General features: G+C 41.9%; 42 protein-coding genes and 3 pseudogenes (1 of these 45 running past the window's edge). 27 read left to right on the top strand and 18 right to left on the bottom strand.

The features are described from left to right. The 6 genes from DP117_RS15430 to DP117_RS15405 all read right to left on the bottom strand — a co-directional run. On the bottom strand, window positions 1–257 hold the beginning of the coding sequence (locus DP117_RS15430) for a superoxide dismutase (RefSeq protein ID WP_169219177.1). Its footprint begins 523 nt before the window's first position; only the first 257 of its 780 coding nucleotides appear in the window; the start codon lies at window positions 255–257; its stop codon lies beyond the left edge, outside the window. 116 nt (window positions 258–373) lie between these two features. Next, window positions 374–724 carry a phage holin family protein gene (locus DP117_RS15425; RefSeq protein WP_169219176.1) on the bottom strand — a complete coding sequence of 117 codons (351 nt, stop codon included), beginning with the start codon at window positions 722–724 and terminating at the stop codon, window positions 374–376. A 142-nt stretch (window positions 725–866) separates the two neighbouring features. Beyond that, window positions 867–2,105, bottom strand: a complete 1,239-nt coding sequence (locus DP117_RS15420; RefSeq protein WP_339381257.1) for a sorbosone dehydrogenase family protein — start codon at window positions 2,103–2,105, stop codon at window positions 867–869. A gap of 387 nt (window positions 2,106–2,492) precedes the next feature. Further along, window positions 2,493–2,657: a hypothetical protein gene (locus DP117_RS15415; RefSeq protein WP_211176128.1), complete on the bottom strand. Its 165-nt coding sequence runs from the start codon at window positions 2,655–2,657 to the stop codon at window positions 2,493–2,495. A 59-nt stretch (window positions 2,658–2,716) separates the two neighbouring features. After that, window positions 2,717–3,931, bottom strand: coding sequence for a DUF790 family protein (locus tag DP117_RS15410; RefSeq protein ID WP_169219175.1), 1,215 nt, complete (start codon window positions 3,929–3,931; stop codon window positions 2,717–2,719). Between the two features lie 225 nt (window positions 3,932–4,156). Beyond that, window positions 4,157–5,692 (bottom strand): DEAD/DEAH box helicase family protein, encoded by a 1,536-nt coding sequence (locus DP117_RS15405; RefSeq protein WP_169219174.1) that lies wholly within the window; start codon window positions 5,690–5,692, stop codon window positions 4,157–4,159. 488 nt (window positions 5,693–6,180) lie between these two features. On the opposite strand from DP117_RS15405, the gene DP117_RS15400 reads away from it, so the two are divergent. The 4 genes from DP117_RS15400 (at window position 6,181) to DP117_RS15385 (ending at window position 15,501) form a co-directional block, all read left to right on the top strand. Next, on the top strand, window positions 6,181–7,212 hold the full coding sequence (locus DP117_RS15400) for a hypothetical protein (RefSeq protein WP_169219173.1): 1,032 nt from the start codon (window positions 6,181–6,183) through the stop codon (window positions 7,210–7,212). Window positions 7,213–7,920: 708 nt separating this feature from the next. Beyond that, window positions 7,921–9,306: an ATP-binding protein gene (locus DP117_RS15395; RefSeq protein ID WP_169219172.1), complete on the top strand. Its 1,386-nt coding sequence runs from the start codon at window positions 7,921–7,923 to the stop codon at window positions 9,304–9,306. 21 nt (window positions 9,307–9,327) lie between these two features. Next, complete coding sequence (locus DP117_RS15390; protein ID WP_169219171.1) at window positions 9,328–12,396, top strand: ABC transporter substrate-binding protein; 3,069 nt, start codon at window positions 9,328–9,330, stop codon at window positions 12,394–12,396. 72 nt (window positions 12,397–12,468) lie between these two features. Continuing rightward, window positions 12,469–15,501, top strand: a complete 3,033-nt coding sequence (locus tag DP117_RS15385; RefSeq protein ID WP_169219170.1) for an ABC transporter substrate-binding protein — start codon at window positions 12,469–12,471, stop codon at window positions 15,499–15,501. A gap of 37 nt (window positions 15,502–15,538) precedes the next feature. On the opposite strand, the gene DP117_RS37235 is transcribed toward DP117_RS15385, so the two are convergent. Next, window positions 15,539–15,901, bottom strand: a complete 363-nt coding sequence (locus tag DP117_RS37235; RefSeq protein ID WP_169219169.1) for a hypothetical protein — start codon at window positions 15,899–15,901, stop codon at window positions 15,539–15,541. 394 nt (window positions 15,902–16,295) lie between these two features. On the opposite strand from DP117_RS37235, the gene DP117_RS15375 reads away from it, so the two are divergent. The 5 genes from DP117_RS15375 to folE all read left to right on the top strand — a co-directional run bounded on the left by DP117_RS15375 (window position 16,296) and on the right by folE (window position 21,266). Then, window positions 16,296–16,991 carry an aldehyde oxygenase (deformylating) gene (locus DP117_RS15375; RefSeq protein ID WP_169219168.1) on the top strand — a complete coding sequence of 232 codons (696 nt, stop codon included), beginning with the start codon at window positions 16,296–16,298 and terminating at the stop codon, window positions 16,989–16,991. Between the two features lie 205 nt (window positions 16,992–17,196). Then, window positions 17,197–18,216, top strand: a complete 1,020-nt coding sequence (locus tag DP117_RS15370) for a long-chain acyl-[acyl-carrier-protein] reductase (RefSeq protein WP_169219167.1) — start codon at window positions 17,197–17,199, stop codon at window positions 18,214–18,216. Between the two features lie 100 nt (window positions 18,217–18,316). Next, window positions 18,317–19,300: an acetyl-CoA carboxylase carboxyltransferase subunit alpha gene (locus DP117_RS15365; protein WP_169219166.1), complete on the top strand. Its 984-nt coding sequence runs from the start codon at window positions 18,317–18,319 to the stop codon at window positions 19,298–19,300. A gap of 421 nt (window positions 19,301–19,721) precedes the next feature. Beyond that, a complete protein-coding gene (locus tag DP117_RS15360) occupies window positions 19,722–20,447 on the top strand; it encodes an SDR family oxidoreductase (protein ID WP_169219165.1) in 726 nt (241 codons plus the stop codon). Between the two features lie 108 nt (window positions 20,448–20,555). Beyond that, on the top strand, window positions 20,556–21,266 hold the full coding sequence (gene folE, locus DP117_RS15355) for a GTP cyclohydrolase I FolE (RefSeq protein WP_169219164.1): 711 nt from the start codon (window positions 20,556–20,558) through the stop codon (window positions 21,264–21,266). A 62-nt stretch (window positions 21,267–21,328) separates the two neighbouring features. Here folE and DP117_RS15350 read toward each other — a convergent pair whose 3' ends face one another. Beyond that, window positions 21,329–21,961 carry a phosphoribosylanthranilate isomerase gene (locus DP117_RS15350; protein WP_169219163.1) on the bottom strand — a complete coding sequence of 211 codons (633 nt, stop codon included), beginning with the start codon at window positions 21,959–21,961 and terminating at the stop codon, window positions 21,329–21,331. Window positions 21,962–22,140: 179 nt separating this feature from the next. On the opposite strand from DP117_RS15350, the gene psaK (DP117_RS15345) reads away from it, so the two are divergent. From psaK (DP117_RS15345) to DP117_RS15335, 3 genes are all read left to right on the top strand, one after another. Further along, entirely contained in the window at window positions 22,141–22,398 is a 258-nt protein-coding gene (psaK, locus tag DP117_RS15345) for a photosystem I reaction center subunit PsaK (RefSeq protein ID WP_169219162.1), read from the top strand. A gap of 209 nt (window positions 22,399–22,607) precedes the next feature. Then, on the top strand, window positions 22,608–22,886 hold the full coding sequence (psaK, locus tag DP117_RS15340) for a photosystem I reaction center subunit PsaK (protein WP_339381256.1): 279 nt from the start codon (window positions 22,608–22,610) through the stop codon (window positions 22,884–22,886). Between the two features lie 309 nt (window positions 22,887–23,195). Continuing rightward, window positions 23,196–24,392 carry a site-2 protease family protein gene (locus DP117_RS15335; RefSeq protein ID WP_169219161.1) on the top strand — a complete coding sequence of 399 codons (1,197 nt, stop codon included), beginning with the start codon at window positions 23,196–23,198 and terminating at the stop codon, window positions 24,390–24,392. A 77-nt stretch (window positions 24,393–24,469) separates the two neighbouring features. Here DP117_RS15335 and DP117_RS15330 read toward each other — a convergent pair whose 3' ends face one another. Further along, window positions 24,470–25,204, bottom strand: a complete 735-nt coding sequence (locus tag DP117_RS15330; protein WP_169219160.1) for a glutathione peroxidase — start codon at window positions 25,202–25,204, stop codon at window positions 24,470–24,472. A 529-nt stretch (window positions 25,205–25,733) separates the two neighbouring features. On the opposite strand from DP117_RS15330, the gene DP117_RS15325 reads away from it, so the two are divergent. Beyond that, on the top strand, window positions 25,734–26,369 hold the full coding sequence (locus DP117_RS15325; RefSeq protein WP_169219159.1) for an SH3 domain-containing protein: 636 nt from the start codon (window positions 25,734–25,736) through the stop codon (window positions 26,367–26,369). A 152-nt stretch (window positions 26,370–26,521) separates the two neighbouring features. Here DP117_RS15325 and DP117_RS15320 read toward each other — a convergent pair. Both DP117_RS15320 and DP117_RS15315 read right to left on the bottom strand, forming a co-directional pair. Continuing rightward, window positions 26,522–27,172 (bottom strand): annotated as a pseudogene (locus tag DP117_RS15320) (Uma2 family endonuclease). Window positions 27,173–27,204: 32 nt separating this feature from the next. After that, entirely contained in the window at window positions 27,205–28,707 is a 1,503-nt protein-coding gene (locus tag DP117_RS15315) for a glycosyl hydrolase family 57 (protein ID WP_169219158.1), read from the bottom strand. Between the two features lie 485 nt (window positions 28,708–29,192). Between DP117_RS15315 and DP117_RS15310 the strand changes: the two genes are divergently transcribed. Continuing rightward, complete coding sequence (locus DP117_RS15310; RefSeq protein WP_169219157.1) at window positions 29,193–29,708, top strand: hypothetical protein; 516 nt, start codon at window positions 29,193–29,195, stop codon at window positions 29,706–29,708. Between the two features lie 80 nt (window positions 29,709–29,788). On the opposite strand, the pseudogene DP117_RS15305 reads toward DP117_RS15310, so the two are convergent. Beyond that, window positions 29,789–30,342: pseudogene (locus DP117_RS15305) on the bottom strand (Uma2 family endonuclease). Between the two features lie 155 nt (window positions 30,343–30,497). Between DP117_RS15305 and DP117_RS15300 the strand changes: the two are divergent. Beyond that, a complete protein-coding gene (locus DP117_RS15300; protein ID WP_169219194.1) occupies window positions 30,498–30,959 on the top strand; it encodes a hypothetical protein in 462 nt (153 codons plus the stop codon). Between the two features lie 20 nt (window positions 30,960–30,979). Here the strand turns inward: DP117_RS15300 and DP117_RS15295 are convergent, their stop codons facing one another. Further along, window positions 30,980–32,377 carry an amidohydrolase gene (locus DP117_RS15295; protein ID WP_169219156.1) on the bottom strand — a complete coding sequence of 466 codons (1,398 nt, stop codon included), beginning with the start codon at window positions 32,375–32,377 and terminating at the stop codon, window positions 30,980–30,982. A 77-nt stretch (window positions 32,378–32,454) separates the two neighbouring features. Between DP117_RS15295 and DP117_RS15290 the strand changes: the two genes are divergently transcribed. The 3 genes and pseudogenes from DP117_RS15290 to DP117_RS15285 all read left to right on the top strand — a co-directional run bounded on the left by DP117_RS15290 (window position 32,455) and on the right by DP117_RS15285 (window position 34,312). Beyond that, entirely contained in the window at window positions 32,455–33,237 is a 783-nt protein-coding gene (locus DP117_RS15290; protein WP_169219155.1) for a cysteine hydrolase, read from the top strand. A 136-nt stretch (window positions 33,238–33,373) separates the two neighbouring features. Further along, window positions 33,374–33,475 (top strand): annotated as a pseudogene (locus DP117_RS36235) (isochorismatase); the annotation flags it as partial. Between the two features lie 381 nt (window positions 33,476–33,856). Beyond that, entirely contained in the window at window positions 33,857–34,312 is a 456-nt protein-coding gene (locus DP117_RS15285; protein ID WP_169219154.1) for a cupin domain-containing protein, read from the top strand. Window positions 34,313–34,602: 290 nt separating this feature from the next. On the opposite strand, the gene DP117_RS15280 is transcribed toward DP117_RS15285, so the two are convergent. Together DP117_RS15280 and DP117_RS15270 are read right to left on the bottom strand one after the other, a co-directional pair. Further along, entirely contained in the window at window positions 34,603–35,133 is a 531-nt protein-coding gene (locus DP117_RS15280) for a hypothetical protein (protein ID WP_211176125.1), read from the bottom strand. A 531-nt stretch (window positions 35,134–35,664) separates the two neighbouring features. Then, window positions 35,665–36,078 carry a group II intron maturase-specific domain-containing protein gene (locus DP117_RS15270; RefSeq protein WP_169219152.1) on the bottom strand — a complete coding sequence of 138 codons (414 nt, stop codon included), beginning with the start codon at window positions 36,076–36,078 and terminating at the stop codon, window positions 35,665–35,667. An 802-nt stretch (window positions 36,079–36,880) separates the two neighbouring features. On the opposite strand from DP117_RS15270, the gene DP117_RS15265 reads away from it, so the two are divergent. The 3 genes from DP117_RS15265 (at window position 36,881) to DP117_RS15255 (ending at window position 44,416) form a co-directional block, all read left to right on the top strand. Beyond that, window positions 36,881–41,248, top strand: a complete 4,368-nt coding sequence (locus DP117_RS15265) for a DUF4347 domain-containing protein (RefSeq protein ID WP_169219151.1) — start codon at window positions 36,881–36,883, stop codon at window positions 41,246–41,248. A gap of 642 nt (window positions 41,249–41,890) precedes the next feature. Then, on the top strand, window positions 41,891–43,492 hold the full coding sequence (locus DP117_RS15260) for a CocE/NonD family hydrolase (RefSeq protein ID WP_169219150.1): 1,602 nt from the start codon (window positions 41,891–41,893) through the stop codon (window positions 43,490–43,492). Between the two features lie 75 nt (window positions 43,493–43,567). Beyond that, window positions 43,568–44,416 carry a Uma2 family endonuclease gene (locus DP117_RS15255; RefSeq protein WP_169219149.1) on the top strand — a complete coding sequence of 283 codons (849 nt, stop codon included), beginning with the start codon at window positions 43,568–43,570 and terminating at the stop codon, window positions 44,414–44,416. 94 nt (window positions 44,417–44,510) lie between these two features. Here DP117_RS15255 and DP117_RS15250 read toward each other — a convergent pair whose 3' ends face one another. Further along, on the bottom strand, window positions 44,511–45,656 hold the full coding sequence (locus DP117_RS15250) for an A/G-specific adenine glycosylase (RefSeq protein ID WP_169219148.1): 1,146 nt from the start codon (window positions 45,654–45,656) through the stop codon (window positions 44,511–44,513). 427 nt (window positions 45,657–46,083) lie between these two features. On the opposite strand from DP117_RS15250, the gene cysH reads away from it, so the two are divergent. Beyond that, window positions 46,084–46,809 (top strand): phosphoadenosine phosphosulfate reductase, encoded by a 726-nt coding sequence (cysH, locus tag DP117_RS15245; RefSeq protein WP_169219147.1) that lies wholly within the window; start codon window positions 46,084–46,086, stop codon window positions 46,807–46,809. A gap of 146 nt (window positions 46,810–46,955) precedes the next feature. Here the strand turns inward: cysH and DP117_RS15240 are convergent, their stop codons facing one another. Beyond that, on the bottom strand, window positions 46,956–48,458 hold the full coding sequence (locus tag DP117_RS15240) for a peptidase S10 (protein ID WP_169219146.1): 1,503 nt from the start codon (window positions 48,456–48,458) through the stop codon (window positions 46,956–46,958). Between the two features lie 120 nt (window positions 48,459–48,578). Here DP117_RS15240 and DP117_RS15235 point away from each other — a divergent pair, with 120 nt between their 5' ends. The 4 genes from DP117_RS15235 to DP117_RS15220 all read left to right on the top strand — a co-directional run bounded on the left by DP117_RS15235 (window position 48,579) and on the right by DP117_RS15220 (window position 53,589). After that, window positions 48,579–49,889: an exonuclease SbcCD subunit D gene (locus DP117_RS15235; protein WP_169219145.1), complete on the top strand. Its 1,311-nt coding sequence runs from the start codon at window positions 48,579–48,581 to the stop codon at window positions 49,887–49,889. 116 nt (window positions 49,890–50,005) lie between these two features. Next, window positions 50,006–51,841: an APC family permease gene (locus DP117_RS15230; protein WP_169219144.1), complete on the top strand. Its 1,836-nt coding sequence runs from the start codon at window positions 50,006–50,008 to the stop codon at window positions 51,839–51,841. 182 nt (window positions 51,842–52,023) lie between these two features. After that, complete coding sequence (locus DP117_RS15225) at window positions 52,024–52,557, top strand: hypothetical protein (protein WP_211176123.1); 534 nt, start codon at window positions 52,024–52,026, stop codon at window positions 52,555–52,557. Window positions 52,558–52,773: 216 nt separating this feature from the next. Then, complete coding sequence (locus DP117_RS15220; RefSeq protein ID WP_169219143.1) at window positions 52,774–53,589, top strand: SDR family oxidoreductase; 816 nt, start codon at window positions 52,774–52,776, stop codon at window positions 53,587–53,589. 310 nt (window positions 53,590–53,899) lie between these two features. Here the strand turns inward: DP117_RS15220 and DP117_RS15215 are convergent, their stop codons facing one another. Next, a complete protein-coding gene (locus DP117_RS15215; protein ID WP_169219142.1) occupies window positions 53,900–56,362 on the bottom strand; it encodes a hypothetical protein in 2,463 nt (820 codons plus the stop codon). Between the two features lie 413 nt (window positions 56,363–56,775). Between DP117_RS15215 and DP117_RS15210 the strand changes: the two genes are divergently transcribed. Then, the coding region (locus DP117_RS15210) for a DHH family phosphoesterase (protein ID WP_339381254.1) at window positions 56,776–57,671 on the top strand (896 nt) is incomplete at its 3' end.

Below are 57,671 nucleotides of genomic sequence, written 5' to 3'. Positions count from 1 at the left end.
GTTGCATGATGTCTATCATGATGCAGTTTCATTGTTTCTGCATCAATAGCTTTTTCTAATGCGCCATAGTCGTAAGGTAATGGCGGAAGCTGTGCAGGATTAGCGCTTAATTCCTTGTCAACATAAGCTACAGGGGAAGAAGTCGCAGGGGTTTGTGTCACTACAGGTATCGCTGTGGGAGTCTCTGTGGGAGATGGTGACTCTGCTACTGGTGTTAGTTGACAAGAAGCTAACAGGATAAATAGAGCGATTCCCATTAGAAAATAGCTAATTTTGTGTCGCAAAAAATCATCACCTCTTACATTCAAATTGATATGTTGTAGAAATTATGTGTTTAGCTATCAGAAAATCATATCTGGAAAAACTTGATTTACTAACTGATTTGTGCTACTAATCTCAAGAGAATAGAATTAATGATTGCCAAAGCAAGTGAACCCAGCAAAGCACTCCAGAAGCCCCAAATTAAACGAAATCCGGGGACTAGATAAGCAGCTAAGCCAAAGATAATGGCATTCAAAATAAAGAAGAATAAACCCAATGTAACGATGATGAATGGGAAGGTAAAAAAGGTTAAAATGGGGAGTAAAATAGCATTTAAAATTCCAAACACAGCAGCAGATATTAATGCTTTACCAAAGCTATCAATTTCTACTCCTATTGGTAATTTAGCAATAATCAAAAAACTGACAGCGGTGACTAACCACGTAAGAATTAGACCAGTCATAAGAAACACTTCTCCTAGATTTTGATTAAAGTTGAGGGGTTCATATTCTTAGTATTAACGAAAAATGTGAAGAGAAAGTGACGGTAACGAGAATGCACCAGACGCGCAGACATTCTCCGCGTCTGTTTCTCCCAATCTTGTGCTACTGACCTCCACCTTTACCTACGTACGATACCCGATAAATCACGCCGTTGGTATCATCTGTAAACAACAGTGAACCATCAGGTGCAATGGCAAGTCCCACGGGTCTACCGAACTGTGCTGTTCCTTCTGCATTCAAAAACCCTGTGATGAAGTCCTCAAATGCCACTGGTTTACCGTTTTGATAACGTACCCGCACAAGCTTGTAACCTGCGGGCGGTTTACGATTCCAGGAACCGCGCATAGTGACAAAAGCATCGTTACGGTATTCTTGAGGAAACTGAGATGCCGTGTAAAAGAGCAAATCCAGGGGCGCACTGTGTGCTGTGTAAGTGAGCACAGGCGGTTCTGTCTTAGAGCAAAACTCCTGTTTTGTCATGCCATCTGGGTTTGCTGGTAGGTACAGATCCGGACGGCGATCGCCCCAACAAAAAGGCCAACCATAATGACGTTCCTGCTGAATGAGATTCAGTTCTTCCGGGGGTTGCTGATCACCACGCCAGTCAGAACCATGATCCATCCCCCACAATTCCTTCGTTTCTGGATGCCAAGCAAAACCGATAGTATTGCGTAAGCCCCTTGCATAAATTTTGCGATTTTTCCCATCGGGTTGTGCTTGCAGCAAAGTAGCGTGTTCTTCGTTTGGCTCATCGCAGGCGTTACATGTGCTACCCACTGACAAGTAGAGCATTCCATCAGGACCAAAGCCAATAGTGCGATTGGGGTGTTGTCCTGCATCAGGTATGTTATTTATTAACACCTCCGGTCTACCTACTTTCCCGTCCCTTTCCAAATCTGTAGCGTAAAGTTTTGTGTCTGTAACATAGTAAAGACGATTTTTATAAATCGTAATGCCATTGACATAGGGAACATCTTTGGCAACAGTTACTGTCTGATCTGCACGCCCATCACCATTGCGATCGCGTAACGCCAACACATCACCTTGTTCACGGCGGGTCACATAAACTGTACCATCGGAACCAACTGCCAAATTCCGGGGATTGCCTAAGTCTTTGGCAAACACGGTGATACGAAACCCCTCAGGTATTTTCAGCTGTTGCAAGAGCGATTCATCAAATTCCAGGCGTTGAGGCTGTACTATGTAACCCTCTACTCGCTCTATATTCAGTTGTTGATTAAGTTGTTGTAGCTGTTCCCCATCCGGCGGTTGTTGTGCTTTGCTTGGAAAGGTCATACTCAGCAGCAAAGCACAACCAATGAATAAGCTTTTTGCTTTCACGGCATTTTTCCTTTAATTTTTGATTTGAAAAGGCTTGATAGAAGTTCGGTTTTGTAGAGCTTGAGAAGTTAAAGAATAGACTTTCTGTGCTTATTTCAACAGCAGCTTTAAATGAGTTCTCGCGATATAGATTAATACATAGTAAAGGTCATTGCATCTTTCTAATGGAATAGGAAATATTTATGAAAAGTTATCATTCAGGAAAAGTTAAACATCGTTAATAACATTTACATTACCCAAGATGGAACTCAAGTTCTTATCCTAGCTGTCACTATTCCTGCACTTGCAACCGTAAAAACCGTTGTGACTAACTAAATTGTTGTGGGAGCTTGGTGACTCAGCTTATGACAAAAGCTCAGTTGGCAATCAAAGCCTTCGCTTTTCACTTTATGGGCACACCCACAATTCCCAGGGACTATAATTATCTACAGGGAAGTTTAAAGGCGAACGCTTTTCCTTTTTCTGTGATTTCTCTACCAAAGGGTTTTCATCAAAAACTACCAAAATTCTATGTTCACCACCTGGGATATCTGGTGGTAACTGTACTGTCATTTTGCCATCTGCTGTGACAGTGGCAATTGTATCAATAGTCTTTATATGATTCCTCCCTTTTATTCCATGACTGCTAATACTGCTTTCGGCAACAATTTATCTTTAAACCAAACAATTCGAGCAGGCACATCATTTAATTTCACTCCTGCTTTATCCAAATTCAATCGCTCAGAAATCGCCAAAATTAAGTTCTGACATTCAGCACGCCGCACTTGTGAAAACTTCTTTTGTAAATATTCTGGTCGCCAATAACCAACTATTTCTAATAAAAATGTTCGTCCATCAGGATGAACTAATCTAAAATCGGGAATCATTACACTTCCAGGAATGGGAATTAAGTCAACTTCTCGCTCTAACACCCAATCCGTTTTCATCGACTCCCACTTATCAGCAAAAGACTCTTCCAACATACTATCGTATGGCTTACCCGTTGAATAATGAGACACCAAACCGCATTCAGAATTGAGAGTAAACCTTCCAGTTTTCCATGTATTTGTGTACGTATCACGAATTTGCAACGTTGTAGAAAGACTCCATTTGGTGACATGAAGTAAAGCTGGAATCAGCTTAGCTATAGCCAAACCATACCGCGTACTAGGAGTAAACAAACTCGTCGGACCATCAATCGTAATTGTAAACCCGTGGTCAGCATCTCCCTCAATATAAGACATTAATTGAAACAACTTGAGATAGCGAAACAAAAGCTTATATTGTCCAGGAACATTGCGATGAGCATTGATCACCAACTGACTCGCCTTATAAAACACCCCCTGCACCTGAGATAAATTGTATCGATGCAATAATTCATGAGCCGCTGGTGCATCAAAAGCAGTTAAAATTTTATTTTCAGACAAATCCGCATATAACCCCTCACGAACTTGTTTCGGTAAAACTTCGCGCTCAAGTTCATGACTCAATTCATCAGCAACCTTTGTTAAAGTCATTTCTGTCAACTCCCGACTCGGAGGAGACTTAGCCGCCAAAGCAAAAACCCTTTCTCGTAACATTTGAGGTTCCAAAGGACTCACCACCTCAAACGTACAGAAACTGCTTTTAAGGATATAAGCCAAACCCCGCTTCTCCCTATAATCCGGAGTATCTCCCTCCAACTCCGACAACTGACGTTCAAGCGAACCCTGAGTCTCACCTACCGCTTTCTGAAAAGTCGTTGTTAACTCAGTCGCCGTCGCCAAATTCTTATCATCAATCTTCAATCTCTTCGGGATAATCTCTTCCCCATTTTGCCTATGACTTAGTAACTCTGTTGGTAACATTGAAATTTTGAACCGCAGAACAACGCAGATAAATATAGATAATCATGAAAACATTCCAAGTGTACAAGTTTACTGTTATCTTGTATTGAGACGGGAGCAGGAGAATAAAATAATAAACCGCAAAGGACGCAAAGAGCGCAAAGGTAAGAGAGTTTAAAAGAGTTTTTGAGTAAGTCCTGGAATTTTTACATGCATTGGGATGTTCCTATAATTATTGCAATATTATCAGCTTTCATCCGTATTTATCGGTGGTTTCTTTTGAACTTTATAATTTATCTCCAACTGTTCAGCAGCCTTAAGACTCCTTTCCTTCCCACTCCCATAAATAACCTGTAAATTCCCTTTCTTCTCCCTCTTTCCTTCGTGTCCTTCGCGTCTTTGCGGTTCGTTTCTCTCCACACCTCTTCTCCTCGCCGAAGTCCCCTCCTCACTCGTATCCTCCGCCACCACCTCGTACAAAATCGCCTGCTTCTTATTATCCTTACCCTTTCTTAAAACCCTGCCCAATCTTTGAATATACTCCCGTGTCGAACCAGTACCAGATAAAATAATCGCGACAGAAGCCGCAGGAACATCAACACCTTCATTCAACACATGAGAAGCAACCAAAGTTTTAAACTCTCCCTCCCGAAACTTTGTTAATATCTCATGTCGTTCCTTTACAGGAGTTTGATGGGTAATAGCTGGAACAAGAAACTCTTGAGAAATACGGTAAACTGTTGCATTATCAGCAGTAAAAATCAAAACTCTTTCTGGATAATGTTCTGTTAATATATCAGCAAGAACTCTTATCTTCCCATCAGTACCCAAAGCAATTTCTTTCGCTGACCGGTGCGCTAACATAGCTCTACGCCCGGCTTGCGATCGCGCACTCATTTGCACAAATCTCTGCCACCCTTGAAGACTCCCCAAAGAAATCTTTGATTCCTTCAAAAAGTCGTTGCGAACTTGAATCAATTGAGTGTATTTCTCCCGTTCATGTTGTGATAATTTCACCTTAATTTGCACAACTTCATGTTCTGCTAGCGCCTTCCCCGCTAAATCTTCAGCCCTTTTACGGTAAACTTCTTTCCCTATTAAAATATTCAAGTCAGCGTGTTTACCATCAGTTCGTTCTGGTGTAGCGGAAAGTCCTAGACGATAGGGTGCGATCGCATATTCTGCAATCACGCGACTAAAATCTGTTGGCAAATGATGACATTCATCAAAAATTAACAAAGCATACAGATTTCCCAAACTTTCTGCATGGATAGCCGCACTATCGTAAGTGGCAACAAGTACAGGTGTTCTATCTCGCGAACCACCACCCAGCAAACCAACCTCAGCATCAGGAAAAGCCGCCTTCAAATGAGCATACCACTGATGCATTAAATCCAGTGTTGGAACAACAATCAGTGTTGTGCGTGGCGTCGCTTGCATCGCCATTTGTGCTAGATACGTCTTTCCGGCTGCGGTGGGAAGCACCACGACTCCTTGTCTTCCCGCGAGTTTCCAAGCTGCTAACGCCTCACTTTGATGAGGGTAAGGTTCCATTTCTAGGCTAGGAACCAACTCTATCGGATAAAACCCCTTAGCTTCATCAACAAAGTTCGTATCTTCCGCTTGCATTGCTTCCACCAAAGCACGGTAATGAATAGCCGGAATGCGGAATTTTTCTACTCTATCATCCCATGTAGCAAAATCCATCCAAGCCCTACCGCGTGGTGGTGGATGCAAAATTAATGTGCCACGATCAAAGGTTAGTGTGGGCGTGCGAGCCATTTTTGCTTTTCCTGGCTTTTTTAAAATGTCAGATGTGTCTCACTTTTAAATATTAATAACGTAAAAGCTGTATGTTAAATCTTTGCCGATACGGGCACTTTGAAGCGCTGCTAAGCTCTGGTACGATTGTTCACAGGAGGTGGCGAAAACTCCCTAAACAGCCAGAGCATCTCAAGATGCCATTGCACCTTGAAAACTGAGTGTAAGCGGTTCCAACCGGAAAGGCTTGGTTGGGTAAAATGCTCAAGCACCAAGTACAGAGAACCCACTGATTTGGCTCTCTACGGTACGCAGGGGCACTGCGAAACCTGGGTTACTATGCCCTCAACGCTTAAGGAGAAATGCACCTCTGTTGTAAGTTGGGCAACTGATTTATGGTAAGTGCGTTCGGTGAACCAAGAATCTCACTGCCACCAGAAGTGGGAGTGTCAAGCGGAATATGTGATAATAAACCGCGCATACAGTAATAAACTAATAAACTATAAATTGTGCAATATAACGAATCTATTGATGAGTTGGCTGCACTTCTACAACAGCCGGCTGATTTTGAATTTCAACTGCCTGATCCGGAAGATGAGGAAATTCCTGAACCAGAATTTCAAAAGCAGCTAGATGTCGCTTGGCAGGTGTGCGATCGCTTTGATTTGCAAACCGACATTTGGCGAGGACGAATTTTACGCGCTGTGCGTGACAGAGAGAAAATAGGTGGTGAGGGACGAGGTGCTGGCTTTCTCAAATGGCTCAAAGAACGAGAAATTGGCAAAAGTCAGGCTTATGCTCTGATTCAACTGGCGAACAGTGCTGATACTCTTTTAGAAGAGGGAAGATTAGAACCCTCAGCCATCAATAACTTCAGCAAACGGGCATTTGTCGAAACCGCCAAAGCAGCCCCAGAAGTTCAACAGATGATCGGTGAAGCAGCGCAAAAAGGCGATCGCATCACCAGACGAGAAGTGCGTCAAATCAACGACGAATGGACAGCAATGTCTTCTGAGTTGCTACCCGAACCAGTCAAGGTAAAAGCAGCAGAAAATTCTCTTCCTCCGCGTTACATCGCGCCACTGGTAAAGGAGATGGAAAAATTACCAGAGTCTCACCAAAACGCAATTCAAAAGGAAATATCTCAAAATCCTGACTTAGATACCATCAAACAAGTCACCACAGAAGCGCGTAATCTGGCAAAATATCTCAAAGCCGCAGTTCAAGTCCAAGCGCTGAACGCTCAAGAAGTTGACATCGAAACAGCTCTCATAGAAGCTCAAAGAGTTGGCTGTCTTAGCATCGCTGCGGACTTAGTGAATCAAGCATCCCAATTAGAGCAAATGATTGCCAAGTTATACATGAGTTGGAAGAAAATTGGTAATCTATCAGATCGTTTGTATGTGGATACGGGTGCAAGTACGCCGCGTTTAAGAGAACTCCTGGAATGTTTGGAACCGCTTGGTGGTGAAGTGATGGAATTACAACTGAGTGGTGCAACTGGGCACACGGTTCGCTTGCACATTCAGGAAACTAGTTAAAGAGTCAGATGTGGAGAAGGAGAGAGTATTTTTGATAACTTCTCCATATCTAAGTGTCTAGTGTGTTTCTGCTCACTTGCTTCGCGCAAATTTTTATTAAACAAGTAAGGTTTTTGGATAGCGGGAAATAAGTAGGTCAACATTGAAAAACATAAAATAGAGTCTTTGCGATTACTTCGCTTCACTGCGTTCCGCTGCCCTCCGGGCACGCTGCGCGCTAACGTAATGACATTTCACGTTTAATTAAGTTGAGCTACTTAGTAGGAAGGATAAAATTACGGTGACCTCCTTTCATAGAAAAGCAAAATAATAATTTAATTTTATTCCTTAATTTATATAAAATACGTACCTTTACAAGCAGGTAGTCATTGTTTGAAATGGCTTGGCTATGCCTTGCGTGCTTTAGCTATTTGCTGAGCCTTTGGTTTACCATATAAACGGTTTGTTAAGATTCTTTTCTATTTCTATCCCAGAAGTGCATAAGTTGATTTTGCTCACACCTACCAAGAATATAAGTAGATCAACATTGAAAAGCGTAAATATAGAGTCTTTGCGATTACTTCGCTCCACTGCGTTTCACTCGTAATGACATTTTACGTTTAATTAAGTTGAACTACTTAGAAGAAAAACTCTTGTTGTAGCTTAACTTCCGTATAAGCTTTAACATTAACAATAATCGCAATTTATATAAAAGCTTGGATATCTGTAATGGGAAAAAATCCTTTTATCGTAGGACAGCCAGTTCCTCCAGAAAGTTTTGTAGGACGGAAATCTGAAATTGATGCTGCATTTGATCAAATTTTCAATCGCAGTCACTTAGCAATTTGGGGTGGGGCTGGAATGGGTAAGTCCTCTTTTTTGGAGAAACTAGCTTCACCCCAAGTTTGGGAAGAACGTGGAGAAGATTTATCGAAGATAGTGATTGTTCTTTTTAGTTGTCAGAGCATTAATCCTTTCACTCCCTCTGGTTTTTGGAGAGAAGTTTTGAGTGGTATGAGGGATCAGTTGGATATTGAACCCGACTTGCAGACTGAGATTGAGACATTGTTGGCACAAGGACTAACAACGAAAGATTGTTTGCGCCAAATACTGCGGAAGCTAGGAAGGAAAGGAAAATCCTTAGTGCTGCTAGTAGATGACTATGATGCAGCTCTCCAGGAAAATAAGCAATACACGGAAGCCGATATGGTGACATTCTTAAGCGAGTGCCGTAACTTGGCTTACCACTCTAAGGAGAGAAATCTCTCAATGATTGTTACCTCGCTCATGCGCCTCAATGAACTTGGTCCTCCCCTGAGTCCAGCCAGTTCTCCGTGGTATAACCATTATCTCTTCCAGTCATTGAAACTACTTACTGAGCAAGAAGCTGAGCAACTACTTGGCATAGCACCACAGACACCTGAATCACAACCACTACGGGACATCATTCGAGAAATTGCAGGTGGACATCCAGCTCTGCTACAAAATGCTGGTTCTCTCTTGTACAGAAAGCTACGAACTGCACAAGGGACAGCAATGGATGCTCAAGCCTTTGCCACAGCTTTTGCCAGAGAATTTAAAAGCGATACGAGACAGATTTTTCAAAACATTTGGGACAGGTGCAGTGAAGAAGAGCAAAGTTTATTGATGCTGATAGCTTTATATGGTTTGAAAGGTCGTTTGAATGAGGAAAGCTATGACTTAAGCGATCTTGACATCATCTTCAGCCAAAAAGAGCGAGAATTGACGAATTTAGAAGAACAGGGCGTAATCACGCGTACAGAATTAGTAGAACAAGGAAAGGTGACAAATATACACGAAAAACGCGTGGGTATCCGTACAGAACAAGGAAATAAAAAGATACTCTCTTTCACATCATCACTTATGGAGGAGTGGGTGATTCAAGAACTGAGGAATACAAATAATGAATCACTCGAAAAACGGCGAAAGGTGTTTCTCAACTTGATGAGTCACGAACAAACTAAGAACGTCACACAAGCAATTCGCTGGTTGTGGAACCATACACAAGAGATATCCTCTGCCCTTGAATTGTTTGGTAAGTTATCAGCTGCTTTTCCGAAAGGAGCCATTCAAGGCTTGTTTAACTGGATGTAAGGACAAAGGAAGAAAAGTGTGATGAGTGGGAGAAATCAACAAAGAAATCCTTATATCATTGGTCGTCCAATCGATGAAGAAGAATTTTTCTTCGGGCGGGAAGGTCTATTCGGTTTCATTGAGGACAATCTGGTACAAAATGTCAAGGTTATCTTACTACACGGTCAACGGCGTATCGGTAAGTCATCTGTACTAAGACAAATTCCCTTATTTTTTCAGCAGAGGGAGTTCAATGAGTTTGTTTTTGTAAACTTTGACCTTCAAGATAAAGCTTCGCTCTCCCTCAGTCAGATTTTGCACTCACTTGCAACAGAAATCCTCGACCTCGAATGCCTGGAGCACTTAAATACTGAAAATAGTGTGCTACTCTTGCTCTCAGCTACAGAGTTAGAAGCAAACATCTTTTCTCAGAACTTCTTAGCACGAGTGCATCAGGAATTGCGTGAGAAAAATCTGGTGTTATTACTGGATGAATTTGATGTTTTAAGTGATGATGTCCACACTCAAGGAGAAGAGCGGCAAGCAGATATGCATTTCTTTGCGTATCTAAAAGAACTGATTGAGCAGCACGAAAAATTATTCATCATTCCAGTAGTGGGACGGAGTCTGAATGATATGCCAAAGCTGCTTCATTTGTTTGGACATGCACCAGTCAACGAAATTGGTTTGCTCGAAGAACTCAGTGCTAAACGGCTCATTTCTAAACCAGCTCGGGATCAGCTCGAATACGACCAGGATGCAATAAAAGCAATTCTAGATCTATCAGCAGGACATCCCTATTTTACTCAAGTCATATGTCATGCTGTTTTCCAGCAAGCAAGAGATGAAAACAAATCGCATGTCACTCCCAACGATGTAAATAATATTGTAACTAAAGCAATTGAGAGTGCTGAAGGTGGGTTGGACTGGTATTGGAAAGGACTGCCTACCCAAGAGCAAGTCGTTTTTTCTGCTGTGGCGCAAGCGCAAAGCATAGCGATCGCCAACAGCCAGAGGCTTCCAGAAGACCCTTTAGTGCTGCTCAAAAGCTATGGAGTCCAAACAGAGTCCTTAAATCAAGCAGCTAACCAACTAAGTGGTGCCAACAAGAACAATAGTTTCTTGGATGATACGGGGCGTAGAGTCAAAGTTGAATTAGTTCGCCGTTGGTTAATCAAACGTCATCCTTTGCGGCAAGCGATATTGGAATTGGAGACTCTTGAGCAAGAAGAAATTAATCGCCTTTTAGAAGAAGCAAAGGCACTGCGTCAAAGGGGCGAAACACAAAATGCACTGGGTGTGTATGAGCAAATTTTGACGCTCAATCCTAATCACTTCAGTACAGTAGCGAATCTGGCTCAAGGATACTTGGAGGTGAAAGAGATCGACAAAGCCGTGGAACTATACACGCGAGCTTTCCAAGTTGATCCCGCACGTAACAAAGATGGGCTGTTGCGTGCGCTCACTACCTACGGAGAAAATTTGTTCGCACAACGAGATTTAACACAAGCAAAGGAGCAGTTTAATCGAGTCTTGAAAATTGAGCCTGGACACCAATTAGCACAAAAGAAGCTGCAAGAAATCTCTCATATTGAAGCTAGTGCTGCAACTCAAGGATCACTACAGCCAGCCCTACCAAGCGAGTGGATTGTTCCACATTTGCGTTGGCGAATTCCGATACGGAGTACAGCAGCAGTGATCGGAATAATTGCTCTTGCTGGTATTGGTGTTTATCGGGTGTCAACGCCATGTTCTGCAGGTCAACAGAAGGTATTTTATGTTGGTTGCAAACTAGATGAAAGAAAGATTAGTCGTGGTGAACGCACCTTCTTTATTAATATTAAAAACCCTGCTCGTGACCAGGGTCTTCAAGCTTTCCAAGAAGCCAAATACTCTAAAGCTGAAGAATTCTTTAAAAGAGCTTTGACGGTTCAGCCTAGTCAACCTAAAGATCCAGAAGTACTAATTTACTACAACAATGCCCGTGCTAAGCAACAGGGTAATCCTTTCACACTAGCAGTGGTTGTGCCAGCAAAACAAGAAGATCAGGCTCAAGAAATATTGCGAGGTGTGGCGCAGGCACAAAATCAATTCAATGAGAAAGGGGGATTAAATGGTCAATTATTGGAAATTGCGATCGCCAGTGATGATGATAACACACAAGATATAGCTAAAAAAGTGGCTGAGAAATTGGTAAAATACTCAGACTCTTCTGTACTGGCAGTGATTGGACATAACACTAGCGATGCTACCAAAGAGGCATTAGATACATACAGAAACGCTAACTTAGCCATCATCTCTCCCACTAGTACCAGCACATTATTGAATGACAGCGACAATGGTGTTTTCTTTCGGACGGTACCTTCTGATGCTGCTACTGGAGAGAAGTTAGCCACGTATGCTAAAAAGTCCCTTGGTATCAACAATGTTGTCATTTTCTATAATTCCGGTAACAGCTATAGCAACAGTTTGAGAGAGGAATTTACAAAGAAATTTGAAGAGCCATTAAGGAATAGAGTTGTTAAGAAAATTGATTTAAAGCACTCAAAACTAAATGAGTGGAAAGATGAACTTGAAAACAGTGTGTATCAACAAGACAACGCACAAGCCGCTGTGTTATTTCCAGGCACGGAAAGCACTTCTAAGGCACTCGAGTTTGCCTCACTTGTTGCCGAGATCAATACTAAACTTAAAAACCGAACTAACAACCAAGGGCGAAAAGAGCTAAAGTTGTTGGGTGGGGATGCCCTATATAGTGATAAAAATTTGCAACAAGGCGAAAAATCTATTGAAGGCTTGATTCTAGCAGTTCCCTGGTTTAGGGAAGCACCACAATCAAAAAACTTTGCACAAGCAGCACAGAAGCAATGGGGAGGACCAGTTAGCTGGCGCACAGCTACTAGTTTTGATGCTACTCAGGCTTTGATTAAAGCTTTACGTCCCAGTGCCAATAGGTCAACAGTTATGATAAATCTAAAAAATCAAGATCTAACAGTTAAAGCTAGCGAAACTTCTGGAGAAACTTTACAGTTTGATTCAGAAGGAGAAAGGCAAAATAAACCTGTCCTTGTTAAGGTTTTTGGAGGTAAATTTAAATTAGTGCAAGAGTAAAGATGAACCAGGATGATCTGAAACTGTTCTTTACTATAAGACGACCAGTAGCTTAGTAAATTGGGAACTATTATGACCTATTCAACGACTCGGCGCAATCCTTACATCATTGGTCGCCCAATCGATGAACCGGAATTGATATTTGGACGAGAAGCTCTGTTCGGTTTTATTGAAGACAACCTAAGACAAAATGTCAAGGTTATCTTGTTACACGGTCAACGACGCATTGGCAAGTCCTCTGTACTTCGTAATATTCCTAACTTTGTTGCACCAGATAGCTTTGTCTTTGTTCCCTTCGATTTACAAGACCAAAGTGGTAAATCTCTCAGTAATATCTTAGTGGCACTCGCGACAGAGATATTAGACTACCTTGAACTAGATGAAGATAATATAAAGCTACCTTTAACTACAGATTTAGAAACAGAACCATATATTTTTTCTAGCCAATTTTTACCTCAAGTTTTTAAAGAATTACAAGACAAGAAACTAGTATTATTACTAGATGAATTTGATAGTTTAACAACAGAAGAATCTAAGTCATTAGTTAAAAATATTTTCCCTTATCTACGCAATATCACTTTACCAAATAATCTCTTTATCATTCTACTTGTAGGACAGAAACCAGAAGAACTGCCAACTATACTTGAAGTATTTAAGGAAGCACCTATCCAAGAAATAGGTTTGCTTGATGAGCCAAGTGCTAAACGGCTAATTACTAAACTCGCTCAAGGTGTGCTCGAATACGAGCCAGATGCGATACGAGCAATTTTAGAACTGTCTGCAGGACATCCATACTTTACACAAGTCATTTGCTTTGCTCTTTTTGGAAGAGCGCGAGAACTACAAAACTGGAGTATCAACCGCAAAGATGTTGAGGGCATTGTAAATAAAGCAATTGAGCTTGCCGAGGCGGGGCTGGCATGGTTTTGGAACGGACTGTCTATCCCAGAACAGGTAGTGTTTTCAGCTGTGGCGCAGACTCAAGAAAAAGCGGCGCTAGATCAGCAGGATTCAGAAGAAGCATTAATGCTGCTTAAAAGCTATGGAGTTATCCAAACAGAACAACTAGTTCAAGCGCTAGAACAGTTAACCAAAGACGGTTTTTTGGACAGTACAGGACATAAAGTCAAAGTTGAATTAATCCGCCGTTGGTTAGTCAAACGTTACCCTCTGCGGCAGGTAATATGGCAACTACAGAACTTAGAGGAAGAAAAAGTTAATTTCCTCTTGCAAGAAGCAAGACTATTGTATGAACAGGGCAAAACACAAAATGCACTAGCTGTTTATGAGCAGATTTTGAAGCTCAATCCCAATCACTTCAGTACAGTTGTGGCTTTAGCTCAAGGGTACTTTGAGATAGATGAGTTCGACAAAGCCGTAAAACTATATACACGAGTCTACCAAGCTGATCCCGCACGCTATAAAGATGGATTGTTGTGTGCGCTTGCTACTTACGGAGAAAATTTGCTTGCGCAACAAGATTTAACACAGGCAAAGGAGCAGTTTAAGCAAATTTTGGAAATTGACAATGAAAGCCCAATCGCATTGGAGAAACTGCAAGAAATTATTTTAGGGGAAACAGAATCTACAACAAGAAATCCACAAAGTAACTTTTTATCCGCAATTTCAACTACTGTCTCTAACAGAGCATTGGCTAGGATAGGTAATAGTAGTCAGTACAGCCACAAGTCTTACAGTCAATTATTTCCTATAGCTGCAATAGCGGTAGCAACAGGAATATTATCCCTTGTTGGTATTAGTGTTTATCAGGTGTCACCGCGATATTCTGTAGATCAACAGAAGGTATTTGATGTTGGTTGCAAACCAGATGAAAAAAAGATTAGTCGTGGTGAATGCACCTTTTTCCCTAAGCTGAAAAACTCTGCTCGAGAACAGAGTATTCAAGCTTTTCAACAAGGCAAATACTTTGATGCGGCAGGATATTTTAAAACAGCTACAACCGCTAATCGCAGTGATCCAGAAGTACTGATTTACTACAACAATGCCCGTGCCAAGCAACAGGGTAATCCTTTCACGCTAGCAGTGGTTGTGCCAGCAGACAACACAAACATGGCTCAAGAAATATTGCGAGGTGTGGCTCAGGCACAAAATCAGTTTAATGAGAAAAGCGGATTAAATAGTCGATTATTGGAAATTGCGATCGCCAGTGATGATAATAAACCAGATACAGCTCAAAAAGTGGCTGAGGAATTGGTGAAAGACAAAGCTGTACTAGCAGTGATTGGACATAATACTAGCGATGCTACCAAAGCGGCATTAGATACATACAAAAAAGCTAACTTAGCCATTATCTCTCCTACTAGTACCAGTAAATTGTTGAATAACAAAGACAATGGTGTTTTCTTTCGGACAGTACCTTCTGACGCTGTTATTGGAGAGAAGTTAGCAGTGTATGCCAAAAAGTCTCTTGGTATCAACAATGTTATTATTTTCTATAATCCTGATAGCAGCCATAGCAGTAGTTTGAGAGAGGAATTTACAAATAAATTTGAAGAAATAAAAGGTCAAGTTGTTCAAAAGATTGATTTGACAAATTCACAATTGGATATAGAAACAGAAGTCGAAAAGAGTTTCTATCGCTACCAGACACAGGGTGCTGTGTTATTTCCAGACGCACAAAGCACTCCTATTGCGATCAAAGTTGCTGCAATTGTTTCCAAGAGGAATGCTAGATTCAAAAACTCCAACAAACAAAAACTAATGTTGTTAGGTGGGGACGCTTTATATAGCAATACAACCTTGCAAAAAGGTGGTAATGATGTTGAAGGTATGGTTATAGCTATACCCTGGTTTAGGGAAGCACCACAATCAAAAAACTTTGCACAAGCAGCAGCGAAGCAATGGGGAGGACAGATTAGCTGGCGCACAGCTGCTAGTTTTGATGCAACTCAGGCTTTGATTAAAGCTTTGTCTCCTGATGCCTCCCGCTCAACAGTTATAAGAAAACTCCAAGATGTAAAAATTACAGCTAGCGAAACTTCTGGAGAGATTTTACAGTTTGATTCAGAGGGGCAAAGTCAAACTAAACCTGTTCTTGTTAAGGTTGTTGGAGGTAAGTTTGAACTGGTTAAAGAGCGAAGATAACTGAATTGTTATATCAAATCCGGTAGCATCTGAATAATTAAAAAACCGCACGAGGCAAGAGAGGACGCAGAGGAGCCAGCGCTGCAGGAGGGTTTCCCGACAGAGGCGACTGGCGTGGAGAAGAAGGAGAAATAATTCCGATACAAACGGATTTGATATTACGCGAATTTGTGCTAACACTGCAAAGTAGTAGCACTTGCCTTCCTCGAAATTTCAGCCGTACCAAGGCGTATACAGCAACTGCCGAAGTATAATTAGCAAAGGCGGTAACAACGATCGCTACTAAGCTAGAATTAGCGAAAGCAAGTAAAAATTTACCTCGCTCCCAGGCATACCGATAATTGACACTAACACAGCCATTTTTAGGTAAAGCATGCTTGAACTGTTCCAGGAGGTGCAAAGGATGTCAACAAGACCACAACTAAAGGTCACAAGACAGTAACAGCACCCAGTCATGGAACTTTTAGGACGCCGGAAAATTTCAACGTAGATTCTGGGCTACCCACAAGGTTACCTCTGGTGGTGGAGGTGTATGCGCGAGAAAGCTCTAGCGCAACGTACACGCTCTTGCAACGCATTTCGGCTTTTGGATTGATCATCTATCCATCTGTCGTCTGTTTCCTCGTTTCCTGCTTTTCCTGATGAATTAGCTTGAACTAATGCCGCCAGCAAAAGCTAATCTATAACATAGAGACTTGTTAAGTAAAATTAAACCACAGTTAATGTTGTCCTCGGTTTATGAGGTTAACTTTATTTTGGTATCACATGATTCACAGCACGGGAGTGAACGCATCATGCAGCAGCTTGTCAATCAATCTGAAATTGACTTCCACAGCGAAATATACAAAGACGCCTACAGCCGCATTAATGCGATTGTCATAGAAGGCGAACAAGAAGCTCATGCAAATTACATCAAACTCGCACAACTGCTGAGCGAACATCAAGATGAACTCAATCGTCTTGCTAAGATGGAAAGCCGTCACAAGAAAGGATTTGAAGCCTGTGGACGCAATCTTCAGGTGACGCCGGATATGCAGTTCGCTCAAGAATTTTTTGCCGAATTGCATCAAAATTTTCAACAAGCAGCGGCTGAAGGGAAAGTCGTGACTTGCTTGCTGATTCAATCTTTGATTATTGAATGTTTTGCGATCGCCGCATACAACATTTACATCCCAGTTGCAGATGATTTTGCTCGTAAAATCACTGAAGGTGTAGTCAAAGATGAATATAGTCATCTCAACTTTGGAGAAGTATGGTTAAAAGAACACTTTGAAGAATCCAAAGCTGAATTAGAACAAGCAAATCGCCAAAACCTCCCAATTGTCTGGAAAATGCTTAACTCTGTTGCGGACGATGCCCGTAAGTTAGCGATGGAAAAGGAAGCTTTAGTAGAAGATTTTATGATACAGTACGGAGAAGCCCTGAGTAACATCGGTTTTTCCACTCGCGACATCATGCGTCTTTCTGCCTACGGAATCAAAGCAGCATAAACAAGGAAGAGAACAAGACACACCGACGTGGAAAGCAAAGAGGATTCGGAGAGAAAAACGTCTCCGTGTCCCTGTTTTCCTGCGTGACTCCTGTATGAGTCGCTTCTGGTTCTCCGTCACTTTGTATGTAGTATTTTAAGGGTTAGTTGTATCTTACCCGCCTATTCCACCCTTTTAACGAAGGACACCCTTAACAAAATCGTTCATGTTTGGTCTAATCGGACATCTTACCACTTTAGAACACGCGCAAGCGGCAGCCAAAGAATTAGGCTTCCCAGAATTAGCCAACGAAGGGCTAGATTTTTGGTGCAGCGCTCCGCCCTTCATTGCCGATAACATTACAGTTACCAGTGTTACCGGGCAAAAAATTGAAGGACAATATGTAGAGTCATGCTTTTTGCCAGAAATGTTGGCAGCTCGTCACATCAAAGCTGCAACACGCAAAATCCTCAATGCTATGGCTCACGCTCAAAAGCACGGGATAAACATCACAGCTTTAGGCGGGTTTTCTTCAATCATTTTTGAAAACTTTAATTTAGAGCAATTCAAACAAGTCCGCAATATTAAATTAGAGTTTGAACGCTTTACGACAGGTAACACTCATACGGCATACATCATTTGCCAACAAGTAGAAAAAGCGTCAAAACAAGTAGGCATTGAACTATCAAAAGCAACTGTTGCTGTTTGTGGAGCAACAGGGGATATTGGTAGCGCTGTTTGTCGTTGGTTAGATGCCAAAACAGATGTTAAGGAACTTTTGCTGATAGCACGTAACCAAGAACGACTACAGCAGCTGCAAGACGAACTGGGGCGTGGAAAAATCTTGTCTACGGAAGAAGCACTTCCCCAAGCGGATATTGTCGTTTGGGTTGCTAGTATGCCAAAAGGGATGGAAATCGACCCCAAAGTGTTAAAGCAACCTTGTTTGCTGATTGATGGCGGCTATCCAAAAAACTTAGCAAGCAAAATTCAGCATCCGGGTGTGTATGTTCTAAATGGCGGCATTGTAGAACATTCCCTAGATATTGATTGGAAAATTATGAATACCGTCAATATGGATGTTCCCGGACGCCAGTTATTTGCTTGTTTTGCAGAATCAATGCTACTGGAATTTGAGAAGTTATACACTAACTTCTCTTGGGGGCGCAATCGGATTACTGTAGAAAAAATGGAGCAAATCGGTAACGTCTCGAAAAAGCACGGATTTAGACCACTGTTGGTTTAGTCTTAGTCATGAGTCATAAGTCATGAGCTACTGACTTATGACTATAAAAATTCTCATTACCCAGATCCCAATTTTCACTCTTCACTTGTCACATCAAAAAATGGCTACTACTGAGCGTAAACCGCTACTGTTGGATTTTGAAAAGCCGCTCGCAGAACTGGCAACTAGAATTGAACAAATTCGGCAACTTGCAGAAGAAAATGGCGTCGATGTTTCTGGTCAAATTCGTCAGCTAGAAGCACGCGCTATGCAACTGCGTGAAGAAATTTTCAGTAGTCTGTCGCCGTCTCAGCGACTACAAGTCGCTCGTCATCCCCGCCGCCCCAGTACCCTTGATTATATTCAAGCAATCAGTGACGAATGGATGGAGTTGCACGGCGATCGCTGTGGTTCTGATGATCCCGCTTTAGTTGGTGGCGTGGCTCGTTTAGGCGGACAACCCGTGGTTATGTTAGGTAATCAAAAAGGGCGCGACACAAAAGACAATATTGCCCGTAACTTCGGTATGGCTTCCCCTGGTGGCTATCGTAAGGCAATGCGGTTGATGGAACACGCCAACAGGTTTGGCATGCCAATTTTAACTTTTATCGACACGCCAGGAGCTTTACCCACGGTCGTCGCCGAACAACAAGGTGCTGGAGAAGCCATTGCATACAATCTACGTGAAATGTTTTGCTTAGATGTGCCAATAGTCTGTGCCGTCATTGGTGAAGCTTTTTCTGGAGGTGCATTGGGTATCAGTGTTGGCGATCGCCTCTTGATGTTTGAACATGCCGTTTACACTGTCATTACTCCTGAAGCCTGCGCTGCTATTTTGTGGAAAGATGCTGCCAAAGCCCCTCAAGCTGCCGCTGTCTTGAAAATGACAGCACAGGATTTGAATAACTTCGGAATCATCGACCAAATATTACCTGAACCCATCGGCGGTGCTCATTCTGATCCTCTGGCAGCAGTCACCACTCTCAAACAAGCTCTCTTGGACAATCTTGAGGAACTCAACAACTTCACGAGTACTGAACGACGCCAAATGCGCTACGATAAATTCCGGAAAATAGGTGTTTTCACTGAAGTTTCTCACTCATGAAACTTCAGCAACTTGATTAGTATAGTGGCAGTGCTATAATTTCCTATGGAACTTAAAGATTTTTAACAATCTTTAAGTTCCATAGCCATTTCTATTTCTAGTCATCAGTCATTTGTTATTAGTTATGAGTCATCGAGTCATGAGTCATAAATGTTTTGACTATGAACTCGCGACTGTATGATATTTACTTATGACTAGTCAATCAACATTCAGGGTAGTACAAGGTTCCCTGGGTCAAATACACGGTCACCCTACGGAATATACAATATGAGCTACGATCTTCTTCGCAATGCATCATAGCAGTTGTCGAAGAAAGTTAATGAGATTTTTAGATTTATTTAATCTGTCAAGATCACGAGACTCATACCATATAACAGGGTAGCGACGCGGTTATCAAACCGCTAAAAAATTGGGAGATAGCATGAGTGTTGAGCAGAAACGACGTGCCCTAATTACTGGGGCAAGTAGTGGAATTGGGAAAGCAACGGCTTTAGCATTTGCGAAGGCTGGGATAGATGTTGCCCTGGTGAGTCGTTCAGTGGATAAGCTGAGGGCAGTGTGTGAAGCTGTATCACATACAGGGGTCGAAGCGAAAGCTTATGAAGTCGATTTAGCTTGCCTCACTCAAGTGCAAGAAAAAATACAAGCAATCACTCTTGACTTTGGAGACATAGATATTTTAGTCAACAATGCTGGGATGGGTTATACCGCCGCTTTGAGTGAAACTCCCTTAGCTGACTGGCAGCGAGTGATAGATTTAAATCTCACCAGCGTGTTTCAGTGCATTTTAGGAATTTTACCCAGAATGCGAGAGCGCGGCACAGGCACAATTATCAACATTACCTCAATAGCGGGAAAACAAGCATTTCCTGATTGGGGAGCTTACAGCGTCAGCAAAGCTGGTTTGATGGCTCTTTCTCAAACTTTTGCACAAGAAGAACGTGCTCACGGTATTCGTATTACTGCTATCTGTCCTGGTGCGGTTAATACAGAACTCTGGGACACAGAAACTGTTCATGCGAACTTTGACCGCTCAAAAATGCTAACTCCAGAAATTATTGCTCAGTCAATTCTCCATGCTGCCTTGCTACCACAACAAGCAGTTATTGATGAGTTGACTATCACGCCAAGAGCTGGCGCTTTATAAGTGCTGAATTTTGAGGATTGAAGTGCAAAGTTATTCTCACTTCAATACTCGGCATTTGGCGAAATGACTCTACTTAAACTACAGAAACTTTAACCAAGATTCGACATCATGACTATTGCTCGTTCCAACGGTAGTAACCGCTCTCAACAATTTCCTCTCATTTCAGACTTAACAGAAACCATCACCACAAGACCAGATCGCAACACTCACAACGGACGGGAAGCTGATTTGCACCCGCAAACAGAGGAGCAGATCGAGCAGATGACGGAAGCCGTACGAACTCTTCTAGTGGGGATTGGAGAAGATCCTGAACGCGAGGGATTGCTGAAAACACCCAAGCGAGTTGCAGAGGCAATGCGGTTTCTCACCAGTGGCTACAACCAATCCTTAGAAGAAATCGTCAACGGTGCCATCTTTGATGAAGGTCATAATGAGATGGTGTTAGTACGGGACATCAATGTTTTTAGCATGTGCGAACACCATATGTTGCCTTTTATGGGCAAAGCTCATGTTGCCTATATCCCTAATCAAAAAGTTGTGGGATTGAGTAAACTTGCCCGCATTGTTGAGATGTATTCCCGCCGTTTGCAAGTGCAAGAAAGACTCACTCGTCAAATTGCCGAAGCAGTTCAGACAATTCTAGAACCGCAGGGAGTTGCCGTTGTGATGGAAGCTACACATATGTGCATGGTTATGCGAGGTGTACAAAAACCTGGTTCCTGGACTGTGACTAGCGCAATGCTGGGCGTGTTTCAAGAAGAGCATAAAATTCGTGAAGAATTCTTCAACTTAATTCGTCACCAATCAGCGTTCTTTTAACAGCTATCAGTTATCAGTGATCAGTTATCAAGCAACAGATAAGTGGGAGTGTTGATCACAACTCACGACTTTGAACGCAGCCTCTCAAATAATTTAGCGACCTTGTCTAAATCCTTATCTCCAGGGGCACGTTCTACACCACTTGATAAGTCAATGCCACTGGGGGTAATCTGAGTCAAAGCTTCTAAAATATTATCTGGAGTCAGTCCCCCAGCCAAAAACCAAGGACAGCTAGGACTGAATTGCTGTAACATCTTCCAGTCTAGAGTTGTGCCTGTGCCACCTAGTTGCTGTGGATGGTAAGCATCAAGTAACAGCGTATCTGCGTTTGAAGTATAAGTTGCCGTTTTTTCAACATCCTCAAAACTACGGATTCTCAGAGCTTTAATAATCTCTACATTTGGTAGCAATTCACGCAACTGCTGGCAAAATTCCGGGGATTCATCTCCGTGCAGTTGAACGCCAGTTAAACCAGAATTAACCACAGTCTGAGTAATCTCAGAAGTGGTAGCATTGGCAAAAACTCCAATTGTGTCAATTTTTTCGGGCAGTTGTTCCACGACTGCCCGAATTTGCCCTGCGTTGATATAACGGGGTGAAGCAGGAACACAAATAAATCCCAATGCTGTTGCTCCAAAAGAGGCGATCGCCTGACCCTGTTGTGCTTGAGTAATACCGCAAATCTTTATCCGCATAAATATTTTTGATAAGAGTAGTAATAGTTACAACAAACCGAAGTTGTATAAACAATTTCAAGTTCTTTCCTTTAAAATTCTATAATTTTTATAGTTCACGCAATCAGCAGTCAGCATTTCGCTAAGCTTAATGCTAATGACTGACCAGTTGTCAATGTTTTTATTTAGGAGAAAAAAGCTTGATTTCATCAATCTTACTAGCAGCTGCCGCCACCACTGTTCCCGCAACACCTCAGTGGAATCCCACTATAGGAATCATCATCAGCGTCAGCTGCTTAGTAGCTCTTTTACTGACATCCTTTACTAAATCTCCCAAAGTCGGTCCTAAACTGCCTATACTTCCCGTAACTATTCCAGCATTCATTGGTGCTATGTGTTTTGGGCATATTGTCGGGATTGGCATCGTTCTGGGGCTGACAAATATCGGTGGACTCTAAATTTTGAGACGTGCCACAACAATATCTCTGTATCCCTCATCACATTCTTTCTCGCTCTATCTAGTTATGACTCTTGGGAGAGATTAACACCTCCCTAAGAAAGAGGATTCTGCTAATTCATTAGCAGACGATAAACATGACTGTAGAGACGCACCAATCTCGCGTCTCTACACAGATAAATGAATTTATTCATGCGAGGAGGAAGAATCGTGATTTCATCAGTGTTATTGGCAATTCAAGCTACCGTTCCCAATACTGGCGCTGAATTTAACTTCAACAGATTTCTAATTATCACTGTCAGCTGCATATTAGCTGTTTTGATTATTCCTCGGGTGATTCGCTACCCCCACGTTGGTCCTAAAATGCCACTACCTTTTCCTTCAATATTTAATAATCCTAGCGTTGGTGCATTTCTCGCCGCGATGAGTACTGGTCACCTTGTTGGTATTGGTGCGGTTTTGGGCTTGACCAATCTCGGTATTATCTAGGTTTTAGATTACATAAATACTACATTTTAAGCACAAGAGGCGGCAGGTCTTTTTCCCTTCAAGGCACATTTTGAAGGTAATGGTCCTACCGCTTCTGTTTTTAATTCTGAAATGACTGCGCTTCTAGTTTGAGTTTTGTTTGCTAGCAGGAATTGTCTATTCTAGAAATTGGAGCGTATTCAGCAGCCATTGCTGATTTTCCAAATCTCAGCAAGCGACAGTTAATACGGGAAAATTATATATGTGTAAAAAACAACATATGAAACAGACCTGTGGACAATTGAAAATATCTAGTTTTAGGAAAATGTAATGCAAACAAATTGGAAAATCGGGTCTTTATTCGGAATACCACTGTTTTTAGACCCTCTGTGGTTTGTCATTTTAGGGTTGGCAACCCTTAACTTTGGGGTAGCTTACCAAGCGTGGGGAACAGTTCTCGCTTGGAGTGCTGGAGTGGTAATGGCATTGCTACTCTTTGGTTCAGTATTATTGCACGAATTGGGTCACAGTTTAGTAGCGCGATCGCAAGGTATAAGAGTCAATTCGATTACTTTATTTCTCTTTGGTGGCATTGCTTCTATTGAAGAAGAGTCTAAAACCCCAGGAAAAGCTTTTCAAGTGGCAATTGCCGGACCAGCAGTGAGTGTTTTCTTATTTGCCATCCTCAGAGTGCTAGTAAATATTTTGCCTGATAACAGTCCTGCCAGCGTCATGGTTGGAGATTTAGCGAGAATCAACTTAGTTTTGGCGCTGTTCAACCTGATTCCTGGTTTACCCTTAGATGGTGGACAAGTTTTAAAAGCAGCACTTTGGAAAGCAACAGGTAACCGTTTTCAAGCGGTACGGTTAGCAGCAAAAGCGGGGCAAATTTTAGGTTACGGGGCGATCGCCCTAGGGATGTTAGTAGATTATTTAACAGGGGAACTAGTCACTGGTTTGTGGATAGCCTTGTTAGGTTGGTTTGGTATCCGCAATGCCAACAGCTATGACCGCATCACAATATTACAAGAAACCTTGCTCAATCTGGTTGCCGCCAATGCTATGACTCGTGACTTTCGGGTAGTTGATGCTAATCAGACTTTGCGTTCTTTTGCCGACTCTTACCTGTTGGACGCCAGTACGGTTGAAGTTTATTTTGCTGAGTCTGATGGACGTTACCGAGGCATAGTTTCCATAGACGATTTACGCCTTGTGGAAAGAAGTCAGTGGGAAACCTTACCTGTTCAAAGTATTGTACATCCTCTGACAGAAATTCCTACTGTTGCCGAGTCAACTTCCATAGTAGAGGTGATTAACAAACTGGAAAATGAACAATTGCCCCGCATTACCGTGCTTTCTCCTGCGGGTGCTGTTGCTGGTGTAATTGATCGAGGAGATATTGTGCGGGAGTTAGCACAAAAGTTAAATTTGCGAATCACTGAAGCTGAGATTAAGCGTATCAAAGAGGAAAAAAGTTATCCGCCTGGTTTGCAATTGGGAGTCATTGCAAAATCGGTTCAATCGTAAACAGTTATTAGCATACTTGAGGTGTACTATTCAACAAAGTCATGCACCTCAAGTATGCTATTTAAAAGCCTACAACGCTAACTAGCGCTTAGGTAAGCTTCTAATGCTTCAGAACCACCAATAAGTTTGCCATTCACAAACACTTGGGGAACAGTGGATGCACCTGTGACAGCTTGTAACGTTCTAGGTGTAACATCTTTACCCAAAACAATTTCTTCATAATCAATGCCACGTTCAGATAGCATAGATTTAGCACGAGCGCAATAGGGACAACCAACTCTTGTAAACAGAGAAACCAATTGAGGTTTAACTGCTTGAGGGTTGATATATCGCAGCATTGTCTCTGCATCAGACACTTTAAAGGGGTCGCCTGGTTCCTCAGGCTCAACAAACATCTTTTCAATCACCCCATCTTTCACTAACATAGAATAGCGCCAAGAGCGTTTGCCAAACCCTAAGTCAGATTTATCTACAAGCATTCCCATACCTTCTGTGAATTCACCATTCCCATCAGGTATAAAAGTGATGTTTTGTGCTTGTTGCTCTTTCGCCCATTCATTCATGACAAAAGCATCATTGACGGAGACACAGACGATATCATCCACGCCATTTTCTTTGAAAACTCTTGCCAAATGGTTGTACCCAGGAACATGAGTTGATGAGCAAGTCGGAGTAAACGCTCCCGGTAGGGAAAAGACGACTACAGTTTTACCTGCGAATAGGTCATTAGTGTTCATATCTACCCACTTATGATCCAGACGCGCACGAAAGGTAACATTGGGAACTTTTTGTCCTTCTCGATTAGGCAACATATGCTTAGCTCCTGAATAAATCTCCTGATAAATCATACTCATGATGAGTACGACTTTGCAAGTGTTAGTTGACTAAGTATAGGATGACACAAGTTCGTCAGATTATGTATGTTATTTTGTTGGCGTTTGTGCAGTATGACAAACAACGCCACGAATTTATGAAACGCAGTACTACTCCTAAATCGCCCGAAGAATACCGAATTTAACGTTAGCCTAGCGGGCAAGGGAGGGCATACCGCGTTCCTTAGGCGTGTCCCCTTGGGATTTACAAGCTTCGCGCAGTCTTCGGGTAGAAAGAAAAAACGAAGGTTAGGTAATCTTATAGCGGTTCGGGAGTAAGTTAGTCTCAAAAATTAGCTTTTCGATGAGGCTTACATCAATTTTGGATGAAAAATAAGAATTAGAGGCTTTGTAGACAGAAGTGAAACCGCAAAATATCCGTAATCTTCTAAGGACGAGTTGAAGTTTAAGGGGAGTGCAAAAACAACTCCTTGATCTAATATTTTTAACTAGCTAATGGTATAAGTAAATGGGTTATATTGCTTACGTTTCAACAAAAGATGGTGACTCCCTCGCAGTTCGCAAGCTTCCAAACGGGGAAAAAATAGATTCTTTAATCAATGGTACTGAAGTGAACGTAAACAGCGAACCTGTCTATGCAGGAAACAGGAATTGGGTACAAATTGGAACGAATCGTTGGGTAGCGAATGAGTTTCTGACAATCATCAAAGGAGCGAGAGTAGTTGCTAATCGCTCATCAAAAACCATCGGTGGTGGTTTGAGAGTATACGAGACTCGACTTATTGATAGCAGAAATCAGGTTGTGAATACAGTGCGAGGTATTTCTGGTCGAGTTAACAAACAAACTCCATCTGATATTGCTGGTTCTCAAACGCCTTTACCTTTTGGAATTTACACTTTCAACTATCCAGGAATAGTAGAATTTAAAGGAGGAGAATTTGGTGGTGTTTGGTCTCCAGTGACACCTACTTTCAACACAGGACGCTCAGAAATAGGTATTCACTACGATCCGTCAGCTTTGCTGCAAAATGCTAACAGTGGTACAGCAGGTTGTTTTGCCACACCAACTGTTGAGGAAAAAGACACTATGACAAAGTTTATTCGCGCTTACAAACCAACTCATTTTATTGTTTACGAAGGGTAATAGTGGAAGCAAATAGGGTCAAGAATCAATGAGCAATGAACAGTTATCAGTTATCAATTTGATAATTGATAACTGATAACTGATAATTAAATTTCGGGCAGTCATCTCGGAAATTGATAATTGACAAAAGGATGCTTCCTTACTTATTATCCTCATTGATGAAATGTTGCGAGTAACCAACGACTGATCGCTCCATCATCTTCTGTTTGAGAGCGCTTGAGAGCTTCTTCAACTAGTGCAATTTCTAATCCCGGTAAGACTTGAGATTCACGAATCAGGTGACTTTGTGTTTCAGATAAAGAAGAAGCAATGACTTTGCTAGCATTAACATCAACGACCCAATATTCTTGAACTCCTAAACGTTGGTAAAGTTTTTGTTTGCGTTCTGTATCATCTTATAAAGATGAAGCTGCAATTTCAACAACTAAAGTAGGTGTATCTGACTCATTGAGATTGACAGAGGAATTATTTCGGGGAGGAAGCCTCAAATTTTCTCCAATATAAAAAGCAATATCAGGTTGAGCACCGCGAACTTTAGCTTTTTTAAAAGTTGTATTTGTGAGCTCTTTAATTGAAATATTTTTGATTGCTGCATACAATACAATCACAGTTGAAACAATTGAATTATCATAACCATGTGCAGAACCTAGTGCAGCCATCTCAATTCTCATGTAGCCTTGGTCGTAATAAAATCTACCACTTTCTAAGCTGGGATCATCTGCAAAAGTCAGAAATTCTTCCCAAGTCGCGTCAACCCAGATATCAGTTGGAACAGTATCTATGATGGGGAGGGGATTAACCATAGCGTGAACCTCCAGTGTTTCTAGTATTTAGCCTAGCTTACTTCCAGTAGCGCTTCACCTCGTTGATAAAGTTCGCGAGCGTAATCAGTCCACATTCCTTGTCCCCAATATCGGAAACAACTTGTTTGCAATAATAAGTTGTACAGTAATGCTTTTTGATAGTCGGAACTCTGTGTGACTGAAGAATCTTGTTGAACTAATGAGTCATATTTTTCGTGAAACAAAGCGCTGAGTTTCTTCATCGGATCTAAGACATTTTCGTAACCTTTGATCCAACTTAAAGAATTTGTCCAAGAAGCACCATCCATATGAAATTGATGGTCTGTTTCTTTTAATTCTGAAATTGCTTTTTCCACGGCTTCGGGTGTTGCATTTTCTGGTTCTACTCGCTGCCAAATTTTGTGTTGCTGTACAGCTTGACAAATTGGATATTCATCTGGATTTACTCCTGCAGCTTCGATTAATTCCAAATATTCAGTACCATTGAGTGCAACAATTCCTGAGTGATTGTTTCCTGAATCACGAATTTCATGATATACTCTAAACAAATCGCGGGGATATTCGTTCATCATGACGCCACCGTTTTCCCCATCCGCAATTTGAGTGACTAAAGAGGGAACTGTAACATTACCAATTTGCTGCTGACTTCTTCCTTTGGCTTCAAAATAAGGCTGCATCTGAGCCACTAATTTTGTATCAGAACCTTGAGTTTTTATTAATGCTGTAATGCTGACAGTTTCACCTTTAGAATTTCGGGCAACTAATTTATTTGGAATATATTTATCATCATGACGTAAGCCCGAACCATCCAGACGTTCTACTGAATGTTCCTGCACCATGAGCCAACGATATCCACATTCTTTGAGAGCTTTGATATATTCAAACAAAGTATCTGGATGGTTAGGTAAGTGCATTTCTGGGGGAGAAAAACCCTTGACTCGCTCTAAGGCAGTATAGCCAAAAATGGCTGCAAAATAATGTTGCCAAGCTTGAATGTGGAGTTTAATGTCAGGAATTGGTGTGGAAGGAATCACTGCATGACTCCACATTGTTCCTAACCACTCGACGTAAGGCTGATATTGGGAGTCACAAGTCATACGTTTGAGATTATTGATAATATCTTCTCGTCCCATCTGTTGCAACCCCCACAACAAATTACCTGAATAATCGAGCATAATCCGAGGATTGCAACCTTCAGATATGAGTTGGGGAATAAAATCTCCCATGCGGCTATAGCACCAGGCAAAAGGTTCTGCGTTGTGGTTATCTCCTTGATGAGGATGTTCAAACATATACTGAAGATTGCTGATAAGTTCCCCGTTAGCACCTGCAGGAATACTGGGTTGATGCATATGAAGAGCACAAGCAAATCCAGCAGTGATATTTTCTAAGTGGAGATTTGTAGTTTTTAAAAATACGGGTTTATTTTGTTGAACCACAGAACGAATTTCTGCTTCCCAACCGCAAATATTGGGTAATCCTGTTTTGAATTCTTCCAAAATAGGCAGATTAGTAAAGGATTGTGTTGTCGTCATAGTTACTATTCCAATTTTTCAATAACTTTTAAAAAAAGAAACCAGTCAGCAAAAGAGGTAAGAGCAAAAGGAGAGAAAAAATTAAGACAAGAGTTCCCGGATCAATCTTAATCTGTGGATCGCGCATTTTACACCTTCTTTAAGAATCAGGCACTGCAAACGATTGTAAGATGCTGAGTTATTCACATCTTTTTGCACCTACTCTCACTAGTGTACTTGATTTCTACTGATTTACTTTTTTGTCATAGAAATCAGGACAGGAAAATTTTAGACTCGAGAGAAACTATTCAAGAAGGCGACTAGAAGAAGTCAAAATCATTCTCTGAAGTCAATCGTCAGATTTAATTCTGTTGTTAAGCGAAAACGACTTGCTCATCCATCAACACTTTATATGATGAAGATAGAAACCCTTTAGTGAAAAAGCAATTATAATTAAATTCATTCAACCAAAATCATTGAGATTGAGAGTTGTCAGGAGAAAGATTGTGACTCAAGATTATTCAGCAAAATGGTGGGCAGCGTTTATCTGTATTATATGTATCGAAGCAGTGTTGCTCATTTTATTATTTTCAAGACAACCAACTCCACTCCTTTTTGTAGCAATCATTGCTATTGCATTTCTTCTGTTTTTTATTCCTCAGCTTGATGAGGTTATTGCATTGACTTTTGATAGAGGAAAGCTAGACAGTAAAATCAACTCAATCGGGAAAAAAATCTCTACGACTAAAACAAGAACAGACAAGCTAATTTTGTTATCTATACCTAAATCAATGTTTGAAACTCTGAAAAAACTGGCTGCGGGAAGCTTTGGTTCTTATGAAATGAGTGATGCTCTGGAAAGAGAACTTTATCACCTGAAAGATATAGGATATGTAGAGGTTGGTAGAATTCGTGACATTCCTTATAAAGATAATAACCTTTCAGATTATGTCATAGTCACAGATGATGGTAAGCAATTTATCGAGTTACGTAGAAGTGTAGAAGAGGAAAGCAAAAGTTGATTAAACTTGATAAAATTATGCCAGGACAATCTACATTATTCTGACTTCATCCTGACTTCTTTTGAAAAGAACACCTCAAATCAGAAAAATTGCTTAACCATAGTACGAAATTCTGGCAAGATGGGACTCGTTAATTCATCCTCTGCATAGAGTGTTACTGCTAACTTTAAAATGGCGTTATCGCGTCTATATACTTCCAATTTGCGTAGCTGATGATCGACAATCCAATATTCTAAAACTCCGTAAGTTGAATACAATTTCAGCTTAGATTCTCGATCACGGCGCTCGTTCTTTTCGCCTGGAGACAGCACCTCAATCACTAGTTCCGGAGCAGCAATAAGATGTCCAGTATCATCAAGCATAGTTGCTAATCGCTCATAGCTAGCCCAAACCACATCAGGAATGACGCTATCAGCTTCGGAGAATACTAAACCAGGGTTAATTGCTCGCCTAAGCCATTTTCATTTGACCAAATGGTCAGTGCCGTGCCAATTCTAATAGTAACATTTTGGTGCTTCCAGTGAGGTGCTCTGGTCACAAATAGCTCTCCGTCAATAATCTCATAATGTCTACCGTCATCAGGTAGGAGTTCTAGATCAGCAACTGTCCAACGAACTATTTCAGTGGAAGTCATAGGTGGATGAATGCGTAACAATAGCATACAAGGTGAGGAGTGTGAGTTTACCTTGCATATCCTCAATTGTAGTTAACTATATGAAGCACACGCGTGATTCCTCCACAACAATATAGAATGCGTTACCCTATAATCTGTAGTGCTACATGTCACAAATGTACAAAAGTAAAATTACTTACTTTTTATTTGCATTAACCTTAATTCTCGTCCTTAGCTGGACGACTATCTCAAAACTACCAAACGCCCTAACTTGTCAGCAATCAAATGTTGTTCAAGCAACAGGAAGTGAAAGACACTATACACATCCTGACAAAGTTATCGTTGAGCCTTGGCGAGGTGAGCATCATGTTTACGCGATTTTTATGATCCCCGGTGGATATCTTAATGATAAGTTTTTCACAGTCACAATAAAAGGTGCTGGGACTTTTTGTGGAGTATTTAATTTTGCTGGTACGACTGTTGCTGATGGCGTTTATGCTAAACCAGGACATTACTTAATGAAGGCATTATTTAAGACTCGGATTGCTGTTGGACTTATTGCACAAGGTAAGAAAGATGAGTTGAAGGATCCACGTAATTGGAGAGTGGGTTATACAAAGATTGAAGAAAAAAGATGATGAACCCACTCTCTTAGTTTTTACAAACTCATGACTGTGCGATAGTGAGCTTCAAGTTGAGCCACAGTTTCAGACTTGCGCTTTGTATCCCAGTGACTGTGTTGAAAGAGTTGTTGACGCAAATCATCTACATCAATGGTAGTTACTTTACCATTAGCGACTATCTGCCTGCCATTTACCCACACACTCTCAACAGCATTGGTGGGACGACCGAGAGTTAATAAACCAATGGGGTCTGTACGTGGTAAGAGTGATAAACTGGTGAGGTCATACAGCACGAAATCAGCTTTTTTGCCGACGGTGAGGGAACCAAGTTGATCAACCATGTTGAGTCCTTTTGCACCTCCACTAGATGCCATTTCCACTGCTTGACGAGGTGTTATCCAGTGCTGATAATCTAAATCTGTGACGTTGTGCAGTATGGAACCTATTTTGATGGCTTCTAGTAAGTCTTGGGAATCATTGCTAGATGCACCATCGCAACCAAAAGTCACGTTGACTCCAGCTTGACGATATTTCAAAATCGGCGCGATACCACTGCCTAGACGCAAGTTACTTAAGGGATTGTGTACAACTGTAGATTGGGTTTCGGCAAGAATGGTAATATCAGTGTCCCTTAAGTGAATACAATGGGCAAGGGACGTGCGATCGCCTAAATAACCAATCCTTTTCAAATGTTCAACCGCAGTACAACCGTACTTTTGTTGCGCGAGTTTCTCTTGCGCCTTGGTTTCCAGTAAATGAGAGTGACGACAAAGATTGTACTTATTGCTTAACTCAATACATCCTTGGAACAAAGCATCAGAACATAATTGTATTCCTGTAGGCGCAACTAAAAGACTTACACCTTCATCTGGGCGATGAAACTGTCTGACAGCTTCTTCTATCAATTCTAGTGTCGCCTGAGTTGAGCGAAAAAAAGGTTCGTGATTTTGCTCAGTTTCTCCGGATGGGATACCAGCACTGAGGGATTCATCTTGAATCAGAGGCGAGACAAAGGCGCGGATACCAACTTCCTTATAAGCCCGAACAGCGGTTGCAATTGTTTCCAACTCTTTTCCAGGAATGAGGATGAGATGATCTACGACACTTGTACCACCAGAAAGTAGAGTTTCTACTGCTGTTCCCAAAGCACTAAGGTAAACTTTTTCTGTATCAAGAGGGGCAAAGTCGTAAAGTTGTGCTAACCATAATTCTAGAGGTAACGGTGGTATTATACCTCGTTGCCATATTTCAGAGGAGTGGGTGTGAGCGTTGAAAAATCCTGGTAGGAGGAGTTTATTTTCACCGTTAATCGCTGTACCGATAACCTCTAGACTCGGTGCAATAGAGGCGATCGCCCCATCTACAACTTGCACATCCACAGTTGCATAATCATCAACAGTCGCAATCAAAACATTTTGGATAGTAAAATTCACGATTTTAACCTTGATTAAGTAATGACACCTTTAGGAGATTTTCAAGCTAAAAAAGGAATGGTGTTGGGTTTTGGAATATGAATATACCTCTTCGGAATTTAGGAATTGCACCAAATGCATGGGCTGTAAACGATAAGTTTGCAGATATCACTCGTCCTCCCCAGATCCCACAACCGGTTATCTTATCAACAGAAACTAAAACTCTGCGCTTTGACTTGGCAAAAACTGCCATTCTCGTCATTGACATGCAAAACGACTTCTGCCACTCTGATGGCTGGTTAGCGCATATCGGTGTAGATATCACAAAAGCACGGCAACCCATTCAACCTTTACAAATCTTATTACCTCAACTTCGGGACAAGAGTGTACCCGTAATCTGGGTGAATTGGGGAAACCGTCCCGACTTACTTAATATTAGTGCCAATGTGCTTCACGTCTACAACCCCACAGGCGAAGGCGTGGGATTAGGTGATCCGTTACCTAGTAATGGTGCTAAGGTACTCATGTCAGGTAGTTGGGCGGCGGCGGTAGTCGATGAACTAGAACAATTACCCCAAGATATTCGTGTGGACAAATACCGTATGAGTGGTTTTTGGGATACTCCTTTAGATAGTATCTTGCGGAACTTGGGCACAACGACACTCTTGTTTGCAGGAGTTAATGCAGATCAATGTGTAATGGCTAGCTTACAAGATGCCAACTTCTTAGGATACGACTGCATCTTAGTCAAAGATTGTACTGCTACAACTTCTCCTGAGTATTGTTGGTTAGCAACACTTTACAACGTTAAGCAGTGCTTTGGCTTTGTGAGTGATTCGCAAGCAATCTTAAGCGCACTTCAACAAAGCGTTGAGCGTTGAATAGTGATTGGGCTTTTTCTATTTGACCATATAACCATACAGATATGAACACCACTTCAAAACTTAGGACTTTTTACAACCCAGATAACCATCAAGGAAATAAATTATGTACATGACTGGTTGTGTGATTCCTTGCGCCACAACTTTTGTTGAGTATTGTTGGTTAGCGACACTTTACAACCTCAACCAGTGCTTTAGCTTTGTTACTGATTTACAAACAACTGTAACAGCACTTTAACAAAGTGTTGAGTTATAAGTGCTAAGTCTTGAATAGACTTCTTACAAAAGTATGATGAATGGGTGTTTAGAATCACCGACAGATGTATATCGATTAACCTTACCCTCCGTGAACCGAAGCGCATAGCATGTCCTCTAGACATAGCCCGCTGGCGATGCGAAGGGGAAGCATAGACGCCCGGAGGGTAGGGACAGATAATTTCTCTGCATGCATCTATAATTCATCTGTTGTTTAATTTTCATAAATTTGACTGTTGAAAGAGTTGAATAGTTATTTTGTTAGTTAGTATTGAACTACACAAGATAGACGAAATTAATGACATATTAAAACTCAAAACTCAAGTTGTCATATACCCTTTGATAAATATAAAGGAGATGAATCATGTCCGTCGCTAGTTGTGTTATTCCTGTTGTCAAATCTCCCAAAGATTACCAAGCATATCGCATCACTCCCCATGACTCAAATCGCTTAGCAATCATCTTCGACACAGCAAGTGCGAATACTTCTTTGACTTGTTGCGTAGAAATTTTTGATGTTGGTGGCAAAACACCGCCTAATCGTCATCAATGGGCGGTGGAAATGTTTTTTGTCCTCAAAGGAGAAGGAATCGCTAGTTGTGATGGCAAAAGAGTCCGAATTAGAGCAGGAGATAGTTTGTTAGTTCCTCCCACTGGCACTCATTTGATTGAAAATATAGGTTATGGTCGCTTATATACGCTGACTATTATGGTTCCTAATGAAGATTTTGCGGAATTAATTCGTAGTGGTACGCCAGTGGAGTTAGATGAAGAAGATATGGCAGTGTTGGGGAGAGTAGATAGCTTAATGCCATATTAAAACATAGATTCAACCACAAATATACACAGATTTCTTCTTTGTGTGATCTACATAGCAATCCTAAATAATTCGTGAGCAAACTTGATTCCCGACTTCGTAAAATTTGTCAGGAATCAACGAACAATGAACAATGAACAGTTATCAATTATCGATTTGATAATTGATAACTGATAATTGACAATTGCTCGCTCGGGAATCTGTGGCTTTCAATTCTCACAAATCAAATAGGATTGCTATAGTTTGATTTATTGCTTGACTAAGAACCAGAGGCTCAATTTCTCGTTCCCAGGCTAAGCCTGGGAACGAACGCTGGGAAGTTTTACCTTCTCAGTCACACCCCTACCTGTGAAAACAATAGTTCCTTGGTTATCGGTACCAATAGATTTGTAAAAGACAAATTCTTTGTTGACACTGGCTTGTAATTCTTGGGAATTTTGGGAATTACTGACTAATTCTCGAAATATTTTCAGGCTTTTTTCTACTCTTTTCTTGGTAATTTCGGGAGGAGTATAGTTCTCATAAGCTGTTTTGGCTTCTGAAGTTTTTAGATAATTTAAACTATTGTCAATGGCTTGAATTAAATTTTGTTTATCTCCAGGGTTGCCCCAGATTTGATTATCGAGAAAATAATTTTTATCTGGTGGTAATGATGTTTGTAGAGATAGAGGTTTCGCTGTAGGGATTGCTGGGGTTTCTGTGGCTTTTGGTGTTTGATTGTTTGGAATGATTGGTTGTGGCTGGTTACAAGCTAATAAGGGTAAACAGTAAAGAGAAATTGTCAGAATCAATCTTGCTAATTTATTTTTCTGCTGAAATTGCATAGTTTGATAATTTTTAGGAAATTAACATTCTATACTTCTCCCAGCTACATCAATCTAAGTGTGTAGATTTATTACATATATTTTGATTCTTACGTAATTAAATTAGTGCTTTCTTTACTTTACAAGGTGTCCCATTGTTAGGGTCGAGGGGAACATTACTGTTCCACCCCTCCCATCCGAAACCGTGCATGAAAGTTGTCCCTTCACACGGCTACTCAATGTGATTCCCTATTGTCATTACGGGACTTCTGACTACCATCAGTAGTAGTTTTGACATCGTGGCAATGACGGTGCAGTAATTGAAGATTGTTCCATTCCTTTTTACCTCCACAACTTAGGGGTTTGATGTGGTCAATCTCCAACAAATCACCTTCAAGAAAATTTAAGCCACATCCCAGACACTTACCTTTTTGTTGCTTAAGTAGGTTCCTTTTAGTAGTAGGTAAATCGGGATGATTGCTTAACCTTAAACTCCAGTAGATAGTGTCACCATCATAAGGACTTTTATCACCTCTAACCTTGACATAGTCGTTAACACGCTTTGTGAAATTCGATATGTGATAGTAACTTTAATCCATTACTATCCGGTCTAGTGGTGAATACCCAATGGTTGTCGCCTATGGTATGCCAATATTTTTGATGACCCTGATTAATGCTTCCAGTTTGTCTTTTAGCCCATCTTCTCAATCGAAGATAGGTTATTCTATCTAACCGGGCAAAATCCCCAGCAGTTCCGGCGTCTGAGACTCTATAATATGCAGCCCATCCCCTAATAATAGGGTTAAGGTCTTTAATTAGTTCCGCTTGGGAACGAGACTTGCATTTTGTGATGATGCTTTTCATATCTTTTTTGTGAGCATCAATCGCCTTTTTTGAAGGGGTAATGAGAGTAATGAAACCAAGACGGGTACCAGAACTATTTTTATTTTCTCGGTATTTACCCACTTTTTTATGCTGAATATGGTGTCCCAGAAAATCAAATCCTGCTTGACCATCTTCACTTAGATGTGGATGCAGCGTATGTGCTAAATATTAAGAAACTTCCAGAAAATAATATTTGTCATCGGTACTGCTAATTCATCAACCCAAATATGACAAATAACTGGTTTGAGTCCAATACGATACTTGTCTATTGCCCATATTTTGAGTAAATTTTGTCAACTATACACTAAAAGAAAAATACTTTTACCAAAATTTTTACAGCTTCATTAGAACTAAATATTAGTATAAAAGTTTTGAAAATACTGATGATTTATACGGAAACACGAAAGTCAGCAAAGTAGTGTTGAACAGGTATTAACAAATTTTGGTTTGAGTGCTTCTACCAACTTTGTATAAAAAGACAAAGCAATAAAAATACCTAGACACAGAGTATTAACTTAGTGTTGCCAATCGAAATTCTCATGGCTAGTACACTGTGGCCAAAATAAAGCACCCATACCCTGCCCGAAGCCGCTCCCTTGTCTACAAAATCAACGAAAAGCTTACATCATGAGCATTTTGTTAGCGCAGCGGGACGCAGCTGCGCCTGCGCCCTTCGGGTTCACAGTCGCCTGCGGAGGGAAACCCTCCCGCAGCGCTGCTTCACCGCGCAGCCTCCGGTCCATTTTGACTGACTTGGGAGCGGTACTAGTGGCTACTTTAGAAAGATTGACAAATACTTAGAACTCTCTACATCCTTTAGTTTCCTATTAATGAACGGTTAGTCATCAGTTTTAAAACGTTATATTGTTATATAAGCCATCAAATGAAGATTACAAGCATTCTTTTCGTTGATCCATCTGTCAACCAGTACGAAATTTTACTGAAAAGTGTTGTAGCAGATATCAAGACTATTGTTCTTGACCCCGAGCAAGATGGAGTCATACAAATTACCCAGGTACTATCTCAATACCGTGGAGTGGAAAATGTCCACATAGTTTCTCACGGCTCTTCGGGAACGCTTTACTTAGGTAATAGTGAACTCAGCCTCAACAGCCTAGAACTCTACACTAACCAACTCAAGCATTGGTTCTCTCCAGATTCTCACCCTCGGTTCTCTCAAGTTCCCTCCCTTCTCATCTACGGTTGCAATGTCGCTGCAGGTGATGCTGGGGTAGAATTCATCACCAAACTACACAAACTGACGAAAGCAAATGTTGCTGCCTCCGCCAACCTCACTGGTAATGCTATTTTGGGGGGTGATTGGAACCTAGAAGTCAACATTGGCAACATTTCTAATCAACCACTGGCATTCCCTTCTGAGGTTATGGCAGCGTATCCATCTGTGCTCAATAATGCTCCTATCCTTAATGATACTGACGTCATCCTGAGTGCCGTTAACGAAAATGCAGGTACACCCACAGGAGCAGTTGGTACCCCAGTTTTCTCCTTAGTGACTCTTGGTGGTAACGTTATTGACTCTGATCGCGACGCACTCACAGGTATTGCCATCACAAATGCTGACACTATCAACGGCAATTGGTTTTACACCATCAACAATGGCAGCAACTGGGCATCCTTAGGATCTGTATCCGATAGCAACGCGCGCCTCTTGGCGGCTGATGCAAGCACCCGCGTTTACTTCCAGCCCAATCTCAACTTCAGTAGTTCTAGTTCTATTATCGATGCTCTGACCTTCCGTGCCTGGGACCAAACCACTGGTACTAACGGTAGCACTGGGGATGCAAGCGCTAACGGTGGCGCAACTGCCTTTAGTGCTGAGACTGACACTGCTGCAATTACCGTCAATGCCGTTAATGATGCTCCTACTCTAAAAAACACCAACGTCAGTCTAACTGCGATTAACGAAGACGCAGATACACCCACAGGAGCAGTTGGTACCCTTATTTCCTCGTTAGTGCGTCTTGGTGATAACGTCATCGATCCAGACAGCAGTGAACTTACAGGTATTGCCATCACAAATGCAGACACTACCAACGGTAGCTTCTTCTACAGCACTGACGATGGCAACACCTGGGAAGCTTTAGAGTTGGTATCTAATACAAACGCTCGCTTATTGGCGGCTGATGAAGTGACTCGCATTTACTTCCAGCCCAAAGCCAACTTTAATGGCACCATCAACAATGCTCTGACTTTCCGTGCGTGGGACCAAAGTAGTGGTACCAACGCAGGCATTGCGAACACCACCATTAGTGGTGGTACAACTGCCTTTAGCAGTACAACTGGCACTGCCGCAATTACCATCAATTCTGTCAATGATGCTCCTACTCTGCGTGAAGGTAATATCACCCTAACTGCGATTAACGAAAATCTAGGTACACCCGTAGGAGCAGTTGGTACCCTTGTTTCCTCCTTAGTCCGTCTTGGTGATAACGTCACCGACCCCGACAGCAATGCACTCACAGGTATTGCGATCACAAATGTTGACAATATCAACGGCAATTGGTTCTACAGCACCAACAACGGCAGCAGCTGGATACCTGTAGGAATTTTATCTGATACCAATGCTCGCCTACTGGCGGCTAATGCAAGTACCCGGATTTACTTCCAGCCCAACGTCAACTTTAATGGCACCATTGATAATGCTCTGACTTTCCGTGCATGGGACCAAACCAGTGGTACCAACGGCAGCACCGCAGATACCACCCTCAACGGTGACACGACTGCCTTTAGTACTGGGATTAACACTAGCACAATTACTATCAACGCCGTCAATGATGCTCCTATCCTCAGTGATACCAACCTCTTCCTGAATATAGTTGAAGATCCAGGTCCACCCACAGGAGCAGTTGGTACCCTTGTTTCTTCGTTAGTTAGCCTTGGTGTTAACGTCACCGACCCAGACAACGATCCACTTACAAATAATGCACTTACAGGTATTGCCATCACAAACGCTAACACTACCAACGGCAGTTGGTTCTACAGTACCGACGATGGCAGTACCTGGACAGCTTTAGGAGCTGTATCTGACGCTAACGCCCGTGTGCTAGCGGCTGATACAACCACTCGTATTTACTTCCAGCCCAACGCTAACTTCAATGGCTCTATCAGCAATGCTCTGACCTTCCGTGCATGGGATCAAACCAGTGGTACTAACGGCAGCACTGCAAACACCACCCTCAACGGTGGCACTACTGCTTTTAGTATTGCGACTGACACTCTTGCAATTACCATTGATGCCGTCAATGATGCTCCTATCCTCCGTGATACCAACGTCACTTTAACTGCTATTGACAAAAATGCAGGTACACCCATAGGGGCAGTTGGTACGCTTGTTTCTTCGTTGGTAAGTTTGGGTACTAATGGTAACGTCACCGACCCAGACAGCAATCCCCTGACAGGTATTGCCATCACAAATGCTGAGATTACCAACGGCACTTTCTTCTACAGTACCGACAACGGTAGTAATTGGGCAGCTTTGGGTTCTGTATCCGACACTAACGCCCGTCTATTGGCAGCTGATGCAAACACCCGGATTTACTTCCAGCCCAACGCCAACTTTAATGGCATCATCAGCGATGCTTTGACCTTCCGTGCATGGGACCAAACCAGTGGTAGCAACGGCAGCACTACGGACACTACCGTCAACGGTGGCGCAACTGCTTTTAGTAGTGCGACTGACACTGCTGCAATTAGCGTTGGTATTGTCAACAATGCTCCTACTCTCCGTGATACTGACGTCACCTTAACTGCAATTAAAAAAGATGCAGGTACACCAGTAGGGGCAGTTGGTACCCTTGTTTCCTCCTTAGTCAGTCTTGGAGGTAACGTTATTGACTCAGATAAAGATGCACTCACAGGTATTGCCATCACAAATGCTGATACTACCAATGGCACCTTCTTCTACAGCACTGACAACGGCAATAACTGGACATCCTTGGGATCTGTATCCAATGCCAATGCTCGCCTCTTGGCAGCTAATCCCAACACCCGGATTTACTTCCAACCCAACGCCAACTTTAATGGCAACATCAACAATGTTTTGACTTTCCGTGCGTGGGACCAAAGCACTGGTACTAACGGTAGTCTTGCAGATACAACCGTTAATGGTGGCGCAACTGCCTTTAGCAGTGCAACTGACACTGCTGCAATTAGCATTGATACTGTTAACACTCCTGGTGGCAGCAAAGCTGCTCCTACCCTGAAACTAGCGTCTAACAATATCTTCCAGTTAGAAGGCATTTCTGATAGCGGCAAACCAAAACTTGAAGTCACTCTCACCGGAGCAAGTTCTAAGCAGGTGAATGAACTGGGAGTGTTTGTTGTTGATGATGAGCAAGGAAGAATTAATGGTATTGCTCCTGGTACAGAAAATTATGCTCAAGCTGCACTTTCAAGAGCTAGCACCATTTTCTCGGTCATTACTAAAGTTCCTAATGGGTTTAATACTGACTTAACACGTCTACTTGAATTTAATTCAGGAGCACGTTTGCAATTCTTTTTGGTCAACAATAATAGTATTGACGCTGTGCAAGCTGGTTCAACTTCTACCAAAGACCTCATCTTTTCCAACTCCTTAACGCAAAAAGTGACAGACTTGGGGAATGGTGAGTTTACATTGGCTTTGAATGATGCATCAAATAGCAATACTTCTGACTTCCAGAATCTGGTAGTGAAGATTAAGGCTACAAATCAATCATTACCTCTGGGCGCTAGTCTTCAGGGAAATTCTTTTGGAGAACTGATTGATTTGCGCAATGTGTCAACTCAGCAGATCAAAGCAGACTTTGTTTTAAACAGAGAAGCAAGAAATGACAATTTCGTCGGCTTCTATCAAGTGGCTGATGCAAATGGTGGTATTGATATCGATGGTAACGGGACAGTAGATTTGCGTCCTGGTGATGCAGGTTATACTCAAGCTGCAGTGCAGCGACGTGTTGCAGGAATTGACTTGACAGTGGGCAATCAAAGTACTGCCACATTCACAGCTAATCTTAGCCCTGGTTCTATCTTGGCACCATTCATGATTGCTAATAACAGACCGGAAGCAATTTTAGATGGAAATCCAAATAACGATCCCGCAGTGTATTTTTCCTTCTTAGGAGCTAACTCAGATAAAGTTGACCATATTCGCTTATTGGGGAATAACACCTTTGGCTTTGAGGATTTACCAAGTGGGGGTGATAAGGATTACAACGATATGACTGTCAGAGTGAATTTGAGTATTGCTTAAGTTATATCTTGCACCAGGGTCAACATTAATTATCAATTATCAATTAGCAATTATCAAATTGATAATTGATAATTAATTGGTCAAAAATCGCGTTTCTTGAGAATGACGACACTTTAACAGTTACCAGTTATCAGTTATCAGTTTGAAGAAGAATTCAGCAATTGGTGCAATTCTTGATTCAGAAGGAAGAAATAAAGAATTGAGTTTTTCGACTTCCGACTTCTGACCGGAGGCGGAGCGGCTCCGGCTCCGCTCCTGACTCCTTCACGGAGGCGGAGCGGCTCCGGCTCCGCTCCTGACTCCTTCACTGTTCACTGTTTACTGTGTACTGTTTTAAAACCTTAATTTTCCGTACTCAAATCACAACAGGAGAGGAGCATCCCAATGCATGCAAAAAAAATGTGTTTGCCCGTAGCGGGCAAGGGAGGGCATACGTAACGCAGTGTAGACGCGTCGAAGTAGTCAGTTTTTGAATGATAAGTTTGAACGCATTCTTTAATATCTGTTGATAGAGTGGGAGGAGTTGTTGTGCTGTTTTGGCGATCGCCAAAACAGCAACTAACACAAACTGACACAAAAAAGCGAATTTTAATTCCTGCATCATAATTCATGCTCAAAGTCCTTCCTAAACAAACTGTATCCATGCTCACACGTGATGGTGTGCGCTTGGATGCAGACATCTACCGCCCTGATACTGATGGAGAGTTTCCTGTGTTATTAATGCGACAACCCTATGGTAGGGCGATCGCCTCCACTGTTGTCTACGCTCATCCTACCTGGTACGCTTCCCACGGCTACATTGTAGTCATTCAAGATGTCCGGGGACGCGGTACATCACAAGGAAACTTCCAACTCTTTACTCATGAAATTGAAGATGGAGAAGATACAGTTAACTGGGCAGCAAATTTACGTGGTAGTACGGGTGAGGTGGGGATGTATGGCTTTTCCTACCAAGGAATGACTCAACTTTACGCTGCTGCTGCCAAACCAAGCGCCCTAAAAACAATTTGCCCTGCTATGATTGGCTATGATTTGTACACAGATTGGGCTTATGAAGGAGGCGCATTCTGTTTACAAAGCAATCTCGCTTGGGCAATTCAATTAGCGACAGAAACTGCCCGGATAAAAAAAGATGAAAAAGCTTACCAAGCGCTGTTTGAAGCTTCGCGTCATTTACCTTTATACGGCTCAAATCTCACTTCTGGAGAAGTTTTAAAAAACTTTGCTCCAGATTCTTTTTATCACGAGTGGTTGGCACATTCTCAACCTGATGAATATTGGGAAAAACTTTCCCCAAAAACATATCTCAAAGATGTTGACTTACCCATGTTCCACATAGGAGGATGGTTTGATACGTACTTGCGCGGCACTCTAAATCTATATAAAGATATTGCTGCTAGAAGTGCATATCGACAAGAACTGTTAATTGGACCTTGGGCACATTTGCCTTGGAGTCGTAAAGTGGGTGCGGTTGATTTTGGTCCAGATGCAGGAAGTCCTATAGATAGAATGCAGCTATGCTGGTTTGACCAGTTTCTCAAAGGCATTGAAACAGGATTACTGAACGAGTTGCCTGTTTGGCTATTTGAAATCGGAAGTAATATATGGCACGGTTATCCTAGCTTATTAAGCTCAAACCAGCAATCGTACTTTTTGTCAACCACCGGACTTGCCAGCATCAGGGAAGGGGAAGGTATTCTCGCCACAACTTGTCCCGAAACTTGTACCGACGATGTAATCGTTCATGACCCTTGGCGACCTGTCCCATCATTAGGTGGTCATGCTGCAATTGGGGCTGGTTGTTTTGAAAGAACACATATCGATTGCCGTTCAGATGTCTTAACTTACACAACTGAGACTTTAGAGACAGATTTGTATTTGGCGGGTGATGTTGTAGTTGAAGTCTTCTGTTTATCTGATAAGGAGAGTTATGATTTGTGTGCAGTGCTGTCAGAGGTTTACCCTGACGGAAGAGTGTACAATTTGACTCAAGGTTATTTGCGTTGCCAAAATGGGAAGCATCGCGTCAAAAGAACAATTCACCTACAGGCGACTTGTGCGAAAATTTCTAGAAAGAATGCGTTACGTTTGAGTTTGAGTGCTTCTTGTTTCCCAGCGTATGCAATGAATCCTGGGAATAATTCAGCCTCAGGTATAGATGCTGAAATTATCACCTTGATGGTGAGTTGCGGTGGTGAAAGTTCATCACAAATCATATTGCCTGTAGTGACAACACAAATATAGCGCCACATCGCACTCCATTCCTGCAATCAACTAACATAAAAGAGTCCGCAATGGCTACGCACCAGGTGAAAAGCTATGTCAGAAACTATCCTAGCTGCACCCTACCTCACACTACCGCCAACCCAGGCAGAACTTCCCTGTGATGATGGAATCCCAATGGAAACTCAACGCCACAAATACCAGATGGACTTGCTGATTGAAACCCTTGAGTTCTGGCTAGCACAGCGCGAGGATGGATATGTAAGCGGTAATATGTTTGTCTACTACAGTCTGGCGCAGGTGCGGAACAAAGATTTTAAAGGACCAGATTTTTTTGTCGTGTTGGGTGTTCCAAAAGGAGAACGCCGTAGTTGGGTTGTTTGGGAAGAAGGGAAAGCCCCGGATGTAGTCATTGAGTTGCTTTCTGAGAGTACCGCCGCAGCAGACAAGAATGAGAAAAAGCTGATTTATCAAAATCAAATGCGCGTGCCAGAATATTTCTGGTTTGATCCATTTCATCCTGACGATTGGGCGGGTTTCTCTATCCAACAAGGAGTTTACCAGCCCTTGGTTCCGAATCAACAAAATCAGTTGGTGAGTCAGTCATTAGGGTTAGGATTACAGAAATGGCAAGGTAAGTATAGAGGAGTGGATACCGTTTGGTTACGCTGGGCGACATTAGATGGCGAATTACTACCCACAGGTATGGAAATTGCACAACAGGAACATCAACTTGCTGAACAAGAACGTCAACGGGCTGAACAAGAACGCCAACGCGCCGAACAAGAACGTCAACTTGCTGAACAAGAACGTCAACGGGCTGAACAAGTGCAGTCGCAGTTGCAGCAAACAGTACGAAATTTACTTCAGACGGGGATGACGGTGGAACAGGTTGCTAAGTTAACGGGTTTAGATATTTCTCAAGTACAGGAATTAGCCGGTTAATATCATGTCCGGATGAACACTTATAAAAAACGAAGAACCTCACCCCTCTCCTTAATAAGGAGAGGGGCGGGGGGTGAGGTCTTTGTGTAAGTAATTAAGCGGACTTGATATAACCTAATATATAGTTCTCAAAAAGCTTAAAAACTTTGTTGTCCAATGCACTAGAGAGTTTTGAAACAACAACAGTTCTTGGAACCCAGTCAAAAGATTTCGGCAAACCAAGTTTCAACCAAGGAACACTCTCTGTGTTGATGCTTGGGTTTTCTAACTCTTGGGCGACGAGAATGTTTCCAGAAATACGATGATGGGTGATACTGTGTGAAAACCTGCTAGAGAGTTCTAACAGTTGAAGATGTTCTAGAGACTGAATAACTCTCTTGATTTCTGAAGCTTCAGTAGCAGGAATTAATGGAAACCCAACAGTGTTTGAGAGAAATCCTTTTGTTCTGTAGGCGATCGCCACCGTATCTGTCGCCTTCCTCCAAAACACCAAAGCAAATAACTCCACATCCACGGTATCACGTCGTGGTTTTTTGGGAGGACAAATTTCAACACAATTGTCTGCAAAAGCCAAACACTCTTGCTGTATTGGACACAAAAGGCACAGAGGTTTTGATTTACGACAAACAGTCGCTCCCAATTCCATTATTGCTTGGTTAAAGTCACCAGGACGTTCCTCAGGAATCATTTGATCAACATGAGTTTGAATCGCTGCTTTCCCAGAAGAACTCCACACATCCTCAGATAAAGCAAGCAAACGACTCACCACTCGCACAACATTACCATCAACACAAGCGACTTTTTCGTTGAAACAAACACTCGCAATCACAGACGCCGTGTAAGGTCCACAACCAGGAATCTTCAGCCATTCATGGTATGATTTCGGAAAACGACCTTTAAGCTGCTCAACAATAAACTTTGCACCTTTGTTTAAGTTACGAGCACGAGCATAGTAGCCTAATCCTGACCAAAGTTGACGCAGTGTCTGTTCATCACAAGCAGCAAGATCGTGAATCGTGGGAAGGTGCTTAACAAATTCTGAGAATTTTGGTACTACCACAGCCAGAGTTGTTTGTTGACTCATGACCTCACACACCCAAGTGTGATAGATGTTGATTTTCTGACGCCAAGGCAATGGTCTGCAATGGCGATCGTACCACTCAAGGAGTTTCTTCGCACATTGATTCACTGTCCAACCTTTGTTCACTCCAAGATAAATCCTAGCAATGTCAAAACCCATCTCAATTCTGAGATGGGTTTTGTATAGTTATTTTACTAAAAATGAGAGCTGTTGCCTTAGAAAAGATTCATGATAGTAATCACACCAGCGCTGGTCAGCATGACCAACGCTCCCATAACTAAAGACTGGCTAAGTGCGTTTGGAGTCTTGGAATCGTTCATCTGTAGAATCCTTTAATCTCATCTTAAATATTCCATTAACAATATCAGTATTGCCACATATAGAAATGGAAACATAGTAAAACTTAAATAAGCTTCATTTATCTTAACAAATACAGTAGTTATCACTTAACTCAAGATTCATACCTACTGCCTCTTGGCAAAAATTACCGAATATGCTATCTACAAAAATCCGACCGATATATGTGTCTTTGTGATGTTAATATTGATTTAATAAAGTAAAAAAACCATTGGACTGGAGATAATTAATGACTGTTTCGCCAGCAACTAAAGCTCAAACTGCTGCTTTTGACCTAGATTTATTAAATCAGAAATTTGAAACCGCTCATCCAAAAGACATACTGGCGTGGTCTGTAGAGAATATTCCAACTGGACTCGTGCAAACCAGTGCCTTTAATGTAGATGACATCATCATCACGCACATGCTTTATCTGGAACTCAAGCACCCAGTCCCAGTGATATTCCTCGACACGCTGTACCACTTCCCCCAAACTCTAGAACTGGTTGCTAAAGCCAAAGAAGTTTACAATTTAGACTTGAAAGTTTACAAAACTCCAGATGTAGACACTCGCGAAGCCTTTGCGGCCAAATACGGCGAAGCACTTTGGGATAAAGATATTGCTAAATTCCACGAAGTTACAAAAATCGAACCATTGCAACGAGGTTTAGCCGAACTTCAAACCGTCGCTTGGATTACCGGACGTCGTCGCGACCAAGCTGTTACTCGTGGTAACATGCCCATATTTGAACTTGACAGCAACAACCGCATAAAAGTCAATCCTTTAGCGAACTGGACACGTAAACAAAGCTGGGCGTATGTCGCTGAACACGGCGTCATCTACAATCCCTTACACGACCAAGGTTATCCCAGTATTGGTGATGAACCCATCACGACCAAAGTCGGTGAAGGCGAAGATGAACGTGCTGGACGTTGGCGGGGTACTGGTAAGACTGAGTGCGGTATTCATATTTAACAAAATGGGAAGACGAGGTGATGGGAGATGGAGGAAAAGAAGAATTTCTCTTAACTCTCCCCCTCGCCCTCTCTTCTCCTCTGCTTACTCTACACCTGGTGCGATTAGAAAAAAGAATTTTTCAGTAAGTTTAGCGAGTGTTGTGGTTAAACTGTCGCTTTCTGGTAGAAAGCTTTCATCTGAGCCAACCATAAAGAGCGCGATTCATCCCAAGTGAAGAACATATGCCCACCTTGAAAATGTTTCACAGTCAGATTGGGACGAATCTCTGGATTTAATTTCATCAGATCTGCCAAATGTTTTGAGGCAAAATAATGAGTAACCAAATCAAACAATCCATGAGCGATGTAAACTTGCATATAAGGGTTCAAAGCCATCCCCGCGCGCAGATCGTCCACCGACCCTAGAAAGCCCTGCTTATTAAACTCGCCTTTAAGATCAGATTTCCAAGCATTGAATGTTTCTAAGTTCATGAGATGGTAAGACAAGTCGGTTTCAACGCCTAACGTGTCCCGCAAGTGACTGTTGATCGCCCCCGTAAACAGGCGATACAACCCATCAAGGGTGGGATCAGTGCCTTCATAAGTCATGCGATCGGGAAAAGGATCGATCGCCGTGATCGAAGCGTCGTACAGTCCCACAATCCGCTCTTCGTCTCGCAGCAGTTCCCTGGCAAAGTCTTCAATGCTTATCCTTCCTGCTTTTCTCTCAACAAATGTCACAGGTAAGCCGATTAACCCTGCCAGCTGCTGATAGGCAATCTGGCGCTCATTGGATGTCATGGCATCTCCCATCGCCAGAAGTGGGATGAGTGTTTTGCGGGCAAATTGTTCTGCAGCTGCTATGTGAGCTTGTAAATTCCCAGGTTCCCCTGCCCATTGGACACGATTGTGATGAGCAGCAACAGCGGCAAAAGAAGGAATCAGGGTTGCCCAAAATGTGAGGCTGTAATCACTACCCACCAGCACACTGTACTCCAAAGCAGGAGAGATGAGAATAGCACCGGAAAGACCAACGCCAAATTCCTGTTGCAGTTTGCGGGCTAACCTGGCAACCCGAAAGCCGCCGTAACTCTCTCCTGCAATGAAAATCGGGGACAGCCAGCGTTTATGACGAGAGAGAAATCGTTGGATGAATTCTCCCAGTGCTTTTAAGTCTCGCTCGACTTCCCAGAATTCTATCTCTTTGGGTTTGTCGGTCTCTAGAGTATTGGCTTTCTCGCTCTGTTTATCTCGGTCATCTTTGTCTTGAGGTAAACTACGACTAAAACCTGTGCCGATCGGATCAATGAACACCAGATCCGTAAAGCTTAGCCAACTTTCGACATTGTCCACTACCCGAACTGGAGGTTTGGGCAGACTACCACAAGCCCCGAAATAAACACGCTTCGGACCTAATCCTCCCATGTGCAGATAAGCGGAAGCCCCTCCAGGTCCGCCATTGAAGACGAAAGTCAGCGGTCGTTGCGATGCTTCTTTGACATCGGTTAGATAAGCCACATGAAACATTTCGGCAATGGGTTTTTCATGCTCAAACAGGGTTTGCCATTCGGCGATCGCAGTGTAGCGGATTTGCTGCTCGCCAAGTGATAGCGTCTGCTGAGTTATACTGGACTTGCGGGTTACGGGTGAGTCAGGAGTATCGGGCATCTTGTAGTAGTTGGTTAATGGGCAGTGCAAACTGGCAGTCGTGCAAAACCTTGTCTGGATAAGCTATTTATGAATCAAAGGTAAAAAAGCTTAATTCATTTTATTGTGTAACGTAACCGTATGATTAAAATCCTCCACCTATCCGATATCCACATGGGAAGCGGATTCTCCCACGGACGAATTAATCCTGAAACAGGACTCAATACACGCTTAGAGGATTTTGTCAATACCCTATCTCAATGTATTGACCGAGCGCTAGCAGAACCAGTAGATTTAGTTTTATTTGGCGGTGATGCTTTTCCCGACGCGACACCAGCGCCATACGTACAAGAAGCCTTTGCTGGTCAGTTTCGCCGCCTTGTCGATGCAAATATCCCTACAGTATTGTTGGTGGGAAACCACGATCAACATTCCCAAGGACAGGGTGGAGCCAGTTTATGTATTTACCGCACCTTAGGAGTTCCAAAAGTTGTGGTAGGTGATACCTTAACGACTCATCGCATCCAAACCCAAAATGGAAGTGTACAAGTTATCACCCTTCCCTGGCTAACTCGTTCGACGCTGATGACTCGCCAGGAAACCGAGGGTTTATCAATGGTGGAAGTCAATCAGTTACTGACTGAACGTCTGCGAGTTGTTCTAGAAGGAGAAACTCGCCGCCTTGATCCAAATGTGCCAACTGTTCTTTTGGGTCACTTGATGATGGATAATGCAAATTTGGGAGCGGAGCGTTTTTTAGCAGTTGGTAAAGGCTTTACGCTTCCTCTATCTTTGTTAACACGACCTTGCTTTGATTACGTAGGCTTAGGACATGTCCATCGCCATCAAAACCTGAATAAATCTAATGATCCTCCAGTGATTTATCCAGGAAGTATTGAGCGAGTGGATTTTAGCGAAGAAAAGGAAGACAAAGGCTACGTCATGGTAGAACTGGAGAAAGGTCGCGTGCAGTGGGAATTTTGTCCTTTACCAGCGCGGACTTTCCATACAATTGAGGTGGATGTCTCTAAGGTTGACGATCCACAGGCGGCGATTATGAAAGCTCTAGCTAAGCGTCACATTCAAGATGCTGTCGTGCGGCTGATTTACAAACTTCGTTCAGAGCAGTTAGATTTTATTGATAGCGCTTCACTGCATCATGCTTTAAGTTCAGCGCATACCTACACCATTCAACCAGAATTGGTTAGTCAGTTGGCTCGCCCCCGTGTTCCAGAATTAAGCGCAAGTCATAGTATCGATCCAATAGAAGCGTTAAAAACTTACTTGAATAATCGCGAAGATCTCAAAGACATAGCAGCATCGATGCTGGAAGCGGCGCACAAGTTGCTAGCGGATGATGTAGAAACATGGCTAGAAGGAACAATAAATGAGCAAGAGTCCCAAAATCATCTGTCGGTAGGCGGTAGAGATACTCAAGTCCCTTTACTGTAAAATTTAAAATTGATTGCTAAATAATCTGGCAAAATTGCAATATTCAAAAGCTCAGTGGTTAATTTTTCTTTCCACAGAGTGGTGAGACAAAAAAATAGTTGCCAGGTGGACCGTATATGTCCTTCTACCCTCAGATAAAACAGTTTCTACTCGGTAAAACATTACCTACAAGCGCTCACGCTGAAGAACGATTGAGTAATGCTGCTGCTTTAGCAGTGCTTTCATCGGATGCTCTTTCCTCGGTTGCTTACGCCACAGAAGAAATTCTGCTGGTTTTAGTGGTAGCGGGAAGTAGCACTCTTGGTTTGTCTTTGCCTATTGCTGTAGCAATTATTATTCTACTAGCAATAGTCGTGCTTTCTTATCGACAAACTATTCGAGCTTATCCCAAAGGCGGTGGTTCCTATATTGTTGCTAGGGAAAACTTGGGTCTATATCCAGGACTGGTGGCAGGAGGTTCTCTGATGATTGACTATATTTTGACAGTCACCGTCAGTATATCTGCGGGTACAGCAGCCCTGACCTCAGCATTTCCAGTCCTACAACCATTCACAGTCAGTCTTTGCTTGATTTTTATTGCTCTGTTAACCCTGGCAAATCTTCGAGGTGTGAAGGAATCAGGTAATATATTTATGATTCCGACTTATGCCTTTCTTGCTAGTATTTTTGTACTCATTGTCCTTGGTTTATTTAAACAAGCTACAGGACAAGTTGTGACAGAATATCCTAGCATTCCTGTCAAAGAAGGACTGAGTTTATTCTTCATTTTGAGAGCTTTTTCTGCTGGTTGTACCGCACTCACAGGAGTGGAAGCAATATCTGATGGTGTCCTGGCTTTTAAAGAACCAGAGTGGAAAAATGCCCGCCTCACGTTGCTCTACTTGGGCATTATTCTGGGTATTATGTTTGTCGGCATTACTTACCTATCTAACGTATATCATATTGTTCCTGAAGAGGGACAAACTGTGGTTTCTCAGTTAGGTCACGAAATTTTAGGTAACGGACCATTTTACTTTTTTGTCCAAGTTGTCACACTGTTAATTTTACTTTTAGCTGCAAATACCAGCTTTGCTGATTTTCCCAGACTTTGTTACTTTTTGGCACGAGACGGATTTTTGCCGCGACAATTAGCATTATTGGGCGATCGCCTAGTCTACTCGAATGGCATTATTCTCCTCAGCATCTGTGCAGCTATCTTGGTAATTATCTTCAAAGGAAGTGTAAATGCTGTTATTCCCCTGTACGCGGTGGGGGTATTCACTTCATTTACCTTATCACAAGCTGGAATGGTACGCCGGTGGTTCCATGAACGCACATCCGGTTGGCAAGCTAGTGCTTTAATGAATGGTTTGGGAGCTATTGCTACAGCTGTAGTTCTAGGGGTGATCATATCAACGAAGTTCCTGGGTGGAGCTTGGTTAGTTGTAGTAGCAATTCCTGTGGTTGTCTGGATATTTATAGCCATTCACCGCCACTATCAATACGTCGCGCAACGTCTAAGTATTGAAGGATTACCACCTCGCAGTTATACTCCAAGAGTCAAGCCGGAAGTTATCACTCACCCTGCTGTGGTTGTAGTAGGACAACTCAATCGGGGAACTGTAGAGGCTTTGGACTACGCACGCACAATTGCTGATGAAATTGTTGCAGTTCACGTAGATATTGGTTCTACAGAAGGAGAAAAACTGAAAGAACAATGGAGACAATTAGAGGCAGATATTCCTTTAGTCATTATCGAATCGCCCTACCGCTCTGTCATAAATCCAATTGTCGAATTTGTGAGTCAGTTTGAAGAACGTCATCGGGGTACTTACACAACTATTGTTATTCCTGCTTTTGTGACTCGCAATTGGTGGGAGAGTTTTTTGCACAACCAAACAACTTTGTTTTTAAAAACAGCTTTACGTGCTAAGAAGAGTCGAGTTGTGAGCACTGTGAGGTATTACTTGTAACTCACAATTCAATGAAATCTGAAACCCGGTTTCTCAAAGAAACCGGGTTTTTCTAACTTTTGGGAGGTAGAGACGCTCAGCTACTCTGGTGTAAATTTAAGATGAATTGACAAGTCTCTAGCAAAATTGCAGCCAGAGAAAACCTTGGTATATACTCTGGGCTGGTGGCAGGGGGTTCGCTGATGATTGACTATATTTTGACAGTAACAGTCAGTATATTTCTAGCTATTCACCGTCACTATCAATATGTAGCCCAACGTCTGAGTATTGAGGGATTACTGTCTCGCCATTATAACCCCAGACCAAAACCGGAAGTTGTCACTCACCCTGCTGTGGTTGTCGTAGGACAATTGAATCGGGGAGTTGTAGAGGCTTTAGATTACGTACGCACAATTGCTGATGAAATTGTTGCGCTTCACGTAGATATTGGTTCTCCAGAAGGAGAAAAATTCAAAGAACAATGGAAACAATTGGAAACAGATATTCCTTTGATCATTCTTGAATCGCCTTACCGTTCTGTGATTTCTCCTATTGTCGAATTTGTCAGTCAGTTTGAAGAGCGTTATCGTGATACTTACACAACAGTGATTATTCCTGTTTTTGTGACTCGTAATTGGTGGGAAGGTCTTTTGCACAACCAAACAACTTTGTTTTTAAAAACCGCTTTACGAGTTAAGAAAAGTCGAGTGATTACAACTGTAATGTATTACCTGTAACAGTATATTTTTCAAATTTAGTTTGTGATTATAAAAACAGGATTTCTTCGCTTTTTACTAGAAGAAACCTTTTTTTATCCTTTCTACGCTATTTTCATTTGTTTCCATACACCATTTTCAATCATTTACGTCTCTTAAATTGAGCATTTCCTACAAAAATTATAACTTAAAGTAGGAAAGATTGATAGTTCTTAAAATTTCAATTGGATGTCGTGTATGAAAACCACATATCAAGAGCAGCAAAAACAAACTGTTCTGATTACAGGAGCAGCTAGTGGAATTGGTTACGAACTGGCACAAAATTTTGCCCGTGATAATTACCATCTCATCTTGGTAGATAAAAACGAACAAAAGCTCTCTGAAGTAGCGGTTCAGTTGCAACAAAAATTCGGTTTTTTTGTCAAAAATATTGTCAAGGATTTATCTATTCCAACAGCTCCCGAAGAAATTTATACAGACTTGCAACAAGCATCCATAAAGGTTGATGTATTGGTGAATAATGCTGGATTTGGTAATCATGGCTTATTTTATGAAACTAACCTCACTGCTGAACTGAAAATGCTACAGGTCAATTTGGTGTCTCTCACTCATTTAACGAAATTATTCCTCAAGGATATGGTCAACCGAGGTCACGGAAAAATATTAAATGTTGCTTCAACAGCTGCATTTCAACCAGGACCTTTGATGGCGGTTTATTCTGCTACTAAAGCCTATGTCTTATTATTTTCAGAAGCACTCGCTAATGAGTTAAAAGATACAGGTGTTACTGTCACTGTTCTTTGTCCAGGACCTACAGAATCTGCTTTTCATGAAACAACCGGGATGGCTGACTCTCAACAGCTCAAAAACAAGAAGATGATGAGTGCAGAAATAGTCGCCAAGATTGGCTATAGTGGTCTAATGGCAAACAAAACTGTTGTGATTCCGGGTGTGAAAAATAGGATATTGGCTGAATTAGTAAGATTAACACCCAGAAAGCTTGTGACAAGAATAGTCAGAAGCATGCATGAGGTAAAAACTAAAGTGATATAGTTCATATAATTTTCATATGAAGATGCATAGAAAGAACCCCACCGCCGTTAACTGCCCTCCCCTTACTAAGGGGAGGTTTGGAGGGGTTAAAATAATGTGCAGCTATGGCACTTTAGGGGCAAGCTATCACAGAAAATTGGTATCACACACTTTTTACTCTAGGAGTTACGCAAAAACTCTTGGGTCGTTGACTTCCAATACGCTTGGTGATCAGCACACTTGACAGAAACCCGGTAACTTTTGCGAAACCGGGTTTCTCTGAGCAATAATTACTTTAATCGAACCGTATTAAATTCACTCCAATTTATTTCTACAACGCAGTCGTAATATTTGGTAATGTATTTCCATCTCCATTCACAAAAGCCCAACGACTAATCACGCGTCCTCCATTCGCCAAATTTCCTGATAACCATTGTGGGACAAAACCATACCCCCCTTCTTCCCATTGTCCCGACTCAATAGTCCAGAATTTTTTACCTTTATTTCCTCCATTGACACGCCATGCAAGGTTAGGGAAATAATATTCTCCTGCTTTTAGTCTGGCTAATTCTGATTTTAATTCGGGAATTGCACTTAAAGAAATCGCTCCCTCATAAATCGTCTTATTCCCAGAACGAGAAAACTTTATCTTACCTTCTACTCCGCCTGATGGACTCGCATTCATTTTCATCAAAGGTGGATTTTGTGTTGCATTGGTTGGATAATAACCCTGATGATTTGTACCAGGTGTACGATATCTCCACAACTCACTATTATTTTCCGTGCTATATGTCGCAAAAAACTCATAATCTACATCTGCAGCCAAAGCCTTTTCATAATGTGAGTGACCTTTTAACAAGTCGTCAGGATTATTTTTTGTACAATCAATATTAATGAATAGCCCATCTCTATTATCATCACCTTTCGCACCATCCACTCTATTTTTTCTAAACCATTCAAAACTAGGATTAAATGGAGGAAATGGAGCGTGATTATCATCAGCAATTTCGCCAGCAAAATATAAATTATTTGCATCCCATGCGACTTTAAACTTATATGCACTATCACCCATACTTGTCGCAATAACATCAGACCAGTCGTTCAAATTTCCATCTATATTTATTGTTTTCTTTGGAGCATATGCTGATTGGATTTTCCAGGAACCTGTTTGGGGTGAGGATTTCCCATTCATTGATAATGAGTAGCTAATGTTATAATTATTATCGCTATTTGTAGAGAAAGAATTAATAGGAAAGCTTATAATTTTCTGTTCGCCAGGTTGTAAATTTTCAAATTTTAGACTATTTGTAGATAACTTCCATCCATTCGGAGGAGTTATTGTTAATGTTCCGCTCCGAGGTTTATTGACGACATTCTCTACTTTGAACTCAATTGTTCTACCTTGTCTAATAGGTCCTGATAAAGATAATGCAGTAACTTTTATTTCATTTTTTAATCGAAAGTCAGCATTTTGTAGTATCTGTTTTAATTTTGAAGCTGGCATATCAGCTACTATATATACGACTTCTACGGGATTCAAAGGAATTTTACTCACATCTTTTATTTTATTTCCTCTGTAGTCGTAGACTTGTATACCTGCTCCACCAAGAGATAGAGTACCAGAATATTCATCAGAAGGAACATTACTTTTAGCCTGACTACCTCCATTTGGATTCCAGGGATTACCTATATCACCATAAAATGGACCATTGACAAATACTGCTGCTCTAGCACGATTATCTGCTGAATAATCGTTTTCAAAAACTATTCCCCACATTGATTTGGAACGAGGAAAGACATCATCCACTATTTTGGTTCCTTCCAAAATCCGAGTCATCGTTTTATATGCATCCTGTGCAGCATTATTATTTTTGATATCGTGCATTCCATGCCCACTCCAGTTAAACCAAAAAGCTCTTACAGGTCGTTGAGCATAATGACCAGCTAACATATGTAGGAGGAAACTGGAGGGTATCGTACGGGCTACCCATATATCTTGATTTGAGGAGAACATATCACGAAATGTTCCAAACTCTGTTTGCCAAGCCCCTGCTTTACCCTGCGTTTTAGAAAATTTCTTATCCAATGTTAATTGCATCAATGCACTATGAAAAGTACTTGGACTAGGAAAAGCATATGCATGGTTTACAGAACCATCTACATATCCTGTGTCGTTTCCCTTTGCATACATAACATCTCTGTTATAGGCTAAAGAACCTCCACCAATTAAATTCACATTTGGAAAATCAGCTTTTACCTTATTCCAAATTCGTTTAATCATATCTCTGTATTCTTCAGCAGAACCACCATTCCATGCCCACTCATCAACCCACGGTTCATTCCAATGTTCATAGTAAGGCATTAAATCATGAGTAGCCGCTACCCAGTCATAAAATTTTTGTACATAAGCATCCATATTTCTCGGAGGCCCTAATTTGTCCTTCTCTTTCCAATCTGTTGGATAAAAAGGAATTTGTAACGAAGATACGCCATATTTTTTTAAAGCGTTTATCCTCTCTCTAAGAATCTTAGGATCACCATTCCAAGGCTCAAACTCCACTTGTATACCACGAGTCCATTTGACTCCAAGCTCTTGAGCTATTTCACCTATCATTTTTGGATCAGTATAACCAAAGTCTAAACCAAAAGGAGAGTTGGGAGCTAATCCAGTGTATCTTGGAGGTAATTGTGCATCACTTTTGAAACTCAATAATAAGCACAAAAAAATTGCAAGAGCACTTCTACTCAAGTACTTAAAACCTAATTTGAAGTTGATTGTTTGTTGTTTTTTCATAGAAATTTGAGATTCATACGAATTCTGGAGTCCACTTGCACTCAATACTTACTCTTCCATTCTTGGCGTTCTATGCCCTGCGGGCACGCTACGCGAAGGCGACGCCAGACGCAGCCCGGTGGGAGAACGCCAGGTGCTTCAACGGGGGGAACCCCCCTTCGGGTTCGCCAGATGCCTACGGCGGGAAACCCGCCTGCAGCACTGGTCTCACCGCAACGCACTGGCTCCCCTCCTGCAGCGCTGGCTCGTCTATGTCCTCTTGTCCACGCTGCGCGCTTGGCGGTTCGTCTCATAAACATTCAGTACACATCAATCGAAAATTAGTATCAGTGTAACTGCATTCTAAATATAGACTGAAAGTATACTTTTAGGCGAAAATAAAGTTTTTGCAACACAATCATTGATTCAGAACTGTGTCAGAACAATTCACGCCGGAATTTTCCCATCCTCGTCAGCGACTACCTGAGCAAAGATGGCAAATTTACTCTCAAAAAATAGAATTGGCGCGAGAAATGGCGTCAGCGACGAATCTACCGCCTTTAATCAATCAATTGTTAATTAATCGGGGTATTGAAACACCAGAACAAGCACAAGTTTTTTTAAATTCAGGAGAGTTAATTTTGCCTTCGCCTTTAGAAGACTTTCCTGATTTAGAAATGAGTCTAGAGTTATTACAATCGGCGATCGCCACTCAAGAAAAAATCGCGATCTGTGGTGACTACGATGCTGATGGGATGACAAGCACTGCTTTACTTTTGCGTGCTCTTCGTTGGTTGGGTGCTCAAATCGATTATGCTATCCCTAGTCGAATGCATGAAGGGTATGGTATTAATAAACGCATTGTTGAAGAATTCCACAGCGAAGGTGTAGCATTAATTCTGACTGTAGATAATGGAATCTCAGCTTTTGAACCAATTGCTAGAGCTAGAGAACTTGGTCTAAAAGTTATTATTACCGACCACCACGACATTCCTCAACAATTACCAACAGCGCACGCCATTCTCAATCCTAAACTGATACGAGAATCTTCTCCTTATCGAGGTATTGCTGGTGTTGGTGTCGCCTACGTTTTAGCTATATCCCTTGCTCAAAAATTGGGACAGGCGAATGATGACATATTAGCTTCGATGCTGGAACTGTTTACGTTGGGAACGATTGCAGATTTAGCTCCCTTGACTGGGGTAAACCGCCACTGGGTGAAACACGGTTTGCAGCAGTTACCCAAATCTAATCTCCCTGGAGTGCAAGCTTTGATTCAAATGTCTGGAGTGCAGATGAGTCAGGGAGATGGGGAGGTGGGGAGATGGGG

The sequence above is a fragment of the Brasilonema sp. UFV-L1 genome (assembly GCF_012912105.1).
In the GTDB taxonomy this organism is placed as follows: domain Bacteria; phylum Cyanobacteriota; class Cyanobacteriia; order Cyanobacteriales; family Nostocaceae; genus Brasilonema.
This window is presented reverse-complemented; position numbering and strand designations above follow the sequence as displayed.

What these genes read in the sequence shown, in the direction of transcription:
- DP117_RS15425 (WP_169219176.1), bottom strand. Translation starts at nt 724, where the DNA reads ATGACTGGTCTAATTCTTACGTGGTTAGTCACCGCTGTCAGTTTTTTG.
- DP117_RS15415 (WP_211176128.1), bottom strand. Translation starts at nt 2,657, where the DNA reads ATGACAGTACAGTTACCACCAGATATCCCAGGTGGTGAACATAGAATT.
- DP117_RS15410 (WP_169219175.1), bottom strand. Translation starts at nt 3,931, where the DNA reads ATGTTACCAACAGAGTTACTAAGTCATAGGCAAAATGGGGAAGAGATT.
- DP117_RS15405 (WP_169219174.1), bottom strand. Translation starts at nt 5,692, where the DNA reads ATGGCTCGCACGCCCACACTAACCTTTGATCGTGGCACATTAATTTTG.
- DP117_RS15395 (WP_169219172.1), top strand. Translation starts at nt 7,921, where the DNA reads ATGGGAAAAAATCCTTTTATCGTAGGACAGCCAGTTCCTCCAGAAAGT.
- DP117_RS15390 (WP_169219171.1), top strand. Translation starts at nt 9,328, where the DNA reads ATGAGTGGGAGAAATCAACAAAGAAATCCTTATATCATTGGTCGTCCA.
- DP117_RS15385 (WP_169219170.1), top strand. Translation starts at nt 12,469, where the DNA reads ATGACCTATTCAACGACTCGGCGCAATCCTTACATCATTGGTCGCCCA.
- DP117_RS15375 (WP_169219168.1), top strand. Translation starts at nt 16,296, where the DNA reads ATGCAGCAGCTTGTCAATCAATCTGAAATTGACTTCCACAGCGAAATA.
- DP117_RS15370 (WP_169219167.1), top strand. Translation starts at nt 17,197, where the DNA reads ATGTTTGGTCTAATCGGACATCTTACCACTTTAGAACACGCGCAAGCG.
- DP117_RS15365 (WP_169219166.1), top strand. Translation starts at nt 18,317, where the DNA reads ATGGCTACTACTGAGCGTAAACCGCTACTGTTGGATTTTGAAAAGCCG.
- DP117_RS15360 (WP_169219165.1), top strand. Translation starts at nt 19,722, where the DNA reads ATGAGTGTTGAGCAGAAACGACGTGCCCTAATTACTGGGGCAAGTAGT.
- folE (WP_169219164.1), top strand. Translation starts at nt 20,556, where the DNA reads ATGACTATTGCTCGTTCCAACGGTAGTAACCGCTCTCAACAATTTCCT.
- DP117_RS15350 (WP_169219163.1), bottom strand. Translation starts at nt 21,961, where the DNA reads ATGCGGATAAAGATTTGCGGTATTACTCAAGCACAACAGGGTCAGGCG.
- DP117_RS15335 (WP_169219161.1), top strand. Translation starts at nt 23,196, where the DNA reads ATGCAAACAAATTGGAAAATCGGGTCTTTATTCGGAATACCACTGTTT.
- DP117_RS15330 (WP_169219160.1), bottom strand. Translation starts at nt 25,204, where the DNA reads ATGTTGCCTAATCGAGAAGGACAAAAAGTTCCCAATGTTACCTTTCGT.
- DP117_RS15325 (WP_169219159.1), top strand. Translation starts at nt 25,734, where the DNA reads ATGGGTTATATTGCTTACGTTTCAACAAAAGATGGTGACTCCCTCGCA.
- DP117_RS15315 (WP_169219158.1), bottom strand. Translation starts at nt 28,707, where the DNA reads ATGACGACAACACAATCCTTTACTAATCTGCCTATTTTGGAAGAATTC.
- DP117_RS15300 (WP_169219194.1), top strand. Translation starts at nt 30,498, where the DNA reads ATGTACAAAAGTAAAATTACTTACTTTTTATTTGCATTAACCTTAATT.
- DP117_RS15290 (WP_169219155.1), top strand. Translation starts at nt 32,455, where the DNA reads ATGAATATACCTCTTCGGAATTTAGGAATTGCACCAAATGCATGGGCT.
- DP117_RS15285 (WP_169219154.1), top strand. Translation starts at nt 33,857, where the DNA reads ATGTCCGTCGCTAGTTGTGTTATTCCTGTTGTCAAATCTCCCAAAGAT.
- DP117_RS15280 (WP_211176125.1), bottom strand. Translation starts at nt 35,133, where the DNA reads ATGCAATTTCAGCAGAAAAATAAATTAGCAAGATTGATTCTGACAATT.
- DP117_RS15265 (WP_169219151.1), top strand. Translation starts at nt 36,881, where the DNA reads ATGAAGATTACAAGCATTCTTTTCGTTGATCCATCTGTCAACCAGTAC.
- DP117_RS15260 (WP_169219150.1), top strand. Translation starts at nt 41,891, where the DNA reads ATGCTCACACGTGATGGTGTGCGCTTGGATGCAGACATCTACCGCCCT.
- DP117_RS15255 (WP_169219149.1), top strand. Translation starts at nt 43,568, where the DNA reads ATGTCAGAAACTATCCTAGCTGCACCCTACCTCACACTACCGCCAACC.
- DP117_RS15250 (WP_169219148.1), bottom strand. Translation starts at nt 45,656, where the DNA reads ATGGGTTTTGACATTGCTAGGATTTATCTTGGAGTGAACAAAGGTTGG.
- cysH (WP_169219147.1), top strand. Translation starts at nt 46,084, where the DNA reads ATGACTGTTTCGCCAGCAACTAAAGCTCAAACTGCTGCTTTTGACCTA.
- DP117_RS15240 (WP_169219146.1), bottom strand. Translation starts at nt 48,458, where the DNA reads ATGCCCGATACTCCTGACTCACCCGTAACCCGCAAGTCCAGTATAACT.
- DP117_RS15235 (WP_169219145.1), top strand. Translation starts at nt 48,579, where the DNA reads ATGATTAAAATCCTCCACCTATCCGATATCCACATGGGAAGCGGATTC.
- DP117_RS15230 (WP_169219144.1), top strand. Translation starts at nt 50,006, where the DNA reads ATGTCCTTCTACCCTCAGATAAAACAGTTTCTACTCGGTAAAACATTA.
- DP117_RS15225 (WP_211176123.1), top strand. Translation starts at nt 52,024, where the DNA reads ATGATTGACTATATTTTGACAGTAACAGTCAGTATATTTCTAGCTATT.
- DP117_RS15220 (WP_169219143.1), top strand. Translation starts at nt 52,774, where the DNA reads ATGAAAACCACATATCAAGAGCAGCAAAAACAAACTGTTCTGATTACA.
- DP117_RS15215 (WP_169219142.1), bottom strand. Translation starts at nt 56,362, where the DNA reads ATGAAAAAACAACAAACAATCAACTTCAAATTAGGTTTTAAGTACTTG.